The 46,769-nt window shown below is 63.1% G+C and carries 37 protein-coding genes and 2 pseudogenes; 21 read left to right on the forward strand and 18 right to left on the reverse strand.

Annotated elements, in window-relative coordinates; all coding sequences use genetic code 11:
• Nucleotides 1-189: 189 nt before the first annotated feature.
• Nucleotides 190-942 carry a TetR/AcrR family transcriptional regulator gene (locus B348_RS0100220; protein WP_017734164.1) on the reverse strand — a complete coding sequence of 251 codons (753 nt, stop codon included), beginning with the start codon at nucleotides 940-942 and terminating at the stop codon, nucleotides 190-192.
• Nucleotides 943-1,299: 357 nt separating this feature from the next.
• On the opposite strand from B348_RS0100220, the gene B348_RS0100225 reads away from it, so the two are divergent.
• The 4 genes from B348_RS0100225 to B348_RS0100240 are packed head-to-tail and all read left to right on the forward strand — an operon-like array spanning nucleotide 1,300 to nucleotide 5,884.
• Nucleotides 1,300-2,007: an ABC transporter ATP-binding protein gene (locus tag B348_RS0100225; RefSeq protein ID WP_017734165.1), complete on the forward strand. Its 708-nt coding sequence runs from the start codon at nucleotides 1,300-1,302 to the stop codon at nucleotides 2,005-2,007.
• Nucleotides 2,004-3,203: an ABC transporter permease gene (locus B348_RS0100230; RefSeq protein WP_017734166.1), complete on the forward strand. Its 1,200-nt coding sequence runs from the start codon at nucleotides 2,004-2,006 to the stop codon at nucleotides 3,201-3,203. The genes B348_RS0100225 and B348_RS0100230 overlap by 4 nt, the downstream gene beginning before the upstream one ends.
• Nucleotides 3,196-4,659 (forward strand): TolC family protein, encoded by a 1,464-nt coding sequence (locus B348_RS0100235; RefSeq protein WP_017734167.1) that lies wholly within the window; start codon nucleotides 3,196-3,198, stop codon nucleotides 4,657-4,659. The genes B348_RS0100230 and B348_RS0100235 overlap by 8 nt, the downstream gene beginning before the upstream one ends.
• Entirely contained in the window at nucleotides 4,649-5,884 is a 1,236-nt protein-coding gene (locus B348_RS0100240) for an HlyD family secretion protein (protein ID WP_017734168.1), read from the forward strand. The genes B348_RS0100235 and B348_RS0100240 overlap by 11 nt, the downstream gene beginning before the upstream one ends.
• Before the next feature lie 103 nt (nucleotides 5,885-5,987).
• Here the strand turns inward: B348_RS0100240 and B348_RS0100245 are convergent, their stop codons facing one another.
• The 11 genes and pseudogenes from B348_RS0100245 to B348_RS0100295 all read right to left on the reverse strand — a co-directional run bounded on the left by B348_RS0100245 (nucleotide 5,988) and on the right by B348_RS0100295 (nucleotide 16,944).
• Nucleotides 5,988-7,382 carry an FAD/NAD(P)-binding protein gene (locus B348_RS0100245; protein ID WP_017734169.1) on the reverse strand — a complete coding sequence of 465 codons (1,395 nt, stop codon included), beginning with the start codon at nucleotides 7,380-7,382 and terminating at the stop codon, nucleotides 5,988-5,990.
• A 12-nt stretch (nucleotides 7,383-7,394) separates the two neighbouring features.
• On the reverse strand, nucleotides 7,395-8,162 hold the full coding sequence (locus tag B348_RS0100250; RefSeq protein WP_017734170.1) for an ABC transporter ATP-binding protein: 768 nt from the start codon (nucleotides 8,160-8,162) through the stop codon (nucleotides 7,395-7,397).
• Nucleotides 8,163-8,165: 3 nt separating this feature from the next.
• Entirely contained in the window at nucleotides 8,166-9,506 is a 1,341-nt protein-coding gene (locus tag B348_RS0100255) for an ABC transporter substrate-binding protein (protein WP_017734171.1), read from the reverse strand.
• A 19-nt stretch (nucleotides 9,507-9,525) separates the two neighbouring features.
• Nucleotides 9,526-10,575: a branched-chain amino acid ABC transporter permease gene (locus B348_RS0100260; protein WP_026136442.1), complete on the reverse strand. Its 1,050-nt coding sequence runs from the start codon at nucleotides 10,573-10,575 to the stop codon at nucleotides 9,526-9,528.
• A gap of 4 nt (nucleotides 10,576-10,579) precedes the next feature.
• Complete coding sequence (locus B348_RS0100265; protein ID WP_017734173.1) at nucleotides 10,580-11,461, reverse strand: branched-chain amino acid ABC transporter permease; 882 nt, start codon at nucleotides 11,459-11,461, stop codon at nucleotides 10,580-10,582.
• The gene (locus tag B348_RS0100270) at nucleotides 11,461-12,231 is read right to left on the reverse strand and encodes an ABC transporter ATP-binding protein (RefSeq protein ID WP_017734174.1); all 771 of its coding nucleotides are present in this window, start codon (nucleotides 12,229-12,231) and stop codon (nucleotides 11,461-11,463) included. Before B348_RS0100270 ends, B348_RS0100265 begins: the two co-directional genes overlap by 1 nt.
• Entirely contained in the window at nucleotides 12,228-13,127 is a 900-nt protein-coding gene (locus B348_RS0100275; protein ID WP_017734175.1) for an AMP-binding protein, read from the reverse strand. The genes B348_RS0100270 and B348_RS0100275 overlap by 4 nt, the downstream gene beginning before the upstream one ends.
• Before the next feature lie 184 nt (nucleotides 13,128-13,311).
• Complete coding sequence (locus tag B348_RS0100280) at nucleotides 13,312-14,691, reverse strand: LLM class flavin-dependent oxidoreductase (RefSeq protein WP_017734176.1); 1,380 nt, start codon at nucleotides 14,689-14,691, stop codon at nucleotides 13,312-13,314.
• Entirely contained in the window at nucleotides 14,691-15,017 is a 327-nt protein-coding gene (locus B348_RS0100285) for an acyl-CoA dehydrogenase (RefSeq protein ID WP_017734177.1), read from the reverse strand. Before B348_RS0100285 ends, B348_RS0100280 begins: the two co-directional genes overlap by 1 nt.
• Nucleotides 15,018-15,029: 12 nt before the next feature.
• A pseudogene (locus B348_RS01000000129595) lies at nucleotides 15,030-16,226 on the reverse strand (SfnB family sulfur acquisition oxidoreductase).
• Nucleotides 16,227-16,380: 154 nt separating this feature from the next.
• Complete coding sequence (locus tag B348_RS0100295) at nucleotides 16,381-16,944, reverse strand: helix-turn-helix domain-containing protein (RefSeq protein ID WP_017734180.1); 564 nt, start codon at nucleotides 16,942-16,944, stop codon at nucleotides 16,381-16,383.
• 92 nt (nucleotides 16,945-17,036) lie between these two features.
• Between B348_RS0100295 and B348_RS0100300 the strand changes: the two genes are divergently transcribed.
• From B348_RS0100300 to B348_RS0100335, 8 genes are all read left to right on the forward strand, one after another.
• A complete protein-coding gene (locus B348_RS0100300; protein WP_017734181.1) occupies nucleotides 17,037-17,966 on the forward strand; it encodes a DMT family transporter in 930 nt (309 codons plus the stop codon).
• 185 nt (nucleotides 17,967-18,151) lie between these two features.
• Entirely contained in the window at nucleotides 18,152-21,073 is a 2,922-nt protein-coding gene (locus B348_RS0100305) for a monovalent cation/H+ antiporter subunit A (RefSeq protein ID WP_026136443.1), read from the forward strand.
• Complete coding sequence (locus B348_RS0100310) at nucleotides 21,073-21,417, forward strand: Na+/H+ antiporter subunit C (protein ID WP_003192163.1); 345 nt, start codon at nucleotides 21,073-21,075, stop codon at nucleotides 21,415-21,417. The genes B348_RS0100305 and B348_RS0100310 overlap by 1 nt, the downstream gene beginning before the upstream one ends.
• Nucleotides 21,414-23,096, forward strand: a complete 1,683-nt coding sequence (locus tag B348_RS0100315; protein WP_017734183.1) for a monovalent cation/H+ antiporter subunit D — start codon at nucleotides 21,414-21,416, stop codon at nucleotides 23,094-23,096. The genes B348_RS0100310 and B348_RS0100315 overlap by 4 nt, the downstream gene beginning before the upstream one ends.
• A complete protein-coding gene (locus B348_RS0100320) occupies nucleotides 23,093-23,581 on the forward strand; it encodes a Na+/H+ antiporter subunit E (RefSeq protein ID WP_017734184.1) in 489 nt (162 codons plus the stop codon). The genes B348_RS0100315 and B348_RS0100320 overlap by 4 nt, the downstream gene beginning before the upstream one ends.
• Nucleotides 23,578-23,856 carry a K+/H+ antiporter subunit F gene (locus tag B348_RS0100325; RefSeq protein ID WP_017734185.1) on the forward strand — a complete coding sequence of 93 codons (279 nt, stop codon included), beginning with the start codon at nucleotides 23,578-23,580 and terminating at the stop codon, nucleotides 23,854-23,856. The genes B348_RS0100320 and B348_RS0100325 overlap by 4 nt, the downstream gene beginning before the upstream one ends.
• Nucleotides 23,853-24,191 (forward strand): Na+/H+ antiporter subunit G, encoded by a 339-nt coding sequence (locus tag B348_RS0100330; protein ID WP_026136444.1) that lies wholly within the window; start codon nucleotides 23,853-23,855, stop codon nucleotides 24,189-24,191. The genes B348_RS0100325 and B348_RS0100330 overlap by 4 nt, the downstream gene beginning before the upstream one ends.
• Before the next feature lie 457 nt (nucleotides 24,192-24,648).
• A complete protein-coding gene (locus tag B348_RS0100335; RefSeq protein ID WP_017734187.1) occupies nucleotides 24,649-24,990 on the forward strand; it encodes a DUF6124 family protein in 342 nt (113 codons plus the stop codon).
• Nucleotides 24,991-25,199: 209 nt separating this feature from the next.
• On the opposite strand, the gene cysS is transcribed toward B348_RS0100335, so the two are convergent.
• Entirely contained in the window at nucleotides 25,200-26,588 is a 1,389-nt protein-coding gene (gene cysS / locus B348_RS0100340; RefSeq protein ID WP_017734188.1) for a cysteine--tRNA ligase, read from the reverse strand.
• A gap of 21 nt (nucleotides 26,589-26,609) precedes the next feature.
• Complete coding sequence (locus tag B348_RS0100345) at nucleotides 26,610-28,310, reverse strand: glutamine--tRNA ligase/YqeY domain fusion protein (RefSeq protein ID WP_017734189.1); 1,701 nt, start codon at nucleotides 28,308-28,310, stop codon at nucleotides 26,610-26,612.
• Nucleotides 28,311-28,557: 247 nt separating this feature from the next.
• Between B348_RS0100345 and B348_RS0100350 the strand changes: the two genes are divergently transcribed.
• Together B348_RS0100350 and lpxH are read left to right on the forward strand one after the other, a co-directional pair.
• Nucleotides 28,558-29,058, forward strand: a complete 501-nt coding sequence (locus B348_RS0100350; RefSeq protein ID WP_017734190.1) for a peptidylprolyl isomerase — start codon at nucleotides 28,558-28,560, stop codon at nucleotides 29,056-29,058.
• Between the two features lie 2 nt (nucleotides 29,059-29,060).
• Nucleotides 29,061-29,810 carry a UDP-2,3-diacylglucosamine diphosphatase gene (gene lpxH, locus B348_RS0100355; RefSeq protein WP_017734191.1) on the forward strand — a complete coding sequence of 250 codons (750 nt, stop codon included), beginning with the start codon at nucleotides 29,061-29,063 and terminating at the stop codon, nucleotides 29,808-29,810.
• 138 nt (nucleotides 29,811-29,948) lie between these two features.
• Here the strand turns inward: lpxH and B348_RS0100360 are convergent, their stop codons facing one another.
• Genes B348_RS0100360 through B348_RS0100375 form a run of 4 tightly spaced genes read right to left on the reverse strand, consistent with a single transcriptional unit; the run spans nucleotide 29,949 to nucleotide 34,608 of the window.
• Nucleotides 29,949-31,478: a DHA2 family efflux MFS transporter permease subunit gene (locus B348_RS0100360; protein ID WP_017734192.1), complete on the reverse strand. Its 1,530-nt coding sequence runs from the start codon at nucleotides 31,476-31,478 to the stop codon at nucleotides 29,949-29,951.
• The gene (locus B348_RS0100365; protein ID WP_017734193.1) at nucleotides 31,478-32,671 is read right to left on the reverse strand and encodes an efflux RND transporter periplasmic adaptor subunit; all 1,194 of its coding nucleotides are present in this window, start codon (nucleotides 32,669-32,671) and stop codon (nucleotides 31,478-31,480) included. The genes B348_RS0100360 and B348_RS0100365 overlap by 1 nt, the downstream gene beginning before the upstream one ends.
• 15 nt (nucleotides 32,672-32,686) lie before the next feature.
• Complete coding sequence (locus B348_RS0100370) at nucleotides 32,687-34,138, reverse strand: efflux transporter outer membrane subunit (protein ID WP_017734194.1); 1,452 nt, start codon at nucleotides 34,136-34,138, stop codon at nucleotides 32,687-32,689.
• Nucleotides 34,135-34,608: a MarR family winged helix-turn-helix transcriptional regulator gene (locus B348_RS0100375; RefSeq protein ID WP_017734195.1), complete on the reverse strand. Its 474-nt coding sequence runs from the start codon at nucleotides 34,606-34,608 to the stop codon at nucleotides 34,135-34,137. Before B348_RS0100375 ends, B348_RS0100370 begins: the two co-directional genes overlap by 4 nt.
• A gap of 163 nt (nucleotides 34,609-34,771) precedes the next feature.
• Between B348_RS0100375 and B348_RS0100380 the strand changes: the two genes are divergently transcribed.
• The 7 genes and pseudogenes from B348_RS0100380 (at nucleotide 34,772) to B348_RS0100410 (ending at nucleotide 46,715) form a co-directional block, all read left to right on the forward strand.
• The gene (locus tag B348_RS0100380) at nucleotides 34,772-37,573 is read left to right on the forward strand and encodes an ATP-binding protein (RefSeq protein ID WP_017734196.1); all 2,802 of its coding nucleotides are present in this window, start codon (nucleotides 34,772-34,774) and stop codon (nucleotides 37,571-37,573) included.
• Nucleotides 37,560-38,747, forward strand: a complete 1,188-nt coding sequence (locus tag B348_RS0100385) for an EAL domain-containing protein (RefSeq protein WP_017734197.1) — start codon at nucleotides 37,560-37,562, stop codon at nucleotides 38,745-38,747. The genes B348_RS0100380 and B348_RS0100385 overlap by 14 nt, the downstream gene beginning before the upstream one ends.
• Nucleotides 38,748-38,815: 68 nt before the next feature.
• Nucleotides 38,816-41,974, forward strand: a complete 3,159-nt coding sequence (locus tag B348_RS0100390; RefSeq protein ID WP_017734198.1) for a hybrid sensor histidine kinase/response regulator — start codon at nucleotides 38,816-38,818, stop codon at nucleotides 41,972-41,974.
• A 21-nt stretch (nucleotides 41,975-41,995) separates the two neighbouring features.
• Nucleotides 41,996-42,642 (forward strand): annotated as a pseudogene (locus tag B348_RS01000000129600) (response regulator).
• A 98-nt stretch (nucleotides 42,643-42,740) separates the two neighbouring features.
• On the forward strand, nucleotides 42,741-43,328 hold the full coding sequence (locus tag B348_RS0100400; RefSeq protein WP_017734199.1) for a fimbrial protein: 588 nt from the start codon (nucleotides 42,741-42,743) through the stop codon (nucleotides 43,326-43,328).
• A gap of 71 nt (nucleotides 43,329-43,399) precedes the next feature.
• On the forward strand, nucleotides 43,400-44,143 hold the full coding sequence (locus B348_RS0100405; RefSeq protein ID WP_026136445.1) for a molecular chaperone: 744 nt from the start codon (nucleotides 43,400-43,402) through the stop codon (nucleotides 44,141-44,143).
• A gap of 85 nt (nucleotides 44,144-44,228) precedes the next feature.
• A complete protein-coding gene (locus tag B348_RS0100410; protein WP_017734201.1) occupies nucleotides 44,229-46,715 on the forward strand; it encodes a fimbria/pilus outer membrane usher protein in 2,487 nt (828 codons plus the stop codon).
• The last annotated feature ends 54 nt before the right edge of the window (nucleotides 46,716-46,769 follow it).

Consider the following 46,769-nt stretch of genomic DNA (forward strand, 5'->3'; position numbering starts at 1 on the left):
GGGGTGTCTAGCTGTCAGAATTGACAGTGCCGACGAAAGGCCGCAGACCCGACTGACCATCCATACTTTTTCTCACATTTTTTTCACGTTTTATTCACATCAACAGTCGTAGTGTGAAGCCTCATCCGTTACAAATGTTGCATATCAAGCCCGCCGCCCCAGCGGGCTTTTTTTTGCCTCGGATTTGCTTTAACGCGATGCCTTCGCCGCCGGCGCCGCCGCTTGTTCGCGAATCGCGCGCTGGATATCCAGCACCCGCGCCAACGCGGTTTCCGCCTCAGGGCTCTGCTGTGGCACGCGAATCGCCGCCGACACCAGGGTGATCAACTTGGCCATCACCTCGGCATCCGTCGCCGGACGGCCCAGGCTCATGGAGTTCATCAGCAGGCGCAGCTCAGTGCCGGCCATCACCCCGGAAATCGCCTTGAGGGCAAACTGTAGGCGCACACCCAGCTCGTTGCGCGGCAAGTCCGGCAGGGCCAGGGCGAAGGCTTCGAAGAAACGCTGGAACACCGGTTGATAATGCACCTTGAGGTATTCCTGAATGAACGGCGAGGTGTCGCTGTAGACGCGGCCGAGGAAACGGATGAAGGAACGCCCTTCCCCGCTTGCCGGGTCGCTGCGCTCCAGGCCCATGGCCGGGGCGAACAGCACGCCAAGCAAGGTGTCGCAGTCGAGGGGGCCGTCGGATTCGGCTTCACACCGTGCCAGCAATTCCAGGCGCTGCTCGTTGAGCGGTTCCAGGCGCTGCATCAGCAGGGTTTTCATCAGGGAATCCTTGTCCCCGAAGTGGTAGTTCACCGCGGCCAGGTTGACCTGGGCTCGCTCGGTAATCTGCCGCAACAAAACCGCGTCGTATCCGTACTTGATGAAGAGGGCCTCAGTCGCATCCAGCAATCGAGTTTTGGTAACGTTCGGAGCACTGAGTTTCTTCGCGACCATAAGAGTTCCACGGCGGAAATATTGTTTTAAAAAATAATTTGATTTTTTATACCGGGGCGGCTGGCCGAAAGCAAGTAGTGACACACCGCCATATCATCCAAAGCCCTTGTGGATAGGCGTATGACGGCTAGTCAGAGGGTTTTTCCTGGCCCCGAATGCCCTCCAGATGAATCGTTTCAAGGGGTAAAAACGCTCTACATCGACGGCTGGCGGAGCAGGTTGAACGCAGTTACTATTCAAACAATATTTTAAAAACAAGAACTAAAACCAGTCCGTGACGCGCACCAGGCAGCTCCCGAACTTGTTACAAAGCTTTACCGGGGGCATGGCGGCAGCGGCGAGACTGAAGGCGTAGTCATGATGACAGATACCCCCGCGCACCCAGGCTTGATCTCCCTGCAAGGCATCGGCAAGCGCTATCAGCTAGCCGGGCAACACCTGTCCATTCTCAATGACGTCAGCCTGGCCATCGCCCGTGGCGACAGCTGCGGCATCCTCGGTGCCTCCGGTTCCGGCAAAAGCACCCTGCTCAATATCCTCGGCCTGCTGGACTTGCCCAACTGCGGCCAGTACCACTTTGCCGGGCACGATATCTTCAGCGCCAGCCCCGATGAGCTGGCGGCGATCCGCAACCAGCAGATCGGCTTTGTGTTCCAGAGCTTCAACCTGCTGCCGCGCCTCAGTGCGCTGGACAACGTGGCCCTGCCCCTGAGTTATCGCGGCATCTCGCGCCACGAATCGGTGGAGCAAGCCCTGCGCATGCTCGAACAGGTCGGCCTGGCCGAACGCGCCCACCACCGCCCCGCCGACCTCTCCGGCGGCCAGCGCCAACGCGTCGCCATCGCCCGTGCGCTGGTGGGCAACCCCTCGGTGATCCTTGCCGACGAACCCACCGGCAACCTCGACAGCAACACCGCCCAGGACATCATGGACCTGCTCCTGGCCCTCAACCGCGACCAGCATGTGACCCTGATCATCGTCACCCACGACGCGCAGATCGCCGCGCGCCTGGGCCGCCAGATCCTCGTGCGCAACGGCACGGTGCAAGAGGCCCCGCGCCCATGAGCCTGCGGGTCGAGCAGAGCCTGAGCCAATTGCTGCATGAAGCGTTCGTCAGCCTGCGCACCCTGGGCAAGCGCTCGATGCTGGCGCTGCTGGGCATCGTTATCGGCAGCTCCTCGGTGGTGGCGCTGATCAATATCGGCCACAACGCGGCAGTGGACGCGGCCCTGATCTTCAAGGACATGGGCACCGACACCCTGGTCGCGCAGTTCCCCACCAAGCCCGGCAGCAGCAGCCCCATGCTTGCGCGCCTGGACCTCGACACCGTGCGCCAGGCCGTGCCGGGCATCGCCCATATCGGCGCGCTCAGCCTGTTCAGCGGGCCCGTGGTATTCCATGGCCGCACCACCAACGCCAATATCGTTGGCAGCACGCCAGACATCCAGGGCGCCATGCGCCTGAGCCTGCGCGAAGGTCGCTTCCTGTCGGACTTTGACGCCAACGAAACCTTCGCCGTGATCGGCGGCCAGCTCGCCCAGGCCCTGAGCACGCCCGGCGACCCGCTGAAACTAGGCGAGCGGCTGCGCATCAACGACTACCTGTTCCTCATCGTCGGCATCCTGCACAGCCAGCCCCGCGCGCTGCTGATGCCGGTGCAAGGCGATGAATCGTTGTTTATCCCCGCCGACGGCATGCAACGCATCTACGCCAACCCGCAGATCGGCAACGTGGTGATCCGCGCCGCCCCCGACCAGGACATGGAGGCCATGGCTAAAGCCGCCAGCGCCGTCCTGCAACGTCAACTCACCGACCACAGCGTGGACATCCAGGTGCCCCAGCAAATGATCGATGGCATGACCCGGCAAAGCCGCACCTTCGCCTACCTGCTGCTGGCCCTCGGCGCGATCTCCCTGGTGGGCGGCGGCGTCGGCGTGATGAACGTGATGCTGATGAACGTCTCGGAGCGGCGCCGCGAGATCGGCATCCGCATGGCCCTTGGCGCGCGCCAGCGGGATATCCGCAACCTGTTCCTGCTCGAAGCCGTGACCCTCACCGCTGTGGGCGCAGCCTGCGGCGCGGTACTCGGCATGACCGCCGCCTGGCTCTACGCCTGGCTCTCAGGCTGGGCGTTCACCCTCGCCGCTGCCGCCCTGCCCCTCGGGGTCGGCAGCACGTTGCTGGTGGGGCTGTTCTTCGGCATCTACCCGGCGGTCTCGGCGTCCCGGTTGCAGCCGGTGGAGGCCTTGCGCGATGAATAAAGGCCTGCTGTTCCTGGCGTTGCTGAGCCTGCCGTGCGCAGCCGCCGACATCGTGATCAACCCTTCGGCACCCAGCAGCAGCCGCAGTGTCTCGCTGAACGCCCAGGTCACCAGCGTGACCCTCGGCGACGCGGTGTACCTGGGCCTGCGCAACAACCCGGCGATCCGCAGCGCGTACCTGCAACGGGTGGCGCAGAAGTTCGACCTGCGCGTGGCCGAAGACGCCTTCAACCCCAAGCTCACCCTCAACAGCTACTACCGCAGTACCCGTGGCAGCGCCGACAACGCACGCAACGCCAACCTCGCGCCGGCCACCAGCCTGCTCGGCGAATACGGCACGCGACTGAGCATGGGCTGGACCCAACAACTGAACACCGCCGACCGTGCCGGCCGCTACCGCAGCGACGGCCTCGACCTGGCGATCATCCAGCCACTGATGCGCGGCGCCGGCTGGGACGCCACCACCGCGCCGCTGCGCCTGTCGCGCCTGTCGGAACAGGCCAACCGCCTCAACCTCAAGGCCACCGTGGCGCAAACCATCAGCCAGATCATCGCCACCTACCGCGAACTACTGCGCGCCCAGGAACAACTGGGCATCGTGCAAGACGCCCTGAAACGCTCCGGCACCTTGCTGGAGGTGAACAAGGCGCTGATCGCCGCCGGGCGCATGGCCGAGTTTGAAATCGTGCAGACCGAAGCCGATATCGCCACCCAACAACTGGGCGTCGAAGAAGCGCAGAACCAGCTCGACAGCAGCCGCCTGGCTCTGCTGCGCCTGCTCGCGCTGGACCTGTCCACGCCGATTCGCGCCACCGAAGCCCTGGAGGCCAAGCCCATGCAGATCGACAAACGCCAAGCCTTCAACCTCGCGCAGAACCAGCAGCCGGAATACCTCGCCGCCCTGCTCGGCAGCCAGCAGGCCGACCTCAACCTGGTGATCGCCAAGGACTCCGGGCGCTGGCAAGTGGACCTGGTGGCCGGTGCGAACCAGCTGCGCGACACCTACAACAATGACAACGGCAGCGGCAACAACCGCACCTGGGACAGCTACGCCGGCGTGCAGGTGCAGATCCCCATCGGCGACATCAGCACGCGCCAGGCCGAAGTGCGTGCGCGGGTGAATGTGCAGGACCAGGAGATCCGCATCACCGACGCGCGCCAGGAACTGGAACGCAACGTCAACGACGTGGTGCGCGACCTCGGCACGCGCTGGCGCCAATATGAAATTTCCCAGCGCGCCGTGGAACTGTCGCGGCGCAAGATCGACATCGAACGGGAAAAGCTCAGCGCCGGGCGCTCCACCAACTTCCAGGTGCTGAGTTTCGAGAGCGATTTGCGCAATGCCGAAAACGCCCAGCTCAACGCGCTGATCGCTTATCTGAACGCCCAGACCCAACTCGACTTGACCCTGGGCATGACGCTGGAAAGCTGGGAAATCGCCCTCAATGACTACTAATCGCAAACGCCTGATCGGTGCGCTGTTGATCCTGCTGGTGGCCGTCGCCGGGTTCGCCCTGCGCAGCCCGGCCCAAAGCCCCGTCGCCACCGAACAGTGGCTGGCGGTGCAGCCCGATGCGCTGGTGCACCAGATCGGCCTGGTAGGCAAGATCGAGCCCGACACCACCATCACCCTCACCGCGCCGTTCGACGGCAACGTGCAGGCCAACCTGGTGGAGCAAGGCCAGCGGGTCGAGGCCGGCCAGGTGCTGCTGCGCATGGACCCGGCCACCCTTGAAGTGCAACTGCGCGACGCCCTGTCCGCCCAGCTCAAGGCGCGGCGCACCGTGCAAGAGATGCAGGACTGGGACAACGGCCCCGCCGTCAGCCGCGCCCGCCGCAGCCTGCGCACCGCCGAGATGAGCGCCGGCAACACCCAGCGCAAGCTCACCGAAAGCGAAAACCTGTTCCAGCGCGGCATCATCCCGCGCAACGAACTGGACGACCTCAGGCAGCAGACCCAACAGCAACAGCTGGACCTCGCCTCGGCGCGCGGCGAACTGCAACAGGCTATCGGCCAAGGCAAGGGCGAATACCGGCAGATCGCCGAGATGGAACTGACCAACGCCACAGTCAAATACGAGGCCCTGCGCCAACTGCTGGACGGCCGCGAGGTCAAGGCGCCGTTCTCCGGCATCGTCGTCCCGCCCCCCGGCGCCAACACCCCGCAAGCAGGCGCCAGCAACGTCCCGGTGCAGGCGGGCAGCAAGGTCAGCCAGGGTCAGGTGCTGTTTGGCCTGGCCAATATCGAGCGGCTGAAAATCGTCACCAAGGTCTCGGAGCTGGACATCAACCGACTGCATCAGGGCCAGGCGGTGGAAGTGCTGGGGGACGGCTTTGATGGCGAGCGGCTCAGCGGTTCGGTGAGTGTGGTCAGCGGCTTGGCGGTGGCCAGCGACGGCCAGGGCAGTGCGCAGTTTCCAGTGACGCTGTCGATTCCCCAACTGACGCCGCAGCAGTTGCAGCGGGTGCGGCTGGGGATGAGCGCGCGGCTGACCATTGTCACCTACAACAATGCGCAGGCGATGGTGGTGCCGGCGCAAGCCATCAGCGCTGGCGAGGTGGAGTATCGCGAGGCGATGGACAAACCGGTGCAGCGGGTCAAGGTCACGACCGGGCAAGCGACAGCGCAAGGCGTCGAAGTGTTTGGCCTCAAACCCGGGTTTGTGAAGGTCGGCAGCTGAAACACCGATCAATTGTGGGAGCTGGCTTGCCTGCGATAGCGGTGGGTCAGCTGAGCATGGATTGACTGACAGACCGCTATCGCAGGCAAGCCAGCTCCCACATTTAGATATTTGCCAACTTGGCGGCCAGCGCTTTGGCTTGCAGTGCCACGTCCGTCACCGCCGTGCTCTCCCACCACAACCCGCGCAACGGCGGGCCCATGGCAAACAACCGCTGGCTGACCCGCCCCTGCGCATCCACCACCGCTCCACTGGTATCAGCGGCAATCCCCAGCGCCAGCGGCCCGGGCTGGATCAGCCCGCGCTTGAGCAGTTGCTGCGGCAATGGCCGGGCTACGCGGCGCCAGTCGTATTCGATGCCGCTGGAGTTGATCAGCGCCGCTCCCGAAACAGGCGTGATCGACTGCTCACCGCGATATCGCACACGAATGTTCACGCCTTGCGCCGACGGTTCCAAGCCTTTGTAGGAGGCCGCCCGAATCCGCAACCGCCCCGCTTCATGCAACCGCGCCACCAACTGCGCGCTCAACGGCGGTGAGCGGTGGTGATGGCTTTCCCACCACGGCCGTACGTGGCGCACAAACTGACGTTTCTCCCTCTCGCTGGCCTGGCTCCACAGGCGGCCGATATGCGCGCGCACGGTGTCCAGCGGCGCCTGCCAGTCAATGCCCTGCGCCTGCGCGATGCGGCATTGGCGACGCACTTCGCGCAGCAGTTGCCGAGGGCTGCGCACGTTGTGGTCCTCGGCAAGAAAATCCACCCAGCCCGGCGGCTGCCGACGCACATGGGGCAGCAGACCGTGCCGTGAAAAAATCTCGATAGGCCCACGATGGCCGGCCTGTTCCAGCGAGACCACGGCATCGACCATGGTCAGCCCGGAACCGATGATCAGCACCGTGGCCTGCGGGTCAATCTGCGTCATGGCCTGCACGTCCCAGGGATCGACCGCCGCTGCGTTCAAGCCGCTGGATTCAGTCTGTGGCGTGCGCGCCGCCGGGAACATGCCGGTGGCCAATACCGCAAAGGCCCCGCGCAATGGCTGGCCATCCGCGAGGGTCAGCAACGCGCCGTCGTCCTCCACTTGCAGATCCACGACTTCGCCGCGCACATGCTCGACAGTGGACGCCGACAACGCCTTGGCCTCCGCCAGTCGCTGCTGCGCATACAGGCCAAAAATCCCCCGCGGCGGGAACAGTTCGCTGATCGGCACATGCTGCTGGTCCGACTCCGGCCAGCCGCCGGCGCCGATGTAGGCGGTGAGCCATTCGGTCAGGTCGTCGGCGTTGTCCGGGTCGACGCTCATGCGTGCGGCGTTGCCGTTCAACGTGTGGCCCAGCTCGACCGCGCTGTAGGCCTCGCCCCGGCCCAGCTCGGCGCGTGGTTCGATCACCAGGATCTGCCGCGTGCCCGACAACCGCAGCAGCTGCACCGCGAGCATCGTGCCGCTTAGCCCGCCACCGATGATCAGCACATCAGCGTTGCGGATGGATTCAGTCATGCCTGTTCGCCTTTACTGTTTACCCAGGTAAATGTCATGCAAATCGCCCCGCGCCAACAGCTCGGCGGCGCTGCCACTCAAGGCCACGCGGCCAGTATCCAGCACGTAGCCGTGGGACGCATAGGCCAGCGCGACGTTGATGTTCTGCTCGGCGATCAGGAAACTCACCTGCTGTTCGCGATTGAGCTGGGCGATGATCGCAAAGATCTCCTGCACGATCATAGGCGCCAAACCCATCGACGGCTCATCGAGCAGTACCAAAGTAGGACGGGTCATCAGCGCGCGGCCGAGGGCGACCATCTGCTGCTCGCCGCCCGAGGTGAGCCCGGCGCGGGTGTGGCGCTTGGTCTTGAGCCGCGGGAACCAGCTGTAAATGCGCTCCAGGTCGTGCTCCATGGCCTTGCGGCTCAGGCGCCGCACAAAGCCGCCGCTGCGCAGGTTGTCTTCCACCGTCAGTTGGCCGAACACATGGCGACCTTCCAGCACGTGGACCATGCCCTGGCGCACGCGCTGGCTGGGGTCGACCCCGGCCAGGTCGCGCCCGGCATACTCGATGCGCCCACGGCTGACCTCGGCCCGCTCGGCGCGCACCAGCCCGGAGATCGCCTTGAGCGTGGTGCTCTTGCCGGCGCCATTGGCGCCGAGCAAGGCGACGATGGCGCCCTTGGGCACCTGTAGCGAAACCCCGGCCACCGCCAGGATCGCGCCGTCGTAGATCACTTCGATGTCGTTGACCGTCAGCAGCGACGGGCTGACGGATTCAGCGGCGGGCTGGCTCATGGTTTATTCGTCCCCGGTGCAGGTGCGCGGCGTCAGGCCTTTTTCCTTGGCGAAGGCCGCGGATTTTTCATCGATCAGCGGGCGCAACAACGCGCGGTCGGCGGCGATCCACTCGCTGACCAGCGTCCAGTTGGCGCCGTCCCATTGCTGCACGCGCGCCGAGCCGCCGCCTTCGTGGTCGCGGCACGACAGCTTGAGGTTTTGCATCAGGCCCAGGTAGCCCATGTCCTTGAGGCGCGCGTCGTCGATGTTCAGGTGTTCCAGGCCCCAGCGGCCTTCTTCGCCATTGAGCGGGCGCTTGCCGAACTTGGCCTGGCCGGTGCGGATCGCTTCCACCGCGACGGCGGCGTTTACCAGGCCGGAGTTGTAGTAGACGCTGCCGAAGTTTTTCAGGTCCTTGAGGTCGCTGTGGCCCTTGTCGAGGATGGATTGCTTGAGGCGTTTGTGGATCTCGAAGTCCGCGCCGGCCGGGTATGGCGTCAGCGCCAGGTAGCCCTTGGCGGCGGCACCGGCGGGCAGCACGTCTTCGCTGGAACTGGCCCAGATGTCGCCGATGATGTGGTCCACCGGGAAGCCAAAGCGCGCGGCGGTCTTCACCGCAACGGGGGTCGATACGCCCCAGGTGCGCAGGAACACCCAGTCCGGGTTGGCCTGGCGCACCTGGCGCCACTGTGCCGATTGCTCGTTGCCCGGATCGGCCACCGGAATCTGGATATTTTCAAAGCCGTATTTTTCCGCCAGCAACTTCAACGGGCCGAGGGTTTCGCGACCGTAGGCCGAGTCGTGGTAGACCGTGGCGATCTTCTTGCCCTTGAGCTTGTCGAACCCGCCCTCTCGCTGGGCGATGTAGTTCACCAGGGTCGAGGCCTCGCTGTAGAAGGTCAGCATCACCGGGAAGTTGTACGGGAATACCGTGCCGTCGGTGGCTTCGGTGCGCCCGTAACCGAGGGTGATCAGCGGGATCTTGTCCACTTCCGCACGCTCGCTCAGGGCATACGCCGCCGGTGCGCCGTTGGGCTGGTACACCGCGACCGGCGCGCCGTCCAGGCCATTCTTGAAGCGCTCGTAGCACTCGATGCCCTTCTCCGCCGTCCACTCGGTCTCGCACTCCTGCCACACCAACTTGACGCCGTTGATGCCGCCTTCGACTTCGTTGATATAGCGCAGGTAGTCGATCATCCCGGCCCACACCTGCACGCCGCTGGAGGCATAGGCGCCAACGCGGTAGGTGGCCAGGGGAATGAATTGCTGGTCCGGCGAGGCGATTGCCTGAGGCACAGCACCGGCCAGGGTGGCCAGCGCAAACGCAGCGCCGACCAGGGAACGTTTCAAGGATGCACGCATGGAAGATTCTCTTGGGAAGTTAGAAACGCAGCGGCCACTGCCGCACACGGTCACGCAGGTTGTGCAACAGGCGGATCAAGCCCTCGGGTTCCTTGATCAGGAACACGATGATCAACACGCCAAAGATGATTTTCTGCAGGTTCTGCAACTGCCCCGCATCCACCGAGCCGCCGAACAACGCCTGCCCGGCATGGCTGAGGAAAATCGGCAGCACACTGATAAACGCCGCACCGACGAAGTTGCCGGCGATGCTGCCCATGCCACCGATAATGATGATGAACAGGATCTGGAATGAGCGATTGATATCAAAGCTGCTGGTGCTGGCCGTGCCCAGGTAGGCAAAGGCCCACAACGCGCCGGCGATGCCTAAGTAGAACGAGCTGACCGCAAACGCCAGGCGCTTGTAGCGCACCACCGGAATGCCGACCACGGCGGCGGCGGTGTCCATGTCGCGGATCGCCATCCAGTTGCGCCCCACCTGGCTGCGCACCAGGTTGATCGCGGTCCAGGTCAGCAGCAGCACCGTGACCAGCGTCAGCAGGTAGCGGCCCAGCGGGGTGTTGAGGTCATGGCCGAACAGCGCGAGCTTGGGCGCGGAGATGGTCCCGGACGAGCCGTAGTTGTAGAACCAGGGGAATTTGACGAACAGCCATTCCAAAAAGAACTGCGCGGCCAACGTGGTGACCATCAGGTAAAAGCCCTTGATCCGCGAGCTGGGCAAGCCGAACAGCAACCCGACCAGCGCGCTGATGATCCCGCCGCCGAGCAGTGCCACCGGCAAGCCCAGCTCCGGCAGGCGCAGCAAAAACCCATAGGTGGCAAACGCGCCGACGGCCATGAACCCGGCCGCGCCCACCGAGGTTTGCCCGGTGTAGCCGGTCAACAGGTTCAGACCCAGCCCGGCCAGGGACAGCACCAGGAACGGGATCAAAATCGCGTTCAGCCAATAGTCATTGCCCCACAGCGGCACCACGACAAACCCCAGCGCCAACAGGCCAAGGAGGCCCCACGGGATGCGCCGCTGGATCAGCAACAAGGGCGCGGTTTCTTGTGCAACAGGAATCGACATGGTTTCAGACTCGCTCGATGGCACGCTCGCCGAACAGGCCGGCGGGACGGATATACAGGAAGGCCAGGGCCAATACGTAGGCGAACCACGGCGTGATGCCGCCGCCGATCAGCGGGCCGATATACACCTCGGCGAGGTTCTCGGCCGCGCCGACAATCAGCCCGCCGACAATCGCCCCGCCAATCGAGGTAAAGCCGCCGATGATCAGCACCGGCAAGGCCTTGAGCACCACCAGCGACAGCGAGAACTGCACGCCCTGGCGCGCGCCCCACAGCAGCCCGGCGACCAGCCCGACAATCCCGGCCACCGCCCAGACGATCTGCCAGATGCGGTTGAGGTTGATCCCGATGGACAGCGCCGCCGTGGTGTCATCCGCCACCGCGCGCAGCGACACACCGATGCGGGTCTTGTTGAACAGCAGCGCCAGCACCGTCACCAGCACCACTGCCGCCGCTGCGGCGATCAGGTCGAACTGGCTGAGCATCAGCGGACCGACAAACAGCGGCACGTCGTCGATGCCCAAATCCAGCGCGCGCACCTGCGAGCCCATCAGGCCTTGGGCGAGGCCTTCGATGATGAACGACAGGCCCAGCGTGGCCATGAACAAGGTGATCTGCGAACGGTTGACCAAGGGCCGCAGCACCAGGCGTTCGATCAGCAGTGCGCCGACGATCATCACGAGCACCGTCAGCAACAACGCCAGGGCAAACGGCACGCCCTGATCGTGCAGGCTGACGAAGGTCAGCGCGGCGAACAGCAACATCGCGCCCTGGGCAAAGTTGAACACGCCGCTGGCCTTGTAGATCAGCACAAAGCCGATAGCGACCAGCGAGTACATGGTGCCGGCGAGCAGGCCGCCGAGCAGGGTTTCGAAGAAGAAGGTCATCAGTGCGCCACTCCCAGGTAGGCCGCGATCACGTCGGGATTGGCTTGCACTTCGGCAGGCGTGCCGTCGCCGACCTTGCGCCCGTAGTCGAGCACCACCACGTGGTGGGACAGGCCCATGACCACGCCGATGTCGTGTTCGATCAACACCACGGTGGTGCCCAGGTCGCGGTTGACGTCGGCGACGAAGCGCGCCATGTCCTGTTTTTCCTCGGCGTTCATCCCGGCCATGGGTTCATCGAGCAACAGCAGGCTGGGCCCGGCGATCAAGGCGCGGCCCAACTCCACGCGTTTTTGCAGGCCGTAGGACAGGTTGCCCACCAGCACATCGCGGTGCGCTTGCAGCTCCAGAAATTCGAGAATGCCTTGGGCCCGCACGCGGAAGGCGTCGGCCTCGCGGCGCGCGCGGGGCAAGCCGAGGGCGTGTTCGAGAAAGCTGCTGCGCTGATGCCGCGACAGACCGGTGAGGATGTTGTCGAGCACGCTCATCTTCTTGAACAGCGCGTTGTTCTGGAACGTGCGGCCGATGCCCCGGCGCGCTGCGCCCAGTGGGTCGATGCGGTGGAAGTGCTGGTCTTCGAAGACGATCTCGCCGGCGTCGAAGCGGTACACGCCGTTGAGCACATTGAGCAACGAACTCTTGCCCGCACCGTTGGGCCCGATCAGCGCGCAGATCTCGCCGCGCGCGACGTCGAAGGACAAGGCATTGATCGCCTTGACCCCCTTGAACGACAGCGAGATATCCCGCACCTGGAGAATGGCTTGGCTCATGCGATGTCCCGTTTGAATTCGGCCAGCCACACGGGTGATGAGGTGGCTTTGAGGGGTTGCCAGATATAAGCCAGGCGTTGGAAGCCGAGCAGTTTGCGCACGCGGTTTTTCAGCAGGCGCCGCAGGCCGCTTTGCGGGTGGGCGATGGCCCAGTCGCACAGGCGTCGGCGCCAGGTGCCGTGGGGGGCGAGGCGGCTTTCGATTTCAGCGGCCAGGTGTTGCAGGCGTTCGGCAGACAACAGCAAGCCGGTGGGCGCGACTTCACGGCGATCGCGCTGCGCCGAGGCCAGGCTTTCCGGGAAGGCCAGGCCGTGGCCGGTGTTGAGCCATTGCTCCAGCAGCACCGCCAGGCCGCCCTGCCAGTGGGTGCCCTCTTCGCTCCACAAGGCAGTTTCGCCAGAGGGTTGCCACCAGCGGGCGAGGTGTTGCGCGGGATCGGTCGGGCCGAGCAGTTGCACGAAGTCCACCCGATTGGCGGACGCCCAGTGCCTGTTCTGCCGACCTTGCACATAAGAATGGCTGGGGCGGATGCGCCATAGATGGTGCTGCACTGCTTCCGGCTCCAGGTCATCGGCCAGGGTCAGTACCTGCCCACCAACGGATTGGGCGGCCAGGGCCAACAGCAACAGGTTTGGCTCAAACGCACCGCTCAAGGCCAAGCGCGACTGCTCGCTGAAGCCCTGCTGGCGCAAGCCATCGGCCAGGCGCTCGACGTCACGCAAGACGTCGATCCAGCGCCACGCATACCACTGGCCCTGGCGCTTGTGGCGCAGGGCGGTGTGCAGCGGGGTGATCTGCGCCCAGTGGTGCAGTTGCTCCAAAGCCTTGGGTAGATTGCCGAGCAGTTCGGCGGGCCATTCCACGGCCAGCGGGCGTTTTAGTTCGTGCACGCTCATAGGGGTAATGCTCCTATTGGTGGGGTGTGCGTGCGGTGGTCCGCTGGCCGAGAAAGATCAAACAATGAAGATCAAATGTGGGAGCTGGCTTGCCTGCGATGGCGGTGGGTCAGCTGATCATTTTTCAACTGACCGTCCGCTATCGCAGGCAAGCCAGCTCCCACATTTGATCCAGGTGTTTCTGTTAGAGGGTGGTGGCCTTGAGATCGCGGTAGCTGGCGCCGGGGTGGTTGGCGCCCAACCGCGCACCGTCACCAAACAGCTTCTCGCGCAACGTGCCCTGGGCGTACTCGGTCTTGTACACACCGCGCTTCTGCAACTCCGGCACCAGCAACTCCACGGCGTCGACAAAAGTCTCGTGGGTCAGTGCGTACGCCAGGTTGAAGCCGTCCACGTCGGTGTCTTCGACCCACTCCTGCAACAGGTCGGCCACGGTCTCAGGGCCGCCGACAAACAACGGACCAAAGCCACCAATACCCACCCAATCCGCCAGCTCATTGGGCGTCCACACTTTGTTCGGATCGGCCGTGGAGAACGCTTCCACTGCCGACTGAATCGCATTGGTGTGCACATGCTTGAGCGGTTCATCCGGCTTGAACTGGCTGAAATCAATACCGGTCCAGCCGGAGATCAACGCCATCGCGCCTTCGTAGCTGACGTAGGATTTGTATTCGTCGAACTTGGCCTTGGCCTTCGCATCGGTCTCGCCGACGATCACCGTCTGCAAGTTGAAGATCAGGATCTTCTTCGGATCGCGGCCGGCCTCGGCCGCACGGCGGCGGATGTCGGCGACGGTTTTTTTCAGCAGGACCTTGGACGGCGCGGCGACGAACACGCACTCGGCCTGCTCGGCGGCAAACTGCTTGCCACGGCTGGACGCACCCGCCTGGTACAGCACCGGCGTACGTTGCGGCGATGGCTCGCACAGGTGAATGCCGGGCACCTGGAAGTGTTTGCCGACGTGGCGGATCTCGTGGATCTTGCTCGGGTCGCTGAAAATCCGCCGCTCACGGTCGCGCAGCACGGCGCCCTCTTCCCAACTGCCTTCCCAGAGTTTGTAGCAGACCTCCAGGTATTCCTCGGCGTAGTCATAACGCGCGTCGTGTTCGGTCTGGGCTTTCTGGCCGAGGTTCTTTGCGCCGCTTTCCAGGTAGGAGGTGACGATGTTCCAGCCGATGCGGCCCTTGGTCAGGTGATCCAGGGTCGATAGGCGGCGGGCAAACGGATAAGGGTGTTCAAACGACAGCGATGCCGTCAGGCCAAACCCCAGGTGTTCGGTGACCAGGGCCATCGGCGCGATCAGCGACAGCGGGTCGTTGACCGGCACCTGGGTGGCCTGGCGAATGGCGGCGTCGCCGTTGCCGTTGTACACGTCGTAGATGCCCAGCACGTCGGCGATGAACAGGCCGTCGAACTTGCCACGCTCAAGAATCCTGGCCAGGTCGGTCCAGTATTCCAGGTCCTTGTACTGCCACGAACGGTCGCGCGGGTGCGCCCACAGGCCGGGGGATTGGTGGCCGACGCAGTTCATGTCGAAGGCATTCAAGCGGATTTCACGGGCCATCACAGCACTCCGTTGAGGTGGTAGTTGCCGACGATCTGGTACTTGGCGCGCAGCGGATCATCCAGGGTCGAGGGCAGCGCGGTGCGTTGGCCGGTGAGTTCGAATTCGGCGTTGCTCGCCGCGATCAGGGCTTCGGCAGCGGCGATCTGCGCTTCGGTGGCGGCCACCGGGCTGGGATGGGTTACGGCGCGTTCCTGCAGGGCGGCGGCCACGTCGACGCGGATCTGCAAGTCGCCGAAGCGGCTGATCACGTAGGGGTCGGTGCTGGTTTCGACATGGCGGCGGGTGCTGTCCAGCAGTTGGCGGGCAAGGTTCAGGGCGGTCATGGTTGCAGTTCCTCAGTTCCAGGCGTGGCGCGCGGGCTTCACGCCGTTGAGCACGAAGTTGCCGATCAGGTGGTACTTCCAGCGCGCCGGGTCGTGCAGGGTGTGGGTGCGGGCGTTACGCCAGAAGCGGTCGAGGTTGTGCTTGGCGGTGACCGAACGGGTGCCGGCCAGTTCGAACAGTTTGCTGCTGGCGAGCAAGGCGGTTTCGGCGGACAGCACCTTGGCCTGGGCGACGACCAGTGAGGCGTGGGCGACGCTGTCTTCGCTCGGTTCGGCGAGGGCGCGGTCCACGGCTTCGCCGGCTTTGGCGAGGATGGCTTCAGTGCCGTGCACGCGCCATTGCAGGTCACCGATGGCGGCGATGGTGAACGGGTCTTGCCAGCCATGCTCCTACTGGCTGTCGATCCACGGGCGCGCTTGGCGGGCATGGATTTTCGCTTGCTCAAGTGCGCCCAAGGCGATGCCGGTATCGACGGCCGCCTGGATAATCTGCGAAATCGGGCCGTTGGCCGTGGGTTGGTCGAAGGCCAAGTGGGCCGGGATCACAGCACTGCGCGGTAGGGTGACGCCATCGAGGGTCACGCCGCCGCTGGCGGTGGTGCGCTGGCCGAAGCCGTCCCAGCTGTCGATCACGTTCAAGCCTTGGGCATCGCGCTCGATAAACGCGATAAAGGCCTGATCCTTTTCGTTGTTGCCGACGGTGGGCACGATATGGGCGAACAACGCCCCGGTGCAGTAGAACTTCTCGCCATTGATTTGCGCGGTGTCGCCGTGGAAACGGATCTGCGTGTCGAAGGTGCCGGCGTTCTTGCTCTTGGCTTCGGAGAACGCATTGCCGAAACGGTAGCCAGCCAGGACCTTGCCGAAGTAGTGACGTTTTTGTTCCTCGGTGGCGGTTTGCAGCAGGATGTCCACCACGCCCAGGTGGTTCTGCGGAATCTGCCCCAGGGACGGGTCGGCAGCGGAGATCAACTTGATCACCTCGGCCACGGTCACATAGGACACCTCGGCGCCGCCATAGGCCTTGGGAATGGTGATGCCCCACAAGCCGCTCGCGGAAAATTCGTCGAGTTCGGCAATCGGCAGGCGCCGCTCACGGTCGCGCTCACTGGCCTCGACGGCAAAACGGGCGGCCAGGCGCGTGGCGACGTCGATGGCTTCCGCGTCCGAGCGGATGATATGGGCAGGGTGTACAGGGTGGGCAGACATGGGCCGACTCCAGGCTCCGATGGGATAACGGAGTGATTGCAGGAGTCGTGCCTGAATTTAATCGCCAATAAAATCAGCGGGTTATCGATTAAAGCGGCTGATGAACAGCGTGCTGAACCAGCAAAGTGTGCATCCACTGTTGCGTGGCGAACAGTTAGATCACCACGTTGCGCACAAAGCGAACGGCGACATCACCGTCATTGCGATAGATGTGCTGCTGGTGGCTGGCAAACATAAAGAACTCACCGGCGCCGATGCTGTTTTCCACACCGGCCACGACCAACGTCAAGCTGCCCTCGAACACAAACAGCTGCTCGCTCCAGCCTTCAAGGTCTGGGTCGGGACAGTAGCGATCACCGGGCTCAAGGCGCCATTCCCACAGTTCGACTTCCCGCCGCGCCGTGGCCTTGGCCAGCAATACCGCCTTGCTGCCGTCGATCTCACCGGCCCAGGCCAGCTCGTTGATGCGACTGTGGTCGCGCACGTCCGGGGCCTGGATCAGGTCACTGAAGGCCACGTCCAAGGCTTCGGCGACGCGGTCGAGGGTGGACAGGCTGACATTCTTCTCCCCCGCCTCGATGGCCACCAGCATGCGCCGGCTGACCCCGGATTTTTCCGCGAGCGCGGTCTGGCTCAAGTCGGCGGCATGACGCAGGCGACGGACGTTCTGGCTGACGTGCTGCAGGACCGAGGCCCGTTGCGGATTTTCTTTGTGCACTATATTGCTCAATGGGTGGGTGTGCGCAGTATACTGCCCAGCGTGCGGCGCATTGTGCGGTCCGTGCCTTTCCCTTGCAAGACCGAGCCGCCATGACTGCCGCCAAATCCCCCTCGCGTTTCAACCGTTTCAGCAAAGCCGAATGCATCCTGGTGGTGATCACCATGATCTGGGGCGGCACCTTTTTGCTGGTGCAACACGCCATGACCGTCAGCGGGCCGATGTTTTTCGTGGGCCTGCGTTTTGCCGCCGCGGCGATTGTGGTCGGCTTCTTTTCCCTGCGCACCCTGCGCGACCTGACGCTGTTCGAATTCAAGGCCGGGGTGTTTATCGGCGTGGCGATCCTGTTTGGCTACGGTTTGCAGACCATTGGCCTGCAGACGATCCTCAGCAGCCAGTCGGCGTTTATCACGGCTTTATATGTGCCCTTCGTGCCGCTGCTGCAATGGCTGGTGCTGGGCCGTCGTCCGGGGTTGATGCCGAGCATTGGCATCATGCTCGCGTTTACCGGGCTGATGTTGCTGACGGGGCCGGCGGGGGCTTCGCTGAATTTCAGCCCGGGGGAGATCGCCACCCTGATTGGTGCGATCGCCATAGCGGCGGAAATCATCTTGATCGGCGCCTATGCCGGGCAAGTGGATGTGCGCCGGGTCACCGTGGTGCAACTGGCTACGGCGTCGGTGTTGTCGTTCATGATGGTGGTGCCGATGGGTGAAGCATTGCCGGGGTTCTCCTGGCTGTTGCTGTTCAGTGCGGTGGGCCTGGGCTTGACCAGTGCGGTGATCCAGGTCGCGATGAACTGGGCGCAGCAGAGCGTTTCGCCAACGCGGGCCACGCTGATCTATGCCGGTGAGCCGGTGTGGGCTGGGGTGGTTGGGCGGATTGCCGGGGAGCGTTTCCCGCCGATTGCGATGGTGGGGGCGGCGTTGATTGTGGCGGCGGTGATTGTCAGTGAGATGAAGACAAAGGGGCAGAAGGCGTTGGCACAGAATGAGGAATTGGAGCAAGAAGGCCAGCGTTGAGGTGTCTGGTTTGGGGCTGCTGCGCAGCCCAGCGGGAGCAAGCTCCCTCGCCACAGAGGGAATCATCTGTCAGTGCGTTATGTGGGTTTTCAGCTTACCTTGTAGGATCCTGCCACATCTTGCCGTTTGGTGATCGAGAAAGCGGCACGTATGATGCATCCCAAACTCCCGCAGATTAGAAGCCTATGTCCCTGATAGTTCTACTGCTTCTGCCTTTTATCGGCAGCTGTCTGGCGGCTTTGCTGCCGCATAACGCACGTAACACCGAATCCCTGTTGGCCGGCCTTGTGGCCCTGGTCGGCACCATTCAAGTCGCCCTGCTCTACCCCCAGATCGCCCACGGTGGCGTGATCCGCGAAGAATTCATGTGGTTGCCCAGCCTGGGCTTGAACTTTGTGTTGCGCATGGACGGGTTTGCCTGGCTGTTCTCGATGCTGGTGCTGGGCATCGGCACGCTGGTGTCGCTGTATGCGCGCTACTACATGTCGCCGGATGACCCGGTGCCGCGCTTCTTTGCGTTTTTCCTGGCGTTCATGGGCGCCATGCTCGGCCTGGTGATCTCCGGCAACCTGATCCAGATCGTGTTCTTCTGGGAACTGACCAGCCTGTTCTCGTTCCTGCTGATCGGCTACTGGCACCACCGCGCCGATGCGCGACGCGGCGCGTACATGGCGCTGATGGTCACCGGCGCGGGCGGCTTATGCCTGCTGGCGGGCGTGATGCTGCTGGGGCATATCGTCGGCAGCTATGACCTCGACCTCGTGCTGGCGGCGGGCGAGCAGATCCGTGCCCACGCGCTGTACCCGATCATGCTCGCCCTGGTGCTGATCGGCGCCCTGAGCAAAAGCGCGCAGTTCCCGTTCCACTTCTGGCTGCCCCACGCCATGGCGGCACCGACGCCGGTCTCGGCGTACCTGCATTCGGCAACGATGGTGAAGGCCGGCGTGTTCCTGCTGGCCCGCCTGTGGCCGTCGCTGTCCGGCAGCGAAGAATGGTTCTATATCGTCGGCGGTGCCGGCGCGATCACCCTCCTCCTCGGCGCTTACTGCGCCATGTTCCAGAACGACCTCAAGGGCCTGCTGGCCTATTCCACCATCAGCCACCTCGGGCTGATCACCTTGCTGCTGGGCCTCAACAGCCCGCTGGCCGCGGTCGCAGCGGTGTTTCATATCCTCAACCACGCCACGTTCAAGGCGTCGCTGTTCATGGCGGCGGGCATCATCGACCACGAAAGCGGCACCCGCGACATTCGCAAGCTCAGTGGCCTGGTGCGTCTGATCCCGTTCACCGCGACCCTGGCGATGGTCGCCAGTGCGTCCATGGCCGGCGTGCCGCTGCTGAACGGTTTCCTGTCGAAAGAGATGTTCTTTGCCGAAACCGTGTTTATCTCGGCGACCAAATGGGTGGAAATCACCCTGCCGGTCATCGCCACCATCGCCGGTACGTTCAGCGTGGCCTATGCGCTGCGCTTCACGGTGGATGTGTTCTTCGGCCCTACCGCCACCAACCTGCCGCACACGCCCCACGAGCCGCCGCGCTGGATGCGCGCACCGGTCGAGTTGTTGGTGTTCACCTGCCTGCTGGTGGGGATCTTCCCGGCGCAGATGGTCGGTTCGATCCTTGCCGCTGCGGCCCTGCCGGTGGTGGGCGGCGTGCTCCCGGAATACAGCCTGGCGATCTGGCACGGCTGGAACGCGCCGATGATCATGAGCCTGGTGGCCATGACCGGCGGCGTGATCCTCTATCTGCTGCTGCGCAAGCAACTCAAGCGCGGGCGCTTCAAGTACCCGCCCGTGATCAGCTACTTCAACGGCAAGCGCGGCTTCGAGCGCTGCCTGGTGGTGCTGATGCGTGGCACGCGCAAGATCGAGAGGCTCATCAGCACCAAACGCCTGCAGACCCAGCTGTTCCTGCTGGTGCTGGCGGCGGTCATCGCTGGTTTGATCCCGATGCTGCACAGCAGCCTCAGCTGGGGCGACCGGCCGAAGATCCCGGGCTCCATCGTCTTTGTGACGCTGTGGTTGCTGGCAATCGCCTGCGCCCTCGGCGCCGCCTGGCAAGCCAAGTACCACCGGCTGGCGGCCCTGACCATGGTCAGCGTGTGCGGCCTGATGACCTGCATCACCTTCGTGTGGTTCTCGGCACCGGACCTGGCGTTGACCCAGTTGGTGGTTGAAGTGGTCACCACCGTGCTGATCCTGCTGGGCCTGCGCTGGTTGCCACGGCGGATCGAAGAAGTCTCGCCACTGCCAAGCTCCTTGCGCAAGGCGCGTATTCGCCGCCTGCGCGACTTCCTGCTGTCCACCGTGGTCGGTGGCGGCATGGCGTTGCTGTCCTACGCGATGCTGACGCGCCAGACACCCAACGATATTTCCTCGTTCTACCTCAGCCGCGCCCTGCCCGAAGGCGGCGGCAGCAATGTGGTGAACGTGATGCTGGTGGACTTCCGTGGCTTCGACACCCTCGGCGAAATCACCGTGCTCGGCGCCGTGGCGCTGACGGTGTACGCCCTGCTGCGACGCTTCCGCCCCTCGAAAGAAAGCATGCAACTGCCCGCACAACAGCGCCAACTGGCGCCGGACGTGGCCACCGACCTGGTCAACCCGCGCCAGGCCAGCGACACCGCGCTGGGCTTCATGATGGTGCCGGCAGTGCTGGTACGCCTGCTGCTGCCGATTGCGCTGGTGGTGTCGTTCTACCTGTTCATGCGCGGCCACAACCAACCGGGCGGTGGCTTTGTCGCCGGGCTGGTGATGTCCGTCGCCTTCATCCTGCAATACATGGTCGCCGGGACGCAGTGGGTCGAGGCGCAGATGAGCCTGCGGCCGATGCGCTGGATGGGCTTCGGCCTGCTCTCGGCAACCCTCACCGGGCTGGGTGCGCTGTTTGTCGGCTACCCCTTCCTGACCACCCACACCTGGCATTTCAGCCTGCCGGTGCTGGGCGACATTCATGTGGCCAGCGCGCTGTTCTTCGACGTTGGCGTGTACGCCATGGTGGTCGGTTCGACGCTGCTGATGCTCACCGCCCTCGGCCACCAATCGGTGCGTGCCCATAAACCGAGCAACCAGGCCAAAGTGGTTGCCGCAACGGAAGGAGCGGCCTGATGGAAGAAGTCATCGCAATTGCCATCGGAGTGCTCGCAGCCTCCGGCGTGTGGCTGATCCTGCGGCCGCGGACGTTCCAGGTGGTGATGGGCCTGTGCCTGTTGTCGTATGGGGTCAACCTGTTCATTTTCAGCATGGGCAGCCTGTTTATCGGCAAGGAGCCGATCATCAAGGACGGCGTGCCGCAAGACCTGCTCAACTACACCGACCCGCTGCCCCAGGCCCTGGTGCTCACGGCCATCGTGATCAGCTTTGCCATGACCGCGTTGTTCCTGGTGGTGCTGCTCGCCTCACGGGGCCTGACCGGCACCGACCACGTTGACGGCCGGGAGCCCAAGGAATGAATTGGGTGAACCAACTGATCATCGCACCGATCCTGCTGCCGCTACTGACCGCCGCGCTGATGCTGATGCTCGGCGAAAAACGCCGGCCCCTCAAAGCCAAGATCAACCTGTTCTCCAGCGTGCTGGGCCTGGGCATTGCGATCCTGCTGCTGTACTGGACGCAAAAAGGCGGCCCCGGCTCGATTGGCGTGTACCTGCCGGGCAACTGGCAGGTGCCGTTCGGCATTGTGCTGGTGGTGGACCAACTGTCGGCGCTGATGCTGGTGCTCACCGGCATTATCGGCGTGAGCGCGCTGGTGTTCGCCATGGCCCGTTGGGACCGTGCGGGCACCAGTTTCCACGCGCTGTTCCAGGTGCAGATGATGGGCCTGTATGGCGCCTTCCTCACCGCCGACCTGTTCAACCTGTTCGTGTTCTTCGAGGTGCTGCTGGCCGCGTCCTACGGTTTGATGCTGCACGGCTCGGGCCGCGCGCGGGTGTCGGCGGGGCTGCATTACATCGCGATCAACCTGCTGGCGTCGTCGCTGTTCCTGATTGGCGCGGCGATGATCTACGGCGTCACCGGCACGCTGAACTTCGCTGACCTGGCGCTGAAAATCCCGCTGGTGCCAGAGGCCGACCGTGGCCTGTTGCATGCGGGCGCGGCGATCCTCGCCACGGCGTTCCTGGCCAAGGCCGGCATGTGGCCGCTGAACTTCTGGCTGGCGCCCGCCTATTCCTCGGCGAGTGCGCCGGTGGCGGCGATGTTTGCGATCATGACCAAGGTCGGCGTGTACACCGTGCTGCGCCTGTGGACGTTGCTGTTCTCCGGCCAGGCCGGTGCGTCGGCGTTGTTTGGCGGCGACTGGCTGGTGTACGGCGGCATGGCGACCATCATCTGCGCCGCGCTGGCGATGGTGGCGGCGCAGCGCCTGGAACGCATGGCGAGCTTGAGCATTTTGGTGTCGGCGGGGATCTTGCTGTCGGCCATCGGTTTTGCCCAGCCAAGCCTGACGGCGGGCGCACTGTTTTATCTGGTCAGCTCGACGCTGGCGTTGAGTGCGCTGTTCCTGCTGGCGGAGTTGATCGAACGCTCGCGCTCGGCCAATGACCTGCCGCTGGACGAAGAGATCGATGCGCTGCCACGGGCCATGGAATCGCTGCACCCGCAGCCCGGCGTCAACCTCGACGACGAGCAGAAAGCCGTGGTTGGCCAGGTGATCCCGTGGACCATGGCCTTCCTCGGCCTGAGCTTTATTGCCTGCGCGCTGCTGATTATCGGCATGCCGCCGCTGTCCGGGTTTATCGGCAAGCTGAGCTTGTTGAGCGCGCTGATCAATCCGCTGGGGCTTGGCGTCAGCATCGATGAGCCGATCCGTCCGGCGGCCTGGGGCTTGGTCACGCTGCTGATCCTGTCGGGCCTGGTCTCCTTGATCGCCTTTGCACGCCTTGGCATCCAGCGCTTCTGGACCCCGGAAGAACGCCCGTCGCCGCTGTTGCGTCGCTACGAGTGCGTACCGATCTTCTTCCTGCTGGGCCTGAGCATCCTGCTGACCTTCAAGGCCGAGCCGCTGATGCGCTACACCGAAGCCACCGCCGTGAGCCTGAACAACCCGGAACATTACGTGATGGCGGTGATGGCGACGCGGCCAGTGCCGAGCCCTGAAGCCAAGGCCGCCGCGCTGGAGGTTCAGCCATGAAGCGCCTGTTCCCTGCCCCGTGGCTGTCCCTGGCGCTGTGGCTGTTGTGGCTGGTGCTGAACCTGTCCGTGAGCCCCGGCAATCTGCTGCTGGGCGCGCTGCTGGGCTTTCTCGCGCCGCTGCTGATGGCGCCGTTGCGGCCGCTGCCGATCCGCATCCGCCGGCCAGGGGTGATCATCCGCCTGTTCTTTGTGGTGGGCCGCGATGTGATCGTGTCCAACCTGCAAGTGGCCTGGGGCGTGCTGACCTGCGGTTCACGTCCGCCGCGTTCGCGTTTTATCAAGATCCCTCTGGACCTGCGTGACGCCAACGGCCTCGCCGCGCTGTCGATGATCACCACCGTGGTGCCCGGCACCATCTGGTCGGAACTGGCGCTGGACCGCAGCATCCTGCTGCTGCACGTGTTCGACCTGGACGATGAAGCGCAGTTTATCGAGCACTTCAAGACCACCTACGAGCGGCCCCTGATGGAGATCTTCGAATGAGCGCCCTGCTCTCCAATGCGATCCTGTTCAGCCTGTTCCTGTTCTCCCTGGCCATGGTGCTGACCCTGGTGCGCCTGTTCAAAGGCCCCTCGGCCCAGGACCGGGTACTGGCGCTGGACTACCTGTACATGCTGGCGATGCTGATGATGCTGGTGCTGGGCATTCGCTATGCCAGTGACATCTACTTTGAAGCGGCGCTGCTGATTGCGCTGTTCGGCTTTGTGGGCTCGTTTGCCCTGGCCAAATTCCTGCTGCGTGGCGAGGTGATTGAATGATGCCGTTATGGGTGGAAGTGATCGTCGCGGTGCTGCTGGTGCTGAGCAGCGTGTTTGCCTTGATAGGCGCGATTGGCTTGCTGCGCATGAAGGACTTCTTCCAGCGCATGCACCCGCCAGCACTGGCCTCGACGTTGGGCGCGTGGTGCGTGGCGTTGGCGTCGATTGTGTACTTTTCGGTGCTCAAGTCCGGGCCGGTGTTGCACGGTTGGTTGATTCCGATTTTGTTGTCGATCACGGTGCCGGTGACGACGTTGTTGCTGGCGCGCACGGCGCTGTTTCGCAAGCGCATGGCCGGCGATGATGTGCCGGCCGAAGTCAGCAGCCGCCGCTGATTCTTCAGCAACACTCGGTTAAAAATGTGGGAGCTGGCTTGCCTGCGATAGCGGAGTGTCAGTCACACATGTACTGGCTGACACTCCGCATTCGCGGGCAAGCCCGCTCCCACATTTAGATTGGGGGTCACCATTGGTCTCGGGGCACTGCCCAGCAAAAAACCGCAGAAATTTCCGACAGCGTTTTAGGGTTGTCCCTCGGAAAATAGCTGCCTAATCTTCGGCGGTCGCTGCAAATTCAGCGACCGGGTTTCGCAGCCCGGTTAAACTCTAGACGCACAGCGTCCACCTCAGATAGCGGGCGCTTTTTTATGCCTGATGTTATGGCGGCTGTGCGCGGGATACCTTCGGGTATGCCGGGTGCCTAGAGTCCCGGTCTGCGAACCTGCGTACAGCTGCCACCCGGGTATCGTTTCGCAGCGATGGGTGGTGGCTCCAATACTCTAGGAGCTTTGCCATGATCAAAGACAGTCCGAGTCCGCCGTTAGACTCAACCGCGTTTCACGCCTCTGCTCATCGAGCGATTAACCACTATCTGAACCCCTCTGAAAAGCCGCAGCCATCTGCTGAGGACGACAACCTGTTTACCGTACGCGAAGGACTGGACGTCGAGACGCTGTTGGTCAACGCGTCAGAGGATCTAGCGTCGGTTCGTGCGCTGGCAAGCCATTTGGCTTTCGAGATCGGCGGCAATCCGCGCAGCGTGGCACTGGGAATGTGTCGGATGCTGGAGGGCATCCAGTTGATGGTGGATAAAACACTAAGCCTCAAAGACGACCCCATTCACAGATCAATCTGAAGCCGAATAATTTGCAAAGCGGGCACGGTTAAAAAATGTGGGAGCTGGCTTGCCTGCGATGGCGGTATACCAGCCAGCATTTTCGGTGACTGACACACCGCTATCGCAGGCAAGCCAGCTCCCACAGTTTGATCGAGTGGGTCGTTAAAGTGATGTGCAAAAAAAACGCCCCGAACCAGTCGGGGCGTTTTTCATTCAGCGTTTACCGATCAAGCCTGATCAGCCAAGCGCCACGTCGTCCCACCCTTGCCGTCTTCCAACACCACGCCCATGGCGGTGAGTTGGTCGCGGATGCGGTCGGATTCTGCCCAGTCCTTGTTGGCCCGTGCCGTCAAACGCGCCTGGATCAGCGCATCCACTTCAGCCGCGTCCACACGCCCTTCGGCGCCGGCTTGCAGGAAGTCGTCGGCTTCCATCTGCAACACGCCCAGTACGCTGGCCAGTTCTTTCAAGCGGGCCGCCAGGCCAGCCGCTGCGTCGAGATCGCTCTCGCGCAGGCGGTTGATCTCGCGCACCATCTCGAACAGCACGGCGCAGGCTTCGGGGGTGCCGAAGTCGTCGTTCATCACCTGGGTGAAGCGCTCGACAAACCCTTCGCCACCGGCCGGGGCGACCACGGGCAAGCCTTTCAACGCGTGGTAGAAACGCTCCAGGGCGCCCTTGGCGTCCTTGAGGTTGTCTTCCGAGTAGTTGATGGCGCTGCGGTAGTGGCTGGACACCAGCAGGTAACGCACCACCTCAGGATGGTACTTTTCCAGCACGTCGCGAATGGTGAAGAAGTTGTTCAAGGACTTGGACATCTTCTCGCCATTGATGCGGATCATGCCGCAGTGCATCCAGGCGTTGGCGTAGGTCTTGCCGGTGGCGGCTTCGCTCTGGGCGATTTCGTTTTCGTGGTGCGGGAACTCGAGGTCGCTGCCGCCGCCATGAATGTCGAAGGTCTCGCCCAGGCAGCAGGTAGACATCACCGAGCATTCGATGTGCCAGCCCGGACGCCCGGCGCCCCATGGCGATTCCCAGCTCGGCTCGCCGGGCTTGGTGCCTTTCCACAGCACGAAGTCCAGCGGGTCTTGCTTGGCCTCGTCCACTTCGATGCGTGCGCCGATGCGCAGGTCTTCGATTTTCTTGCGCGACAGCTTGCCGTAGCCCATGAACTTGGCGACGCGGTAGTACACGTCGCCATTGCCCGGGGCGTAGGCGTAACCCTTGTCGATCAGGGTCTGGATCATCGCGTGCATGCCCGGGATGTGGTCCGTGGCGCGCGGCTCCATGTCCGGCTTGAGGATGTTGAGGCGCGCCTCGTCCTCATGCATGGCGGCGATCATGCGCTCGGTCAGCGCATCGAACGACTCGCCGTTTTCGTTGGCGCGGTTGATGATCTTGTCGTCGATGTCGGTGATGTTGCGCACATACGTCAAGTCATAGCCGCTGAAACGCAACCAGCGGGTCACCAGGTCGAAGGCCACCATGCTGCGGCCGTGGCCGATGTGGCAGTAGTCGTACACGGTCATGCCGCACACGTACATGCGCACCTTGTTGCCATCCAGCGGCTTGAAGACTTCTTTGGTCTTGCTGAGTGTGTTGTAGATCGTTAACACGACGATTCCCTTAAGACTGAATCACTGGCCCCACGAATCACGCAAGGTCACGGTACGGTTGAATACCGGCTTACCTGGTTTCGAGTCCTTGATATCCGCGCAGAAGTAACCTTCGCGCTCGAACTGGAAACGGTCTTCCGGCTGTGCTTCGCCCAACGACGGCTCGGCACGACAACCCGTAAGTACTTGCAGGGAGTCAGGGTTGATGTTGTCGAGGAAACTCGCGCTGTCTTCAGCCTTCTCAGGGTTCGGCGAGCGGAACAGGCGGTCGTACAAACGCACTTCGCACTCGATGCTGGCGGCGGCCGGCACCCAGTGGATCACGCCCTTGACCTTGCGGCCTTCCGGGTTCTTGCCCAGGGTTTCCGGGTCGTACGAGCAACGCAGTTCGACGATGTTGCCATCGGCGTCCTTGATCGCTTCGTCGGCACGGATCACGTAGCTGCCACGCAGGCGCACTTCGCCCGCCGGTTCCAGGCGCTTGTAGCCCTTTGGCGGCTCTTCCATGAAGTCATCGCGGTCGATGTAGATTTCACGGCTGAACGGCAGCTTGCGCACGCCGAGTTCTTCTTTCTGCGGGTGACGCGGCAACTCGAGGTGGTCGACCTTGTCTTCCGGGTAGTTGGTGATCACGACTTTCAACGGACGCAGCACGCACATGGCCCGTGGGGCGCTGTGGTCAAGGTCGTTGCGGATGCTGAATTCGAGCATGCCAAAATCGACCACGCCGTCGGAACGGTTGGTGCCGACCATGTCGCAGAAGTTGCGGATCGATGCCGGCGTGTAGCCACGACGACGGAAGCCCGACAGGGTGGACATGCGCGGGTCGTCCCAGCCATGCACGTGCTTTTCATCGACCAGTTGCTTGAGCTTGCGCTTGCTGGTGATGGTGTAGTTCAGGTTCAGGCGGCTGAACTCGTACTGACGTGGGTGCGCCGGCACCGGCAGGTGCTCCAGGAACCACTCGTACAGCGGGCGATGGCTTTCGAACTCCAGGGTGCAGATGGAGTGGGTGATGCCTTCGATGGCGTCCGACTGACCGTGGGTGAAGTCGTAGTTCGGGTAGATGCACCATTTGTCACCGGTCTGGTGGTGGTGGGCGTGGCGGATGCGGTACATGATCGGGTCGCGCAGGTTCATGTTCGGCGAGGCCATGTCGATCTTGGCACGCAGTACACGGGCGCCGTCGGCGAACTCACCGGCGCGCATGCGGGCGAACCAGTCGAGGTTCTCTTCCACCGAACGGTCGCGGAACGGGCTGTTCTTGCCCGGCTCAGTCAGCGTGCCGCGGTATTCCTTGGCTTGCTCCGGGCTCAGGTCGTCGACGTAGGCCTTGCCGGCCTTGATCAGCTCGACGGCCCAGTCGTGCAACTGGTCGAAGTATTGCGAGGCATAGCGCACTTCACCGGACCATTCGAAGCCCAGCCACTTCACGTCGCTTTCGATGGCGTCGATGTATTCCTGGTCTTCCTTGGCCGGGTTGGTGTCGTCGAAACGCAGGTGCGTGACGCCACCGAACTCCTGGGCCAGACCGAAGTTCACACAGATCGACTTGGCGTGACCGATGTGCAGGTAGCCGTTGGGCTCTGGCGGGAAGCGGGTGACGATCTGCGTGTGCTTGCCCGAATCCAGGTCCGCCTGGATGATCGGGCGCAGGAAATTGACCGGGACGGCAGGTCCGGCCTTGGAATTCGAGGTAGGGTCGACAGTGGGCTTGCTCATAGGATCCTTGAACAGACAGGTTCGTGGCCGGGTAAGGCCAGATAAAACAAAGCGCTCATAATAGCCGAAGCCGTCAATACACTGACAGAGCGCGGCCAAAAACTGCTGCATTTATTGCATGGGCGGTAAAAAACCACCTCGAAATTCCTACAGGTCACGCTAAACTGCGCCCCTTGGCCGAAGTTTTGCCAAATCGGTAAGGCGCTCAGGCGTCCACACCCACGAATTCCTTGAAAGAGAAACGACCATGACTCAAGTCAAACTGACCACCAACCACGGTGACATCGTCATCGAGCTGAACGCCGAGAAAGCGCCGATCACCGTCGCCAACTTCATCGAGTACGTGAACGCCGGCCACTACGAAAACACCGTTTTCCACCGTGTCATCGGCAACTTCATGGTCCAGGGCGGCGGTTTCGAGCCAGGCATGAAAGAAAAGAAAGACAAGCGCCCAAGCATCCAGAACGAAGCGGACAACGGCCTTTCCAACGACAAGTACACCGTCGCCATGGCCCGTACCATGGAGCCGCATTCGGCCTCCGCGCAGTTCTTCATCAACGTGGCCGACAACGCCTTCCTCAACCACAGCGGCAAGAACGTGCAGGGCTGGGGCTACGCGGTATTCGGTAAAGTCACCGAAGGCCAGGACGTCGTCGACAAGATCAAAGGCGTGCAGACCACCGGTAAAGCCGGTCACCAGGACGTTCCGGTAGAAGACGTTATCGTCGAGAAAGCCGAGATCATCTAAGGGTGATCCTGCTTATTTCAGACTTGCATCTGGAAGAGGAGCGCCCGGACATTACCCGGGCGTTTCTGGATCTGCTCCACGGCCGCGCCCGTGGCGCCCAGGCGTTGTACATTCTGGGGGACTTCTTTGAAGCCTGGATTGGCGACGATGGCATGACCCCCTTCCAGCGTTCGATTGGCGCGGCCCTGCGCGAACTGAGCGACAGCGGCACCCCGATTTTCATCATGCATGGCAACCGCGATTTCCTCATCGGCAAGGCGTTCTGCAAAGCGGCAGGCGCAACCTTGCTCAAGGACCCGAGTGTCGTGCAGTTGTATGGCGAACCCGTGCTATTGATGCACGGCGACAGCCTGTGCACCCGCGACGTCGGCTATATGAAGCTGCGCCGCATCCTGCGCAACCCCATCGTGCTCTTCATCCTGCGCCACCTGCCGTTGCGCACCCGCCACAAGCTGGCGCGCAAGCTGCGCAGCGAGAGCCGTGCGCAGACACGCATGAAGGCCAACGACATTGTCGACGTGACCCCCGAGGAAGTGCCCCGGGTGATGCAGCAGTTTGGCGTGCGCACCCTGGTCCACGGCCATACCCACCGCCCCGCCATTCACAAGTTGCAGATTGGCGAGCAAGCGGCCAAGCGCATTGTGCTGGGGGATTGGGACAAGCAAGGGTGGGCGTTGCAGGTGGATGAGCAAGGGTTTCAGTTGGCGGCGTTTGATTTTGTGAACCCGCCGTTGGCGTTGCCTGGGGCCTGAATCTCAGCCTCAACACTGATCAAAATGTGGGAGCTGGCTTGCCTGCGATGCAGACACCTCGGTACATCTGATACACCGAGGTGATGCTATTGCAGGCAAGCCAGCTCCCACATGGGGTTGCATTCCAATCTTGGTTGATCAGTGCCCGGAAGCCTCCGGCCCCGCCTTCGCCCCAAACGGCGGCTTCGCCAGCCACACCAGCAACATCAACCCCATGAACATCCACCCCAGCAACGTGAAGTAATCCACGGTGGACATCATGTACGCCTGGCTGGTGAGGATCTGGTCCAGCTGCGTGTAGGCCTTCTGCCCTGCCCCGCCCAACGCGTCCAGCGCATTGCGCGTGGCCGAGTCGTAGGTGGTCATGTTTTCGCTCATGTACGCATGGTGCTGGTCCGCCCGGCGAATCCAGATCCAGGTGGTCAGCGATGCCGCAAAGCTGCCGCCCAGGGTACGCAGGAACGTCGCCAGGCCGGCGCCGTCGGCGATCTGGTGCGGCGGCAAATCGGACATCAGGATGGTCAAGGTCGGCATAAAGAACAGCGCCACGCCGATGCCCATGAACAGCTGCACCAGGGCGATGTGCTGGAAGTCCACCTGGTTGGTGAAGCCCGCGCGCATGAAGCAGCTCAAGCCAATCGCCAGGAACGCCAGGCCCGCCAGCAAGCGCAGGTCGAACTTGTGCGCGTACTTGCCCACGAACGGCGACATCAGCACCGGCAGGATGCCAATCGGCGCCACGGCCAGGCCGGCCCAGGTCGCGGTGTAGCCCATCTGGGTTTGCAGCCATTGCGGCAGGATCAGGTTGATACCAAAGAAGCCCGCGTAACCGAGGATCAACACGATGGTGCCGATGCGGAAGTTGCGATACGCAAACAGCCGCAGGTTGACCACCGGGTGCTTGTCGGTGAGTTCCCAGATGATGAACACCGCCAGGGCAATCACCGAAATCGCCGCGCCGATGATGATGAAGTTGGACTCGAACCAGTCCAGGTCATTGCCCTTGTCGAGGATGATCTGCAAGGCACCGACGCCGACGATCAAGCTCAGCAGCCCGACGTAATCCATCGGCTGGTGGCTGGTGACCACCGGGCGTTTCTTCAGCTGCGAACGCACCACCATCACCGCAAAGATGCCGATGGGCACGTTGATAAAGAAGATCCACGGCCAGCTGTAGCTGTCGGTGATCCAGCCGCCAAGGATCGGCCCGGCAATCGGCGCCACCACCGTGACCATCGCCAGCAACGCCAGGGCCATGCCACGCCTCGCCGGTGGGTAGACCGCGATCAGCAACGTCTGGGTCATCGGGTACAACGGCCCGGCGACCAAGCCTTGCAGCACGCGAAAGCCGATCAGCTCGGGCATCGAGGTGGAAATACCGCAGAGGAACGAGGCCAGCACAAACAGGATGGTCGCCCACAGGAACAGCTTCACCTCGCCAAACCGGCGGCTCAGCCAACCGGTGAGCGGCAAGGCGATGGCGTTGCTCACCGCAAACGAGGTGATGACCCAGGTGCCCTGCTCCGAACTCACGCCGAGGTTGCCGGAAATCGTCGGCAACGCCACGTTGGCGATGGTGGTGTCGAGCACCTGCATAAAGGTCGCCAGCGACAGGCCAATAGTGGCCATCAACAGGCTGGGTGGCGTGAAGGAGGCGTTATTGCTCATCAGCGTTGCACAGCCTTGGGCGCGGCGAGGCTGTTGTCATGGATCAGCTGGGTGATCATGGCATCGGCTTCGGCGAGTTGACGGTCATACACGTTGGTGCTGAACGAGGCTTTTTGCGGCGCCTGTTGCGCCAGCACCGGGCCGCTCTGGTCGTGCAGGTCCACGTTGACCACGGTGGACAGGCCCACCCGCAGCGGATGCCTGGCCAATTCCTCGGCATTGATATGGATGCGCACCGGCACCCGCTGCACGATCTTGATCCAGTTACCGGTGGCGTTCTGCGCCGGCAGCAGGGCAAACGCACTGCCGGTGCCTGCGCCGAGGCTGTCGATGGTGCCACTGAACTTCACGTCGCTGCCGTAGATGTCCGACTCGATGTCCACCGGCTGGCCGATGCGCATGTCGCGCAGTTGGGTTTCCTTGAAGTTGGCGTCGATCCACAGCTGGTTCAGCGGAATCACGGCCATCAGCGCGGTGCCCGGCTGTACGCGCTGGCCCAGTTGCACGGTGCGCTTGGCGACGTAGCCGGTGACCGGTGCGATCAAGGTGCTGCGCGCATTGGTCAGGTAAGCCTGACGCAGTTGCGCCGCGGCGGCTTGCACGTCCGGGTGGGATGAGATGACGGTGTCATCCACCAGCGCATTGGTGGTTTTCAGTTGCTGCTCAAGATTGGTCAGCGCGTTCTTTGCCGCGGTCAGGCTGTCGCGGGCGTGGGACAGTTCTTCCTGGGAAATCGCCCCGCCCTGGGCCAGGGTTTTACGTCGGTTGAAGTTGTCCTGGGCGGTTTGCACATCGGCTTTCTGTGCGTTGACCTGGGCTTTCATGCCATCGACGTTGCTGTACAAGCCACGCACCTGGCGCACCGTGCGCGCCAGGTTGGCCTCGGCACTTTGCAGGCCGACGGCGGCGTCGTTCGGGTCGAAGTTGACCAGCACCTGGCCTTCGTGGACCAGGTCGCCATCGTCGGCGCCGATGCTGACCACGGTGCCGGTGACCAGCGGGGTGATTTCCACCACGTTGCCGTTCACATAAGCGTCGTCGGTGCTTTCGCTGAAGCGCCCGTAAAGCTCATGCCAGGCCCATATGCCGGCGACGCCGAGGATGACGATCAGCGCCAGGCCGATCAGCATGACCTTGCGTTTGCGTGGGTTGTTGTCTTGCGCTGTTGCGGTGTTGCTGTCGGCAGTGGCCATGACGATTACCTCAAATTATTCCGTACGCGTTGCTGGGGTGGCCGTTGCCACATTTGCGGCGTTGAACCCGCCACCCAGGGCCTGCATCAATTGAATCGACAGATCGATCTGCGCCGCGTTGAGCGTTGCCAACTGGCGCTGGGCCTGCAGTAATTGCTGCTCGATGCTCAGCACATCCAGGTAGTTGCCGATGCCCGAGCTGTAGCGCTGCACGCCGGTGTCGTAGGACTGCTGGGCGATGTCGGCGGCGTGTTGCTGGGCCTGGATCTGTCGGCCGGTGTCGCGCAGTTGGGTGATGGTGTTGCCAATGTCACCCAGGGCTTGCACCAGGGTTTTGTTGTACTGGGCCACGGCGAGGTCGTAGTCGGCGTCGCGGGCATCGAGGTCGGCGCGCAGGCGGCCGCCGTCGAAAATCGGCAGTGAGATGGTCGGCGCGATGCTGAAGAAACGGCTGGCCGAACCAAACATCGCATCCCCCAGCAACGACTCGGCCCCGGCGCTCGCGCTCAGGTTGAGGTTGGGGTAGAAGCGGGTTTTGCTTGCGACGATGTTCTTGCTCGCCGCCTCGACACGCCAGCGCGCCGCGATCAGGTCGGGGCGCCGGCCAAGCAGTTCGGCGGGCAGTACCGACGGCACGGCGACGGCGCCAGGCTTGAGCACGTTGGGCCGGCTCAGCTCGCCGCCACGGTCGGGACCTTTGCCGAGCAACACCGCCAGGGCGATCTTGGCGCTGGCCAGTTGTTTTTCCGCGTCGATCAATTGCGACTGCGAGCTGGCTTCCAGGCTTTCGGTCTGCTGGTACTGGTACTGGCTGTCGATGCCCGAGTTCAGGCGACGCTTGCCGAGGTCGAGCATCTGCCGGGTGCGCTTGAGGTCGTCATTGGCCAGGTCACGCACGATATGCGCCTGGCCCAAGTCGCTGTAGGCCTTGGCCACGTTGGCGGCGAGGGTCAGGCGTGCGGCCTGCTGATCGACTTCGGCGGCGCGGGCCTGGCCCAGCGCAGCTTCCCAGGCGGCGCGCTGGCCACCCCACAGGTCGAAGTTGTAGCTGAAACTGGCGCCGATATTACGCACGGTGGCATAGGCATCGCCCTGCCCCAGCGGGTCTTTGTCCTTGGCCAGGCGCGAGCGGCTCACACCGGCGCTGGCGTCCAGGGTCGGCATGCGTGCGGCATCGGCGGCAAACGCCGCGGCTTCGGCCTGATGGGCGCGGGCACTGGCCACTTGCATGTCCGGGCTGTTTTGCAGGGCCTCAACGATCAGGCCGTCGAGTTGTGGGTCGCCGAGGCTTTTCCACCAGTCGGCGCTCGGCCAGGCGGCGGGCGACAGCGTCACGCCGCTCAAGGATTTACCGGCTTGCAGGGTGCTGGCGTCGAGGCGCTGGCCCTGGGTGTCGAGGCCGCTGAAGTTGGCGCAACCGGCCATGCTCATGGCCACCAGTACCAGGCAAAGGGCGCGTGTGTTCATTCTTTACCTACCCGCAGCAGGGTGATGGAGTCACCTGCGGCTATCAGAATTTTCTTGAGGATGCGTTCCAGATCTGCCAGTTCGCCAGGTTCCAGGGAGCCGGCCAGTTGATTCAGGGCTTCGGTGCCGACGTGGGGCAAGGTGTCCGCCAGTTTCTGGCCTTCGGCCGTCAGCACCAGCTGCACTTGGCGGCGGTCCTGGGCCGAACGTTGGCGTTCGAGCAGGCCCTTCTGCTCCAGGCGGTCGAGCATGCGGGTCATCGAGCCGCTGTCCAGGGACAGGTGGCGACACAGCTCGGCCGGGGTGTCGATGCCGTACAGCGCCATGATCACCAGCACCTTGAACTGCGCGGCGGTGATGCCGTACGGCTCCATATGGGTGTCGATAATCCGGTCCTTGAGCAGTGCGGCGCGGCCCAGCAACAGGCCGAGGTGGCAGTTGTGGAAGTTGTCGGGGGTGAAGTGTTTCATTGGGAAGTCACCTTATTACTGCCTAAGCAGTGAATGTGTGACGAGATGTTACTGCTTAGGCAGCGAATGTCAAATGGAATAATTAGCTTGCTTGGTATTTCAGCGGAACGGTTCTAAGGATCGTCTGATTTCTCCTGCATCCACCCATCCCTACAGTGCCGGGATGCGATTAAAGAATGTCCTCCATCAGATCAGTCCGGTCCTGTCCACGCCCTATGCCGCCCGCCGCCTGTTGCGCGTGTTTGCCCTGGTGCTGCTGGTGGGCATTCTCGGCGGCGTGTACAGCTTTTTGCTGTTCACCTTCAACAATGAAGTCTCCCAGCGGCGCAGTTACATGAGCAGCGCCATCGCCGAGGCGCATACCTTTTTCACCACCCGCGAGGCGCTGCTGGAAAGCCTCAGCCTGTCGGCCACACGAGAGGCCGAATTGAACCTGCCGGTCTCCGATGAAGAAATCCGCCTGCTGCTGGGGCATACGCCGGGCCGGCAATGGAGCATCTGGCTGACCCAGCGCATGCGCGATTATTTGCAGGCCAAGCAGCTCAACCTGCTCTATGTCAGCTCCGCAGCCCAGGTGTCGCGGCTGTACGACACCACCCCGGCGGCGGCCGACTTTCCGCCGGCGATGCTCGGCCAACTGCAAGCCCTCAAGCATCAGGACGCCTTGCGCGAACTCTGGCTGACCCACGCCAGCGACGGGCACTCGCAGCTGTACATCTTCATCCGCCTGGACGAGCGCGACCCGCAGTCCGGCTGGCTCGGCCTGGAAATGGACGACCGCGAAGTCTCCAATGCCCTCAACGACCACAGCGCCGGTGAGTTCACCATGTTCAACGCCCAGGGCATGCCGCTTTTCACCAACAGCCACAACCCCCCGCCCGGGCAACACCTGCCGCTGCTGCGGCAACAGGACTTCTTCGGTTTTGTCGGCAACGGTTGGTTGCCCGAGCAATTGGTGTTGCGCAAACAGCTGAAATCCTCGGACTGGCAACTCACCTACTCCATCGACCTGCGCGCGGTGCTCTGGGCCTTGTGGCCGCAAATCAGCGGTGCGCTGCTGTTCTGCCTGCTGAGCATCAGCCTGGTGTGCCTGCTGACCCGGCGCCTGGAGCACCGCTTTATCACACCCGCGATCCACCGCATCCAGGCGCTGGTGGAAAGCGAGCTGTTCAGCCGCGACGTGATCCAGACCGCCCCCGTGGCGCTGTGCGTACTGCGTCGCACCGACGGCCAGGTCGTGCTGGAAAACACTCTGGCCCAACACTGGCTCGGCCAGAGCAGCGAGCAACTGGGCGCCGGCTGGATCAATGGCGCCTTCGATCCCACCTCGCCGTGCCTCACGGACTACTTCGAGACCGCCGATGGCCGCCATCTGTACCTGAGCTGCGCGCCCACGCGCTACAAAGGCGAAGACGTGTTGCTCTGCGCCTTCAGCGACATCAGCGCGCGCACCCAGATCGAAGCGGCGCTGGAACAGGCGCGCCAGGCCGCCGATACCGCCAACGAAGCCAAGACCCTGTTCCTCGCCACCATGAGCCATGAAATCCGCACCCCGCTCTACGGCGTGCTCGGTACCCTCGAACTGCTGGCCCGCACGCGCCTGGACGCGCAACAGAAAAGCTACCTGCGCGCCATCGAGGGTTCTTCCGCGACCTTGCTGCAACTGATCTGCGATGTGCTGGACGTGTCCAAGATCGAAGCCGGGCAACTGGCCCTGGAGTTGAGCGAATTCTCCGTACCGGCGCTGGTGCTGGAAGCGGTACAAGGCTATGCCGCCGCCGCGCACAGCAAGGGTTTGCAACTGTACGCCTGCCTCGACCCGCACTTGCCGGAACGGCTGATCGGCGATGTCAGCCGCGTGCGGCAGATCCTCAACAACCTGCTGAGCAACGCCGTCAAGTTCACCGACTCCGGGCGCGTGGTGCTGCGGGTCAAGCTGCTCAGCCGCGAAGGCGAGCGGGTGTGCCTGCAATGGCAAGTCTCGGACACCGGCAAAGGCATCGCGCCGGCCGACCAGGCGCTGATCTTCGAACCGTTCTACCAGACCGAAGGCAACACCAACGTGGTCGCGGGCACCGGCCTGGGCCTGCCCATCTGCCTGCGCCTGACCCACTTGATGAACGGCACGCTGCGCACGGTCAGCGAGCCCGGCCTGGGCAGCAGTTTTTCCCTGACCCTGCCGTTGGAGCAACCCTGCGCCAGTGCTACGGCTGCGCACCTGAACGAGTTGGCGGCAGAGATCGTCTACGTGATCTCGCCGGTGCGCGAACTGGCCGAGAGCGCCTGTGGCTGGCTGCGCCGCTGGGGCGCCCGGCCGCAGATCGGCGTGCCGTCCTGCCTGGCGCTGGCCGACAACGGCGTGCTCCTGGAGCTGCATCCCGGCCCCATCGAATCCTCCTTCAGCGCGCCCTGGCACGGCCCGCGGGTGATCGCCAGCGGCGAGGGTGGGTTTGCACCGCAATTCACGGGTGGCGGCTGGAAGGTCAACCTCAATGACCTGCACGCCATCCACCAAGCGGTTCACCAAGCCCAGGGCGGCCAGGTGGCCCTGCCGTCGGCGTCAGGCGACCTACGCGACCTGCGCCCGTTGCACCTGCACATCCTGGTGGCCGAAGACAACGTGATCAACCAACTGATCCTGCGTGACCAACTCGAAGAGCTGGGCTGCACCGTGGTCTTGAGCAGCGACGGTGAAGAAGCCTTGTCACGCTGGCACGACGGCGCCTTCGACATCGTGCTCACCGACGTCAACATGCCCAGGCTCAACGGCTACGAACTGGCCGAAGCCCTGCGCAACCTGGGTTGCACCACCCCGATCATCGGCGCCACCGCCAACGCCCTGCGCGGTGAGGATGCCTTGTGCCTGGCAGCTGGCATGAACCAGTGCCTGGTCAAACCTTTTACGCTGCGAGCCTTGTTCAGTGCCCTGGCTCCCTACGAACGAGTCGTTTATGAAGCCCTGTAGCATCCTGATTGTCGAAGACCACCCCTTCCAACACTTGTATTTGCAGAACCTGTTCAACGAGCTGGGGGATTTTCACCTGGAGTGCGCCAAGGACGGCGAGGAAGCCTTGGCCTGCCTGAAAAAGCGCGACTATGACCTGGTGCTCACCGACCTGCTGATGCCAGGCATGGACGGCGTGCAGTTTATCCAGGGCCTGGCCGCGCAACCCTCGCGACCGGCGCTGGCGATCATGAGCGCCGCCTCCCGGCGCATGCTGATGGGCGCCAGCCTGGTGGCGAGCAACCTGCAAGTGAAGGTCATCGGGCTGATTTCCAAACCGGTGAATGCCGCCGCCCTGCGCTGCCTGATCGACCAATTGCAGGTGCTGCGCCATATGGCACCGGCCGAGACCCAGCCCGGCATTGACCGCCAGAGCCTGTTGAACGCCTTGGACAACGGTGAGCTGCAAGCCTGGTTCCAACCCAAGAAAGCCCTGAACAATGGCCGCATCGTCGCCGCCGAAGCGCTGGTGCGCTGGATTCATCCCGAGCACGGCACGCTGCTGCCGGGGGTGTTCTTGCCCGCGCTGATCGCCTTTAACCTCGAAGAGCGTTTGCTCTGGCGGATACTGGAACAGGCCATCGCCGCCCAAGCCCTGTGGCGCCAAGAGGGCTATGACATCCCCGTCTCGGTCAACCTGCCCACCCACCTGCTCAACAGCCATGACCTGCCGGACCGCATCCTCGCCTTCGTCCACGCACATGAGGGCCTGCCCGCGCGGATCTGCTTCGAACTGATGGAATGCTCGGTGCCCGACGACATCAGCAACTTCTACGCCGGCGCCTGCCGTTTGCGCATCAAGGGCTTTGGCCTGTCCCAGGACGATTTTGGCAAGGGCTACAGTTCGTACATGAACCTGGTGTCGGCGCCGTTTACCGAATTGAAGATCGACCGCGCGCTGGTGCAGGGTTGCAATGCCAACGAAGAAATGGCCCAGGCGCTCACCAGTATCGTCAGCCTGGGGCGCCAATTGGGCCTGACGGTGGTGGCCGAAGGTGTGGAAACTGCGCAAGAACTTGCGCTGTTGCGTAAGATCGACTGCACTCAGGTCCAGGGTTTCCTGATCTCCCACGCCGTGTCTTCGGATCAATTCCAGCAATTGCTGACCCATGACGGGCCGGCGAACGTGTATTGACCCGCAGCAGGCTGTTGACGTACGTCGCTTGCCACCGAGGTCATTGTGTCCCAAGGCTGCCCCCTCTGATGCCGCATCCCAACGCCTTCCTGGAGAAACTGGCGCGCAGTTCGTTGCGCCTGAACAAAGGCCTGATGGTGCTCGGCGCCCTGGTGCTGCTGTTGCTGGGCATCAGCTATCTGGGGGTGCAGCGCGTGATCAAGGAGCAACACGACACCTTCCAGTTTCACTTCGCCCGGCTGATGGAAAACATCCAGGAACAGGAAGTTTTCCTGCAAGACATCTCACGGGAAAGCGTCAAGGACACACTCAACCCCTCGGCCATGCTGCCGCCCTATGTCCAGAAGCCGCTGCCCGAGGCCGGGCCGAATATCTTTGAAGGACGCGGCCTGCCGTTCTCCCTGCCCTACAGCGTGAAGATCAACCCGGACAAGATCGCCGCCGAGCAATACCCCAAGGTCTTCGCCCTTGGCACCTACCTCTCGGCCTACTACAGCGCGTTCTGGGCCGCGTCGCACTATCAGGCGCCCCAGGTGGTCCTGCTCAATGGCCCGGACAACTACGACGTGACTGTGCCCGCCGCCGGGCGCTTGCGCGGTGAGGGGCAGAACGAAATCGGCGCGCTTGTCGAGGCCATGACCCAACTGAACGAGCAACTGCACGTACAGAACACGCCGCAGACCGACCATCAGGTGCGCTGGCAACCCTACACAGACGACAAAGGCGCACCGACCCTGTTGGCCTACGTCGATATAGACCTGGCGTCGACCGCCCTGAGCATCGAGGGCGCCAATACCTGGGTGGTCGTGGCGTCGCTGCTGAAACTGGCGCAGGTCAACAATATCGAGCGGTTGATGCAATGGTCGATCTACGATGACTTCACCTTGATCACCCCCGCCGGCGCCGTCCTGACGGGCACCCTCAAGCCCGGCCAGGCGCTGCATGAAGGGGTCAACTTCACCCGCGACGGTCTGGTGTTCAAGCTGATCAGCACCGGCGCGCAGCACTGGACGGCAATCTACGTCATCAGTATCGCGAGCTTCCTCGACTTCGCCTTGTGGCCCTTGCTGTGCCTGGTGGCCCTGGTGCTGGCGGCGCTTGCCGGCAGCCGCGTGGTCAATCGCTGGTACACCACCGAAGTGGTACTGCCCGCACAGCACGCACACGCCAGCATCGCCGAGAGCGAAGCGTTCAGCCGCGCGGTCATCGACACCGCGCCCACCGGTCTGTGCGTGATCCGCCGCAACGATCACCACGTACTTCTGGCGAACCAGCGCGCCCAACAGTGGCACGACACCCGCCAACTGATCGACTTGCTCCAGCAACAGCCGCCCACGCAACCCGGCCAGGCGCACCTGGAGATCGACGGCTGCCACCTGCACGTGGCCTTCGTGCCCACCCGTTACCAGGGCCAGGATGCCTGGCTGTGTGCGCTGCATGATGTGACCCGGCATGTCGAAGACGCCGCCGCCCTGGAAGAGGCACGCCACGCCGCCGATTCGGCGAACCAGGCCAAGAGCCGCTTCCTGGCGACCATGAGCCATGAAATCCGCACCCCGCTGTATGGCGTGCTGGGCACCCTGGAATTGCTCGGCCTCACCCCACTCGCCCCGCGCCAGCAGGATTACCTGCACACCATCCAGCGCTCCTCGGCCACCTTGTTTCAACTGATCAGCGACGTGCTGGACGTATCCAAAATCGAGGCCGGGCAGATGACCCTTGAATGCCAGGACTTCTGCCCACTGGCGCTGATCGAAGACAGCGTGCGCACCTACAGCGCCTTCGCCCAAGCCAAGGGCCTGCAACTGTATGCCTGCATCGACCCGGCGCTGCCCAACCGGCTGTGGGGCGACCCGCTGCGCATTCGCCAGATCCTCAACAACCTGCTGAGCAATGCGATCAAGTTCACCGATTACGGCCGCGTGGTGCTGCGTGTACGGGTGGCGGAACAGGCAGACGGCCAGGTGAACCTGCAGTGGCAAGTGAGTGACTCGGGCGTGGGTATTTCCCAGGAACAACAGCAACAACTGTTCGACCCGTTCTACCAGGTCAACGATGCCACCAGCCAGGCCGGCGCCGGGCTGGGCCTGGCGATCTGCAAATGGTTGTGCGACATGATGCACGGCCAGTTGAACCTGGTCAGCGAACCCGGGCTGGGCAGCAGCTTCACCCTGCAACTCACGTTGCCAGTGGTGCCGGGCGATTTGGCTGACTGTCCCGTGTTCAACGCGGGAGCACCTGCCGTCTACGTCCGCGCCCCGATCGCCGAACTGGCGCAGCACGTCACGGGCTGGCTCACCCGCCTCGGCCTCGACAGCCGCTTCGTGACGACTGAACCCGCGCCCGACGCGGCGTTGCTGGTGGACCTGCTGCCCGCCGCCAACAGCCCGCCCTGGCCGGGACCACGCATCATCGCCGAACCCGGTGGGCCGAACCCCGCGCAACGCACGGGTGCAGAGTGGGCCGTCGACGCCCATGACATCCGTGCAATCGCCTGGGCGATTGACCTGGCGCAACAAGGTGCCAACCCCAACCGTCCTGCGCCGTCGGCCACGCGCCACGACCTGAACCTGCACGTGCTGGTGGCCGAAGACAACGCGATCAACGCGGCGATCATCCAGGAACAACTGGAAGCCCTCGGCTGCGCGGTGACGCTGACCGCCAATGGCGAACAGGCCCTGGCCCAATGGCTGCCGGGGCGGTTCGACCTGGTCCTCACCGACGTCAACATGCCCGTGATGAACGGCTACCAATTGACCGAAGCCCTGCGCCAGCAGGACACGACGCTGCCGATTATCGGCATCACCGCCAACGCCCTGCGCGAAGAAGGCGAGCGCTGCGCCGCCGTCGGCATGAACGCCTGGATGGTCAAGCCATTGAACCTGGCCACCTTGCGGGCGCAGTTGGAGCAACATTGCCAGATCGCCCTGCCGGCGCCCGTCGAACTGCCACAGCTGTCGCCGAAAATGCGTGAGTTGTTTGTCAGCACACTGCGCCAGGACGTGCACGCCACCCTGGCGGCGATGGACCGGAACGATGCCAACGGCGTGGCCCAGCACCTGCACAGCATGGCCGGCGCCCTCGGCGCGGTACAAATGGGCGCCATGGCCACGGCGTTTGTCGCGTTGGAGTGCCGCTTGACCGGCATGGCCATCACCCCTGCCCTCGCCCTGGAAGTGCGGCAGAACCTCGCCCAGCTCAATGCTTTGCTTGATGCCCTCGAATAATTTCACTCTGGATAAACACCCATGGAAATCCTCAACGTTGTCATCGCAGACGATCACCCCATCGTACTGGTCGGGGTCAGGGAGCTGATCGAGCGTAACGAGCGCTTTCGCGTGGTCGGCGAGGCCGTGTGCTCCAGCGCTTTGATCAGCCTGCTGGAGTCCACCCGCGTGGACCTGGTGATCACCGACTTCAATATGCCCGGCGATTCGCCCTACGGTGACGGCCTCAAGCTGGTGGAGTACCTGACGCGGCACTTCCCTCAGGTGCGTGTGCTGGTGCTGACCATGATCTCCAACCCGTTGATCCTCACGCGCCTGCAGGAACTCGGGGTATTGGCGGTGATCCAGAAGCACCAGTTGCACGACGAGATCCAGGCAGCGCTCAAGGCCATTGCCCGGGGCAACCCGATTCGCAACAGCGGGCCGGCGCCAACGTCGGTATCGAATCTGGCGCGGACTTGCATGAACGCTTTACCCGGTTGTCGCCCAAGGAACATGAAATCCTGCGGTTATTCGTGGGCGGGCAAAGTGTCAATGAGATCGCCCGAAACTTGAACCGGAGTGCCAAGACCATCAGCACCCAGAAAGTCGCGGCGATGCGCAAGTTGGAAGTTAGCAGCGACCGGGACTTATTGGCTTATTGCATCGAGCGCAACTTGTTCAACTAGCGCTTATTCAAACACTTCAGCTTCTAAGGATCGTCTTATGGCCAACTAAATACCCGCGCTATATCGTGTTGTTTCAACTCCCTGTATGGAACAACAACATGAAACAGCTTTCTCGCACACTTATCGCCTTGTCGATCTTCGCCGCTGGCCATGCGTTCGCCGCCGAACCTGGCACACCGACCAAGGCCGGTAGCGGCACCATCAACTTCACCGGCTCCATCAACAACGATGCCTGCTCGGTCGAAGGCGTCGGCTTGAACAAAACCATCTCGGTCAACATGGGCGAAGTGTCGATCAAAGACATGGGCACCGCCACCGCACCGCAAGGCAGCGGCACCCTGAGTTCCGAGAACTTCGACATGAAGATCAGCTGCAACGCCGGCACCAAAGTGGCGATGCTGTTCGAACCGACCAAAGGCGCAGGCTCAGGCGTTGTGACCGGCACCAAGGTACTGAAACTGATCGACGGCCTGGGCGCCGCCAAGAACGTCGGCATCGCCCTGCTCGACGCCAATGGCGCACTGATCGACCTGAGCACGCCTGCCTCCGCGAAGATCGAAAACACCCTGCAAGACAGCAACACCACGCTGAAATTCTCGGCTGCCTACGTCACCACCGCCGATGCCGCAACGGCTGTAGCCGGCCGTGGCGACGCGACCCTGCCGTTCACCCTGCAATACGAATAAACCGCGCGAACCCCAGGCGCAGTGCAGGGCCTTGCGGCCCTGCACTTTCATCAAACAGCGCGGTAGTCATCATGTTTAAACGTCACACACTGTCCCTCTGCATGGGCCTGTTGGGCTTGCTCGCGGCCAGCCAGGCCACGGCCGGCATTTCATTGAGCAGCACACGCCTCATTTTTGACGGCAGCCACAAGGAAGCCGGTATCACCGTGCGCAACAACGGCGAAGCGGTGCTGATCCAGTCATGGGTCGATACCGACAACACCCCGAACGCACCGTTTGCCGTCACCCCGCCCCTGGCGCGGGTCAATGGCCTGGAGCAACAACTGTTGCGGGTCATCTACGAAGGTGCCGGCATGCCCGCCGACCGTGAATCGGTGGTGTGGCTCAACGTGCAGGAAATCCCCCAGGCGTCGAAACTGCAGAACACCTTGCAGCTTGCCGTGCGCCAGCGCATCAAAGTGTTCTTCCGCCCTGCGGGCCTCAAGAACGAGGCTTACCTGGCGCCCACCGAGCTGAGATGGAGCCTGGCTGAGCGTGCGGGCAAGCCGGTGCTGGTGGTGACAAACCCCGGCCTGTATCACGTGTCGATTGCCGAAATCACCCTGCAGGCCGGCGGCGTCAAAGAGCATCCTTTTGATTCGATGATGATCGCGCCCGGTGAGCAAAAAGAGTTCAACCTCAAACAACTTAGTCGAGACACTGCGCCACACTTAGTGTTCAGCAGTATCAATGACTACGGCGCACAAGACCGTTATTCCGCACAACTTTCAAACAGCACCGATATCCGCGCCAGTTTGAGTAAAGAATCACCATAATACGTTTGCCGTTCTGGCAAACGCACTTTCACTGTATTTCTCTTCGCTCCGTTAGTTCGTATCGGAGGTGATATAGGGTTCCTGCATGTTTTTAATCAAGCGCAATGGATGGTCGCCGCTGCTGGTAGCCCTGGGTTTCAGTACAGCGTGCCAGGCCGAAGGCGATGAACAGTTCAATACCTCCTTCCTGCAAGGCGCGGCCTCCTCGGTCGATCTGCAAACGCTGCTGGCCAGCAGCAACGTCCTACCCGGTAATTACCGGGTGGACTTGTATGGCAACGAAACCCTGGTAGGCCGCCGCGATATCGACTTCCGGCGCAACCCCGGCAGCGGCAGGATCGAGGCCTGCCTGACCCTGGACATGGTGCAACAACTGGGCGTCGATATCGCCAAGCTACAGGCCAGCGGCAAACTCGTCGGTGATGACCCTAACGCCTGTCTCGACCTGCCCGCGTTGATCCCCGGTGCCAGCATGCGCTACGACGTGCCGCGCCTGCGCCTGTTGGTGAGCGTGCCGCAGATCGCCATGGAGCGTGGCCGCCGTGGTTACGTGGACCCGGCGCTGTGGGATGCCGGCGTGTCGGCGGCGTTCATCAACTACCAGTTGAGCAGCAACCGCAACAGCACCGAGGGGCAAAACACCCTGTCCAACAACCTCGGCCTGCGCAACGGCATCAACCTGGGCGGCTGGCGCTTGCGCAACGAGTCGAACTTCAACAGCAGCACCGACCGCCCGAGCACGTTCAAGAGCAACCGCAGCTACGTGCAACACGACGTGACCGCGTTGAAGGGCCAGTTCAGCGCCGGGGACATTTTCTCCGACGCCGACCTGTTCGACAGCGTGCGCTATCGCGGGGTCAAGCTGGGCTCCGACGACGGCATGCGCGCCGACAGCGAACGCGGCTATGCACCGATCATCCGCGGTATCGCGCAAACCAGCGCCACCGTGGAGATCCGCCAGAACAACTACATCCTCTACACCGCCAACGTGCCGCCCGGCCCGTTCGAGATCAGCGACATCTACCCCAGCGGCTCCAACGGCGACCTTGAAATCACCGTGATCGAAGCCGATGGCAGCCGCCGGGTCACGGTGCAGGCGTTTTCCAGCCTGCCGATCATGGTGCGCGAAGGCCAACTCAAATACAGCCTGTCGGCCGGCCAATACAACAGCAACAGCGACGGGCAACAGTCGCCGCAGTTTGTCAGCAGCACCCTGGCCTACGGCATCAGCAGCAATTTGTCCGGCATCGTCGGCGTGCAGGCCAGCCAGGACTTCAAGGCGATGTCCGTGGGTGTCGGGCGCAACACGCCGATCGGCGCCGTGTCGCTGGACATGACCCACTCCGCCAGCCGCACCTTCGGCCAGGCCGTCACGGGCAACAGCCTGCGCGCCTTGTATGCCAAGACCTTTACCGGCACCGACACCAGCTTCACCCTGGCGGCCTACCGCTACTCCACCGAGGGCTATCGCACCCTCACCGAGCACGTCGAGGAACTGAGCAGCGACGGCCAACGGCGTACCGGCAACTCGAAAACCCGTACCGACCTCACCGTCAACCAGAGCCTTGGCCGCAACCAGCATTACGGCAGCGTCTATATGAATGCCAGCGACCAGCGCTACTGGAGCCGTGGCGGTTCGCAAAGCCTGTCGGCGGGCTATAGCAACTATTGGGGTCAGGTGAGCTACAACGTTGGCGCCACCTACTCCAAGGATGTGGGCAACGCCGGGCCGTCGAACAATGACACCCTGATCAACCTGTCGCTGTCGTTTCCGCTCGGTTCGACCCCGCGCGCACCGAGGGCGTTTGTCTCCTCCAGCACACAGAAAAACAACGACACCACCCAAGTGGGCGTCAACGGCTACCTGACCGATGACAGCGACACCTATTACTCGCTGCAAGGCGGCAACAGCAGCACCGGCGGCAGCACCGGCTCGGCCAACCTCAGCACGCGCACCTCAGTGGCGGATATCAGCGCCAGTTACAGCCAGGGCCGTGGCTACAACTCCCAGAGTCTCAATCTGGCCGGCTCGGTGGTCGGCCACGGCGGCGGGATCAACCTGGGGCAAACCGTGGGCGAGACCTTTGCCCTGGCGCAAGTCGAAGGCGTGACCGGGGTGAACATCGGCAGTTTCTCCGGGGCCAGGACCGGCAGCAATGGCTACGCGGTGGTGCCCAATGCGCAACCCTATCGGGTCAACTGGATCAGCCTCGACACCCGCGACATGGGGGTCGACATCGAGATCGACAACGCCACCCAACAAGTGGTGCCGCGACGCGGTGCCGTGGTGTTGGCGCGCTATGTCAGCAAGACCGGGCGCCGCGTGCAATTCGCGCTGTTCGATGCCAAGCAGCAGCCGATTCCGTTTGGTGCTTCAGTGGAAGACAGTGCGGGCAAGCAGATGGCGATTTCCGATCCCAATGGCAAGGCGCTGGCCTTGGTCGAGCAGGATGCAGGTACGTTGGTGATCAAGTGGGGTGAGCAGCAGTGCCGGGCGAGCTATGCGCTGGGGGAACGCAACAAGGCGTTGAACTATGAGCGGGTGGACTTGAGGTGCGCCCCGCAACCCTGAGACCACCACTGAACAACTGTGGGAGCTGGCTTGCCTGCGATAGCGGTGTATCAG

Origin of the sequence: Pseudomonas sp. CBZ-4 (genome assembly GCF_000346755.1) — a bacterium.
Taxonomy (GTDB): Bacteria; Pseudomonadota; Gammaproteobacteria; order Pseudomonadales; family Pseudomonadaceae; genus Aquipseudomonas.

Coding starts and splice junctions, on each gene's coding strand:
- B348_RS0100230 (WP_017734166.1), top strand. CDS start 2,004: ATGAGCCTGCGGGTCGAGCAGAGCCTGAGCCAATTGCTGCATGAAGCG.
- B348_RS0100335 (WP_017734187.1), top strand. CDS start 24,649: ATGATCAAAGACAGTCCGAGTCCGCCGTTAGACTCAACCGCGTTTCAC.
- B348_RS0100410 (WP_017734201.1), top strand. CDS start 44,229: ATGTTTTTAATCAAGCGCAATGGATGGTCGCCGCTGCTGGTAGCCCTG.
- B348_RS0100220 (WP_017734164.1), bottom strand. CDS start 942: ATGGTCGCGAAGAAACTCAGTGCTCCGAACGTTACCAAAACTCGATTG.
- B348_RS0100400 (WP_017734199.1), top strand. CDS start 42,741: ATGAAACAGCTTTCTCGCACACTTATCGCCTTGTCGATCTTCGCCGCT.
- B348_RS0100315 (WP_017734183.1), top strand. CDS start 21,414: ATGAATTGGGTGAACCAACTGATCATCGCACCGATCCTGCTGCCGCTA.
- B348_RS0100310 (WP_003192163.1), top strand. CDS start 21,073: ATGGAAGAAGTCATCGCAATTGCCATCGGAGTGCTCGCAGCCTCCGGC.
- B348_RS0100325 (WP_017734185.1), top strand. CDS start 23,578: ATGAGCGCCCTGCTCTCCAATGCGATCCTGTTCAGCCTGTTCCTGTTC.
- B348_RS0100320 (WP_017734184.1), top strand. CDS start 23,093: ATGAAGCGCCTGTTCCCTGCCCCGTGGCTGTCCCTGGCGCTGTGGCTG.
- B348_RS0100260 (WP_026136442.1), bottom strand. CDS start 10,575: ATGTCGATTCCTGTTGCACAAGAAACCGCGCCCTTGTTGCTGATCCAG.
- B348_RS0100385 (WP_017734197.1), top strand. CDS start 37,560: ATGAAGCCCTGTAGCATCCTGATTGTCGAAGACCACCCCTTCCAACAC.
- B348_RS0100285 (WP_017734177.1), bottom strand. CDS start 15,017: ATGACCGCCCTGAACCTTGCCCGCCAACTGCTGGACAGCACCCGCCGC.
- B348_RS0100275 (WP_017734175.1), bottom strand. CDS start 13,127: ATGAGCGTGCACGAACTAAAACGCCCGCTGGCCGTGGAATGGCCCGCC.
- B348_RS0100270 (WP_017734174.1), bottom strand. CDS start 12,231: ATGAGCCAAGCCATTCTCCAGGTGCGGGATATCTCGCTGTCGTTCAAG.
- B348_RS0100305 (WP_026136443.1), top strand. CDS start 18,152: ATGTCCCTGATAGTTCTACTGCTTCTGCCTTTTATCGGCAGCTGTCTG.
- B348_RS0100235 (WP_017734167.1), top strand. CDS start 3,196: ATGAATAAAGGCCTGCTGTTCCTGGCGTTGCTGAGCCTGCCGTGCGCA.
- B348_RS0100405 (WP_026136445.1), top strand. CDS start 43,400: ATGTTTAAACGTCACACACTGTCCCTCTGCATGGGCCTGTTGGGCTTG.
- B348_RS0100265 (WP_017734173.1), bottom strand. CDS start 11,461: ATGACCTTCTTCTTCGAAACCCTGCTCGGCGGCCTGCTCGCCGGCACC.
- B348_RS0100300 (WP_017734181.1), top strand. CDS start 17,037: ATGACTGCCGCCAAATCCCCCTCGCGTTTCAACCGTTTCAGCAAAGCC.
- B348_RS0100240 (WP_017734168.1), top strand. CDS start 4,649: ATGACTACTAATCGCAAACGCCTGATCGGTGCGCTGTTGATCCTGCTG.
- B348_RS0100390 (WP_017734198.1), top strand. CDS start 38,816: ATGCCGCATCCCAACGCCTTCCTGGAGAAACTGGCGCGCAGTTCGTTG.
- B348_RS0100225 (WP_017734165.1), top strand. CDS start 1,300: ATGATGACAGATACCCCCGCGCACCCAGGCTTGATCTCCCTGCAAGGC.
- B348_RS0100345 (WP_017734189.1), bottom strand. CDS start 28,310: ATGAGCAAGCCCACTGTCGACCCTACCTCGAATTCCAAGGCCGGACCT.
- B348_RS0100365 (WP_017734193.1), bottom strand. CDS start 32,671: ATGGCCACTGCCGACAGCAACACCGCAACAGCGCAAGACAACAACCCA.
- B348_RS0100330 (WP_026136444.1), top strand. CDS start 23,853: ATGATGCCGTTATGGGTGGAAGTGATCGTCGCGGTGCTGCTGGTGCTG.
- B348_RS0100380 (WP_017734196.1), top strand. CDS start 34,772: ATGCGATTAAAGAATGTCCTCCATCAGATCAGTCCGGTCCTGTCCACG.
- B348_RS0100280 (WP_017734176.1), bottom strand. CDS start 14,691: ATGGCCCGTGAAATCCGCTTGAATGCCTTCGACATGAACTGCGTCGGC.
- B348_RS0100245 (WP_017734169.1), bottom strand. CDS start 7,382: ATGACTGAATCCATCCGCAACGCTGATGTGCTGATCATCGGTGGCGGG.
- B348_RS0100360 (WP_017734192.1), bottom strand. CDS start 31,478: ATGAGCAATAACGCCTCCTTCACGCCACCCAGCCTGTTGATGGCCACT.
- B348_RS0100250 (WP_017734170.1), bottom strand. CDS start 8,162: ATGAGCCAGCCCGCCGCTGAATCCGTCAGCCCGTCGCTGCTGACGGTC.
- B348_RS0100370 (WP_017734194.1), bottom strand. CDS start 34,138: ATGAACACACGCGCCCTTTGCCTGGTACTGGTGGCCATGAGCATGGCC.
- B348_RS0100375 (WP_017734195.1), bottom strand. CDS start 34,608: ATGAAACACTTCACCCCCGACAACTTCCACAACTGCCACCTCGGCCTG.
- B348_RS0100255 (WP_017734171.1), bottom strand. CDS start 9,506: ATGCGTGCATCCTTGAAACGTTCCCTGGTCGGCGCTGCGTTTGCGCTG.
- B348_RS0100350 (WP_017734190.1), top strand. CDS start 28,558: ATGACTCAAGTCAAACTGACCACCAACCACGGTGACATCGTCATCGAG.